This window comes from Streptomyces sp. NPDC013455 (assembly GCF_040632975.1).
Taxonomy (GTDB): domain Bacteria; phylum Actinomycetota; class Actinomycetes; order Streptomycetales; family Streptomycetaceae; genus Streptomyces.
The window spans coordinates 1-57,671 of record NZ_JBEYCX010000004.1; the positions used below are offsets into that span (position 1 = coordinate 1).

At 73.7% G+C, this 57,671-nt stretch carries 43 protein-coding genes and 1 pseudogene (1 of these 44 running past the window's edge); 25 read left to right on the plus strand and 19 right to left on the minus strand.

From position 1 onward, the window contains the following. Positions 1-128: 128 nt before the first annotated feature. Together katG and ABZ576_RS08725 are read right to left on the minus strand one after the other, a co-directional pair. Positions 129-2,354, minus strand: a complete 2,226-nt coding sequence (katG, locus tag ABZ576_RS08720; protein ID WP_360737656.1) for a catalase/peroxidase HPI — start codon at positions 2,352-2,354, stop codon at positions 129-131. Positions 2,355-2,387: 33 nt separating this feature from the next. After that, positions 2,388-2,825, minus strand: a complete 438-nt coding sequence (locus ABZ576_RS08725; RefSeq protein ID WP_360737658.1) for a Fur family transcriptional regulator — start codon at positions 2,823-2,825, stop codon at positions 2,388-2,390. A gap of 253 nt (positions 2,826-3,078) precedes the next feature. On the opposite strand from ABZ576_RS08725, the gene ABZ576_RS08730 reads away from it, so the two are divergent. The 9 genes from ABZ576_RS08730 to ABZ576_RS08770 all read left to right on the plus strand — a co-directional run bounded on the left by ABZ576_RS08730 (position 3,079) and on the right by ABZ576_RS08770 (position 11,339). Further along, positions 3,079-3,954, plus strand: a complete 876-nt coding sequence (locus ABZ576_RS08730) for a hypothetical protein (protein WP_360737660.1) — start codon at positions 3,079-3,081, stop codon at positions 3,952-3,954. 94 nt (positions 3,955-4,048) lie between these two features. Next, on the plus strand, positions 4,049-4,219 hold the full coding sequence (locus ABZ576_RS08735) for a hypothetical protein (protein WP_360737662.1): 171 nt from the start codon (positions 4,049-4,051) through the stop codon (positions 4,217-4,219). Positions 4,220-4,334: 115 nt separating this feature from the next. Next, positions 4,335-4,508 carry a hypothetical protein gene (locus ABZ576_RS08740; protein ID WP_360737664.1) on the plus strand — a complete coding sequence of 58 codons (174 nt, stop codon included), beginning with the start codon at positions 4,335-4,337 and terminating at the stop codon, positions 4,506-4,508. A gap of 407 nt (positions 4,509-4,915) precedes the next feature. Further along, positions 4,916-6,067, plus strand: a complete 1,152-nt coding sequence (locus tag ABZ576_RS08745) for an acyltransferase (protein ID WP_360737667.1) — start codon at positions 4,916-4,918, stop codon at positions 6,065-6,067. 849 nt (positions 6,068-6,916) lie between these two features. Next, a complete protein-coding gene (locus tag ABZ576_RS08750; RefSeq protein ID WP_360737670.1) occupies positions 6,917-7,810 on the plus strand; it encodes an STAS domain-containing protein in 894 nt (297 codons plus the stop codon). Then, a complete protein-coding gene (locus ABZ576_RS08755; RefSeq protein ID WP_360737672.1) occupies positions 7,807-8,184 on the plus strand; it encodes an STAS domain-containing protein in 378 nt (125 codons plus the stop codon). Before ABZ576_RS08750 ends, ABZ576_RS08755 begins: the two co-directional genes overlap by 4 nt. Beyond that, positions 8,184-8,630, plus strand: coding sequence for an anti-sigma regulatory factor (locus tag ABZ576_RS08760; RefSeq protein WP_360737674.1), 447 nt, complete (start codon positions 8,184-8,186; stop codon positions 8,628-8,630). The genes ABZ576_RS08755 and ABZ576_RS08760 overlap by 1 nt, the downstream gene beginning before the upstream one ends. Continuing rightward, the gene (locus tag ABZ576_RS08765; protein ID WP_360737677.1) at positions 8,627-9,688 is read left to right on the plus strand and encodes an ATP-binding SpoIIE family protein phosphatase; all 1,062 of its coding nucleotides are present in this window, start codon (positions 8,627-8,629) and stop codon (positions 9,686-9,688) included. The genes ABZ576_RS08760 and ABZ576_RS08765 overlap by 4 nt, the downstream gene beginning before the upstream one ends. Beyond that, positions 9,672-11,339, plus strand: a complete 1,668-nt coding sequence (locus ABZ576_RS08770) for a SpoIIE family protein phosphatase (protein WP_360737679.1) — start codon at positions 9,672-9,674, stop codon at positions 11,337-11,339. Before ABZ576_RS08765 ends, ABZ576_RS08770 begins: the two co-directional genes overlap by 17 nt. Before the next feature lie 181 nt (positions 11,340-11,520). Here ABZ576_RS08770 and ABZ576_RS08775 read toward each other — a convergent pair whose 3' ends face one another. After that, on the minus strand, positions 11,521-13,800 hold the full coding sequence (locus tag ABZ576_RS08775) for a catalase (RefSeq protein ID WP_360737682.1): 2,280 nt from the start codon (positions 13,798-13,800) through the stop codon (positions 11,521-11,523). 417 nt (positions 13,801-14,217) lie between these two features. After that, positions 14,218-15,681, minus strand: coding sequence for an ornithine decarboxylase (locus tag ABZ576_RS08780; protein WP_360737685.1), 1,464 nt, complete (start codon positions 15,679-15,681; stop codon positions 14,218-14,220). 143 nt (positions 15,682-15,824) lie between these two features. On the opposite strand from ABZ576_RS08780, the gene ABZ576_RS08785 reads away from it, so the two are divergent. Further along, positions 15,825-16,991, plus strand: a complete 1,167-nt coding sequence (locus ABZ576_RS08785; RefSeq protein ID WP_360737688.1) for an amidohydrolase — start codon at positions 15,825-15,827, stop codon at positions 16,989-16,991. Positions 16,992-17,003: 12 nt separating this feature from the next. On the opposite strand, the gene ABZ576_RS08790 is transcribed toward ABZ576_RS08785, so the two are convergent. After that, on the minus strand, positions 17,004-17,345 hold the full coding sequence (locus tag ABZ576_RS08790) for an ANTAR domain-containing protein (protein WP_360737691.1): 342 nt from the start codon (positions 17,343-17,345) through the stop codon (positions 17,004-17,006). Between the two features lie 133 nt (positions 17,346-17,478). On the opposite strand from ABZ576_RS08790, the gene ABZ576_RS08795 reads away from it, so the two are divergent. Then, a complete protein-coding gene (locus ABZ576_RS08795) occupies positions 17,479-18,429 on the plus strand; it encodes a helix-turn-helix transcriptional regulator (protein WP_360737693.1) in 951 nt (316 codons plus the stop codon). Positions 18,430-18,475: 46 nt separating this feature from the next. On the opposite strand, the gene ABZ576_RS08800 is transcribed toward ABZ576_RS08795, so the two are convergent. Both ABZ576_RS08800 and ABZ576_RS08805 read right to left on the minus strand, forming a co-directional pair. Beyond that, the gene (locus tag ABZ576_RS08800; protein ID WP_360737695.1) at positions 18,476-21,016 is read right to left on the minus strand and encodes a discoidin domain-containing protein; all 2,541 of its coding nucleotides are present in this window, start codon (positions 21,014-21,016) and stop codon (positions 18,476-18,478) included. Positions 21,017-21,234: 218 nt separating this feature from the next. Beyond that, a complete protein-coding gene (locus ABZ576_RS08805) occupies positions 21,235-23,103 on the minus strand; it encodes an RICIN domain-containing protein (RefSeq protein ID WP_360737697.1) in 1,869 nt (622 codons plus the stop codon). Positions 23,104-23,419: 316 nt separating this feature from the next. Here ABZ576_RS08805 and ABZ576_RS08810 point away from each other — a divergent pair, with 316 nt between their 5' ends. Further along, the gene (locus ABZ576_RS08810; protein ID WP_360737700.1) at positions 23,420-24,427 is read left to right on the plus strand and encodes a Ppx/GppA family phosphatase; all 1,008 of its coding nucleotides are present in this window, start codon (positions 23,420-23,422) and stop codon (positions 24,425-24,427) included. A gap of 67 nt (positions 24,428-24,494) precedes the next feature. Here the strand turns inward: ABZ576_RS08810 and ABZ576_RS08815 are convergent, their stop codons facing one another. Then, on the minus strand, positions 24,495-25,619 hold the full coding sequence (locus ABZ576_RS08815) for a GNAT family N-acetyltransferase (protein WP_360737702.1): 1,125 nt from the start codon (positions 25,617-25,619) through the stop codon (positions 24,495-24,497). 242 nt (positions 25,620-25,861) lie between these two features. Between ABZ576_RS08815 and ABZ576_RS08820 the strand changes: the two genes are divergently transcribed. From ABZ576_RS08820 to ABZ576_RS08835, 4 genes and pseudogenes are all read left to right on the plus strand, one after another. Continuing rightward, positions 25,862-26,632 (plus strand): hypothetical protein, encoded by a 771-nt coding sequence (locus ABZ576_RS08820; protein WP_360737704.1) that lies wholly within the window; start codon positions 25,862-25,864, stop codon positions 26,630-26,632. Positions 26,633-27,414: 782 nt separating this feature from the next. Then, positions 27,415-29,400 (plus strand): annotated as a pseudogene (locus ABZ576_RS08825) (TIM-barrel domain-containing protein); the annotation flags it as partial. 303 nt (positions 29,401-29,703) lie between these two features. Next, positions 29,704-30,165, plus strand: a complete 462-nt coding sequence (locus ABZ576_RS08830) for a hypothetical protein (RefSeq protein WP_360737707.1) — start codon at positions 29,704-29,706, stop codon at positions 30,163-30,165. A 163-nt stretch (positions 30,166-30,328) separates the two neighbouring features. Then, a complete protein-coding gene (locus tag ABZ576_RS08835; protein WP_360737709.1) occupies positions 30,329-31,306 on the plus strand; it encodes a hypothetical protein in 978 nt (325 codons plus the stop codon). 204 nt (positions 31,307-31,510) lie between these two features. On the opposite strand, the gene ABZ576_RS08840 is transcribed toward ABZ576_RS08835, so the two are convergent. Beyond that, the gene (locus ABZ576_RS08840; protein WP_360737711.1) at positions 31,511-34,885 is read right to left on the minus strand and encodes a pyruvate carboxylase; all 3,375 of its coding nucleotides are present in this window, start codon (positions 34,883-34,885) and stop codon (positions 31,511-31,513) included. A gap of 240 nt (positions 34,886-35,125) precedes the next feature. Further along, positions 35,126-36,055 carry a hypothetical protein gene (locus ABZ576_RS08845; RefSeq protein ID WP_360737713.1) on the minus strand — a complete coding sequence of 310 codons (930 nt, stop codon included), beginning with the start codon at positions 36,053-36,055 and terminating at the stop codon, positions 35,126-35,128. A gap of 477 nt (positions 36,056-36,532) precedes the next feature. Here ABZ576_RS08845 and ABZ576_RS08850 point away from each other — a divergent pair, with 477 nt between their 5' ends. The 3 genes from ABZ576_RS08850 (at position 36,533) to ABZ576_RS08860 (ending at position 41,362) form a co-directional block, all read left to right on the plus strand. Next, a complete protein-coding gene (locus ABZ576_RS08850; protein WP_360737716.1) occupies positions 36,533-37,522 on the plus strand; it encodes an aldo/keto reductase in 990 nt (329 codons plus the stop codon). A 157-nt stretch (positions 37,523-37,679) separates the two neighbouring features. Then, a complete protein-coding gene (locus ABZ576_RS08855; protein ID WP_360737719.1) occupies positions 37,680-39,797 on the plus strand; it encodes a SpoIIE family protein phosphatase in 2,118 nt (705 codons plus the stop codon). A 260-nt stretch (positions 39,798-40,057) separates the two neighbouring features. Further along, the gene (locus ABZ576_RS08860; protein WP_360738375.1) at positions 40,058-41,362 is read left to right on the plus strand and encodes an MFS transporter; all 1,305 of its coding nucleotides are present in this window, start codon (positions 40,058-40,060) and stop codon (positions 41,360-41,362) included. A 15-nt stretch (positions 41,363-41,377) separates the two neighbouring features. On the opposite strand, the gene ABZ576_RS08865 is transcribed toward ABZ576_RS08860, so the two are convergent. The 3 genes from ABZ576_RS08865 to ABZ576_RS08875 are packed head-to-tail and all read right to left on the minus strand — an operon-like array spanning position 41,378 to position 43,085. Continuing rightward, on the minus strand, positions 41,378-42,109 hold the full coding sequence (locus tag ABZ576_RS08865; protein ID WP_360737722.1) for a metallophosphoesterase: 732 nt from the start codon (positions 42,107-42,109) through the stop codon (positions 41,378-41,380). Further along, on the minus strand, positions 42,106-42,384 hold the full coding sequence (locus ABZ576_RS08870; protein ID WP_360737724.1) for a BON domain-containing protein: 279 nt from the start codon (positions 42,382-42,384) through the stop codon (positions 42,106-42,108). The genes ABZ576_RS08865 and ABZ576_RS08870 overlap by 4 nt, the downstream gene beginning before the upstream one ends. Next, a complete protein-coding gene (locus ABZ576_RS08875; RefSeq protein ID WP_360737726.1) occupies positions 42,381-43,085 on the minus strand; it encodes a hypothetical protein in 705 nt (234 codons plus the stop codon). Before ABZ576_RS08875 ends, ABZ576_RS08870 begins: the two co-directional genes overlap by 4 nt. A 281-nt stretch (positions 43,086-43,366) precedes the next feature. Here ABZ576_RS08875 and ABZ576_RS08880 point away from each other — a divergent pair, with 281 nt between their 5' ends. Together ABZ576_RS08880 and ABZ576_RS08885 are read left to right on the plus strand one after the other, a co-directional pair. Beyond that, positions 43,367-44,512 carry a PP2C family protein-serine/threonine phosphatase gene (locus ABZ576_RS08880; RefSeq protein WP_360737728.1) on the plus strand — a complete coding sequence of 382 codons (1,146 nt, stop codon included), beginning with the start codon at positions 43,367-43,369 and terminating at the stop codon, positions 44,510-44,512. 173 nt (positions 44,513-44,685) lie between these two features. Beyond that, on the plus strand, positions 44,686-45,768 hold the full coding sequence (locus ABZ576_RS08885; protein ID WP_360737730.1) for a glycerophosphodiester phosphodiesterase family protein: 1,083 nt from the start codon (positions 44,686-44,688) through the stop codon (positions 45,766-45,768). Between the two features lie 384 nt (positions 45,769-46,152). On the opposite strand, the gene ABZ576_RS08890 is transcribed toward ABZ576_RS08885, so the two are convergent. Both ABZ576_RS08890 and ABZ576_RS08895 read right to left on the minus strand, forming a co-directional pair. Beyond that, complete coding sequence (locus ABZ576_RS08890) at positions 46,153-46,968, minus strand: SAM-dependent methyltransferase (protein WP_360737732.1); 816 nt, start codon at positions 46,966-46,968, stop codon at positions 46,153-46,155. Positions 46,969-47,033: 65 nt separating this feature from the next. Continuing rightward, the gene (locus ABZ576_RS08895; protein ID WP_360737734.1) at positions 47,034-47,909 is read right to left on the minus strand and encodes a helix-turn-helix transcriptional regulator; all 876 of its coding nucleotides are present in this window, start codon (positions 47,907-47,909) and stop codon (positions 47,034-47,036) included. Positions 47,910-48,493: 584 nt separating this feature from the next. Here ABZ576_RS08895 and ABZ576_RS08900 point away from each other — a divergent pair. Together ABZ576_RS08900 and ABZ576_RS08905 are read left to right on the plus strand one after the other, a co-directional pair. Continuing rightward, on the plus strand, positions 48,494-49,792 hold the full coding sequence (locus ABZ576_RS08900) for a phosphatase PAP2 family protein (protein ID WP_360738377.1): 1,299 nt from the start codon (positions 48,494-48,496) through the stop codon (positions 49,790-49,792). Between the two features lie 295 nt (positions 49,793-50,087). After that, entirely contained in the window at positions 50,088-50,744 is a 657-nt protein-coding gene (locus ABZ576_RS08905) for a GNAT family protein (protein ID WP_360737736.1), read from the plus strand. A 229-nt stretch (positions 50,745-50,973) separates the two neighbouring features. Here the strand turns inward: ABZ576_RS08905 and ABZ576_RS08910 are convergent, their stop codons facing one another. Beyond that, entirely contained in the window at positions 50,974-52,221 is a 1,248-nt protein-coding gene (locus ABZ576_RS08910) for a beta-ketoacyl-[acyl-carrier-protein] synthase family protein (protein ID WP_360737738.1), read from the minus strand. Between the two features lie 106 nt (positions 52,222-52,327). Beyond that, entirely contained in the window at positions 52,328-53,014 is a 687-nt protein-coding gene (locus tag ABZ576_RS08915; protein WP_360737741.1) for a lysophospholipid acyltransferase family protein, read from the minus strand. Between the two features lie 119 nt (positions 53,015-53,133). Between ABZ576_RS08915 and ABZ576_RS08920 the strand changes: the two genes are divergently transcribed. Further along, positions 53,134-54,426 carry a cytochrome P450 gene (locus ABZ576_RS08920; protein ID WP_360737743.1) on the plus strand — a complete coding sequence of 431 codons (1,293 nt, stop codon included), beginning with the start codon at positions 53,134-53,136 and terminating at the stop codon, positions 54,424-54,426. Between the two features lie 36 nt (positions 54,427-54,462). Next, on the plus strand, positions 54,463-56,082 hold the full coding sequence (locus ABZ576_RS08925) for a peroxidase family protein (RefSeq protein WP_360737746.1): 1,620 nt from the start codon (positions 54,463-54,465) through the stop codon (positions 56,080-56,082). Between the two features lie 148 nt (positions 56,083-56,230). Here the strand turns inward: ABZ576_RS08925 and ABZ576_RS08930 are convergent, their stop codons facing one another. Both ABZ576_RS08930 and ABZ576_RS08935 read right to left on the minus strand, forming a co-directional pair. Then, the gene (locus ABZ576_RS08930; RefSeq protein ID WP_360737749.1) at positions 56,231-56,608 is read right to left on the minus strand and encodes a hypothetical protein; all 378 of its coding nucleotides are present in this window, start codon (positions 56,606-56,608) and stop codon (positions 56,231-56,233) included. A 50-nt stretch (positions 56,609-56,658) separates the two neighbouring features. Beyond that, positions 56,659-57,671 carry the 3' portion of a hypothetical protein gene (locus ABZ576_RS08935; RefSeq protein WP_360737751.1) on the minus strand. The gene runs 1,156 nt beyond the window's last position, so only the last 1,013 of its 2,169 coding nucleotides appear in the window; the start codon falls outside the window, past its right edge; the stop codon is at positions 56,659-56,661.

Below are 57,671 nucleotides of genomic sequence, written 5' to 3' on the forward strand. Positions count from 1 at the left end.
CGCCCGGGCGCCGGAGTGGGCGTCGGAGACGGTCTCGTAGCCGAAGTCGTTGTCCCCCCAGCCCGACTTCTCCCAGCAGTACGGCATGTCGCCGGCCCGGACGTCCGGTGCCTGTCAGTTCAGGCGGATCAGGCGAGGTCGAACCGGTCCAGGTTCATGACCTTGTCGAACGCGGCGACGAAGTCCTGGACGAACTTCTCCTTCGCGTCGTCGCCGGCGTACACCTCGGCGAGCGCGCGCAGCTCGGAGTTGGAGCCGAAGACGAGGTCGGCGCGGCTGCCGGCCCACTTCACCTCGCCGGTGGCGGCGTCGCGGCCCTCGAACGTGGTCTGGTCCTCGGAGGTCGCCTTCCACGTCGTGCCCAGGTCGAGCAGGTTGACGAAGAAGTCGTTGGTGAGGACGCCGGGCGTGTCGGTGAACACGCCGAGCTGCGACTGCCGGTGGCCCACGCCCAGGACGCGCAGACCGCCGACGAGCACCGTCATCTCGGGGGCGCTGAGGTTCAGCAGGTTCGCCTTGTCGAGCAGCAGGTACTCGGCCGGCAGGCGGTTGCCCTTGCCGAGGTAGTTGCGGAAGCCGTCCGCGGTCGGCTCGAGCGCCTCGAAGGACTCGGCGTCGGTGTGCTCCTCGGTGGCGTCGACCCGGCCCGGGGTGAAGGGCACCTGGACCTGGAAGCCGCCTTCCTTGGCCGCCTTCTCCACGCCGGCGACACCGCCGAGGACGATGAGGTCGGCCAGGGAAACCTTCTTGGCGCCGGAGGAGGCGTTGAAGTCCTGCTGGATGCCCTCCAGGGTGCGCAGCACCTGGGCCAGCTCGTCGGGCTCGTTGACCTCCCAGCCGCGCTGCGGGGCCAGGCGGATGCGGGCGCCGTTGGCGCCGCCGCGCTTGTCGCTGCCGCGGAACGTCGACGCGGACGCCCAGGCGGTGGTGACCAGCTGGGACACGGACAGGCCCGAGTCGAGCAGCTTGGTCTTCAGGGTGGCGATGTCGGCGTCGTCGATCAGCTCGCCCTCGCGCTCCGGCAGCGGGTCCTGCCACAGCAGCGTCTCCTGCGGGACCTCCGGGCCGAGGTACAGCGACTTCGGGCCCATGTCACGGTGGGTCAGCTTGTACCAGGCGCGGGCGAAGGCGTCCGCGAACTCCTGCGGGTTCTCGTAGAACCGGCGGGAGATCGGCTCGTAGATCGGGTCGAAGCGCAGCGACAGGTCGGTGGTGAGCATCCGCGGACGGTGCTTCTTCTCCGGGTCGTGCGCGTCCGGGATGATCTCCGGGGCGTTCTTGGCCACCCACTGGTGGGCGCCGGCCGGGCTCTGCTCCAGCTCGTACTCGTACTCGAAGAGGTTCTTGAAGAACCCGTTGCTCCACTGGGTCGGCGTGGTGGTCCAGGTGACCTCCAGGCCGGAGGTGATGGCGTCCCCGCCCTTGCCGGTGCCGTAGGTGCTCCTCCAGCCCAGGCCCTGCTCCTCCATCGACGCGGCCTCGGGGTCGGCGCCCACGTGGTCGGCCGGGCCAGCGCCGTGGGTCTTGCCGAAGGTGTGGCCACCGGCGATGAGGGCGACGGTCTCCTCGTCGTTCATCGCCATGCGGCGGAACGTCTCGCGGATGTCGCGGGCCGCGGCGATCGGGTCCGGATTGCCGTTCGGGCCCTCGGGGTTGACGTAGATCAGGCCCATCTGGACGGCGCCGAGCGGGTTCTCCAGCTCGCGGTCGCCGGTGTAGCGCCGGTCGTCGAGCCAGGTGGTCTCGGGACCCCAGTAGACGTCCTCCTCGGCCTCCCAGACGTCCTCGCGGCCGCCGCCGAAGCCGAAGGTCTGGAAGCCCATCTGCTCCAGCGCGACGTTGCCCGTGAGGATGAGGAGGTCGGCCCAGGAGATGGACTGGCCGTACTTCTTCTTCACCGGCCACAGCAGACGGCGGGCCTTGTCCAGGTTGCCGTTGTCGGGCCAGCTGTTGAGGGGCGCGAAGCGCTGCTGCCCGGCGCCGGCGCCGCCGCGGCCGTCGCTGATGCGGTAGGTGCCCGCGCTGTGCCAGGCCATACGGATCATCAGCGGGCCGTAGTGGCCGAAGTCGGCGGGCCACCAGTCCTGGGAAGTGGTGAGCACCTCGGCGATGTCCCGTTTGACGGCGGCGAGGTCGAGGTTCCTGAACGCCTCGGCGTAGTCGAAGTCCTCACCGAGCGGGTTGGCCACGGCGGGGTTCTTGGCAAGGATCTTCAGATTGAGCCGCTCCGGCCACCACTGGCGGTTGCCGCCACCTTGCGTCGGGTGCAGGGCCCGGTCGTGTGCGACGGGGCAACCACCGCTCCCTCCCTCCGACTTCGCGTCAGTGACGATCGCGTCGTGGTTCTCAGTCATGGCAATCCTTCCGAACTCAGCGGAACTCGGTGCTCAGGAACTGCGGCCGGTGGAACAGTCGGGGCACAGGCCCCAGTAGACGACCTCGGCCTCGTCGATGGCGAAGCCGTGGTCGTCGGCGGCGGTCAGGCAGGGCGCGTCGCCGACGGCACAGTCGACGTCGGCGACGGCACCGCACGACCGGCACACGATGTGGTGGTGGTTGTCGCCGACGCGCCCCTCGAACCGGGCCGGGTGGCCGGCCGGCTCGATCCGGCGCACGAGGCCCGCCGCGGTCAGCGCGTGCAGGGCCTCGTAGACGGCCTGCACGGAGATGTGGCCTACGCGATCGCGGACCCGGGAGGCGATCGCCTCGACGCCGAGGTGGTCGCCCGCCCGGACGGTCTCCAGCAGCGCGACACGGGCTGCCGTCACGCGGAGGCCGGCACCGCGGAGTTCATCGGCGGTGGTCGGGGTCGGGGACGCGGTCATGGCGCCGAACCTACCGCCATAAACACGAATCGTTCAAGAAAACGAACGATGCAATTCTGGCCTTGTTGCGTCACCCTCCGGCCACCTCCGCGTCATTACCCGGGCCGGCGGAGCGCCCACTCCCCCGACGTCCGCCGCCGACATGCCTGTGGGGAGATGGGCGGAGGTGGCTGCGCGGTACGTCACGGGCGCTGAACCCGTCCCGGTGAGACACTCGGACCACACCCCGAGGTGGCCGTCGAGAGGGGCGCTGGTGGATCTGGAGGCCGTCGCCGACGAGTTGTACGGGCTGCGGCCGGAGGAGTTCGTCGCCGCCCGTGACCGCCGCGCCCTGGAGGCCCGCAAGGCCGGTGAGCAGGCCCTCGCCAAGGAGATCGGCGCGTTGCGGCGGCCGAGCCTGGCCGCCTGGGTCAGCAATCTGCTGGTGCGCGGGCAGCCGGAGGAGGTCGAGCCGCTGCTCGGCCTCGGCGAGGAACTGCGCCGGGCGCACCGCGAGCTGGACGGCACCGAGCTGCGCAAGCTGGCCCGCCGCCAGAACGAGGTGATCGGCGCCCTGGGCCGCCAGGCCCGCCGGCTGGCCGCGCAGGCCGGGCATCCCGTGGGCGAGGGCGTCCAGCGCGAGGTCGAACAGACCCTGCACGCCGCGCTGGCGGACCCGGACGCCGCCCGCCGGTGGGCCGAGGGCCGGCTGGTGAAACCGCTCGGCGCACCGGCCGGCTTCCCGGTGACCGACGAGGCCGTGCTCGACCGCCGCCCCGCCGCTCCGGCCGCACGGCCGGAGAAGCCCGCGCGGGGCAGGGACCGCGCGGCGGACGCGGAGCGTGAGCGACGCCTGGCCCAGGCGCGGGCCGAGGCCCGCGCGGCCGAGCGGGAGCTGCGCGCCCGGGAGGCCGAGGCCGACGAGGCGGGGCGCGCCGCGCAGGAGGCGGGCGCCCGGGTGGCCGGGGCCGAGCAGGAGGTCCGTGAGCTGAGGGAGCGACTACGGGCCGCCGAGGAGGAGCAGCGGCGGGCCCGGGCCGTCGAGCAGGACGCCCGGGACCGCGCGCGGCAGGCCGAAGGGGCCGCCCGGGAGGCCCGGCGCCGGGCCGGGGCGGCCACCGCCCGAGCGGAGGGCCCGGCCGCCGTGTAGGGGATGTCTCGTCGATCAGGCCCGGATCAGCGCGCGGTGCCAGGCGCCGGGCGCCGGGGATGATCGGCGAGACACCCCTGGGGCCCCGCCGCTCGTGGCACGGGTCGTGCTCACCGACCAGGCGTCCATCCGCTGCTTCGGGCCGATGGCACAGCTGCTCGGTCTCAAGCACGTGGCGCTTCCTCATGTCGTCGTCCGGCCGACACGGCTCGGCAAGCCCTGGCGTCACGACGCCGAGCAGTCCCGGAGCGTCCGCGAGCGCTGACACGCGAGCCCCATGTGGGGGCCGCGGCCACGCGGCCGGTCCCCAACTGGTCGACCACCACCAGCAGGCCACCGAGCCCCATGGCCCGTACGGACACGCCGTCATCACCGCGGCCATGGACGCCCGCCGCCTCGGCCACACCTCCCCTGCCGCGGCACTCCTCGAAGCCGCCGCTCCCGGCTACCTGACCGAACGACAACGCGCCGACGCCGACCCGGACACCTGTTCCGCCCACGCCCTCACCCGTGGAGGCCCTGTCGGAGCCGGCACGACGGCGTGGGCGAACTGACGGCATGTCAGTCGTAGACCGAGTACGACGGTTCGGACTGGAGGCCGACGGCTCACCAGCCTCGCCGTGGTAACGGTGCTCGCCCCTCGGCAGCCGCTCGGCCCTCGGCGGGCTTCGGCCGCGTGCCGCCGGGTTCGCGCGGGCGGGGACGGCCGGTCCCCGCGGGGGCGGCGCGGAGGCGGCGCGGAGGCAGCGCGGGAACCGCGTGGAATCCGCGTGGGGTGTGCGTGCCGCCGCCCTCGGTGTCGTCACTCGTGTGGGCGCACCCCGTCCCGCCGTCCGTGGCATACGGGACGGTCCGTCGTTCGGCAGCAGTGTGACGTTCGGCATGCGACGTGATGGACCGGGGGTGGGCGGGCAACGTTCCCCTTCATGCTCCACGCGATCCTCCTGCGGCAGGTGATGTGATGACCACGGCGACGACCCGGGCGCTCCGGACGCCGCCCGCCCGGACCGGAGCGGCGGCCGCCGGGCCGCCCCCGTCGGCCTCCCCGCCCTCGCTGCCGTCGCTCACCGGGCTGCGCTGGATGGCGGCGCTGCTGGTGTTCGGACTGCATGTGCACAACTTCGGCTACTTCGGTGGCACCGGTGGCCGTCTCATGTCCTGGGGCTTCGGCGCCGGGGCCACCGGCGTGTCGTTCTTCTTCGTGCTCTCGGGATTCGTGCTCACCTGGTCGGCGCGGCCCCGCGACCGCGCGCTCGCCTTCTGGCGGCGGCGCCTGGCCCGGATCTACCCGGTGCACCTGGCCACCCTCGCGGTGGCGCTGGTCATGGCGTACACCCTCACCCGCCAGGCACCGCCGACGCCGAAGCAGGCCCTGGCGAACGTGCTGCTGCTGCACTCCTGGTGGCACCCGTGGTGGCAGACGCTCAACCCGGTGAGCTGGTCGCTGGCCTGCGAGGCGTTCTTCTACGCCGCCTTCCCCGCTCTGATCCTGCTGCTGCGCCGGCTCGGCGCGGGCGGCTCGACCGCGCTCGGCGCTCTGTCGGCGGCGTCGGTCCTGGTGCTGGCCTGGGCGGACGCCCACCACTGGTGGACCCAGTCGGTCTACTCGTTCCCGGCCGCGCGGCTGCCGGAGTTCGTGCTCGGCGCGGTGACCGCGCGGCTGGTGGTGCTCGGCCGCTGGCGCGGGCCAGGCCTGGAGGTGTCGCTGGCCCTGGCGATCATCGGCTACTTCCTGGTTCCCCAGGTCACACCCGGCTACTCCGCCACCGTCTGCACCATCGTCGGGTTCGCCCTGCTCATCCCCGCCGCGGCGGTCGCGGACCTGCACGGGCTGCCGTCGGTGTGGCGGCGCCGGCGGATGGTGCGGCTCGGGGAGCTGTCGTTCGCGTTCTACATGGTCCATCTGCTGGTGCTGCGCGCCGCGACGACCCTGCTGGGGACGAAGCCGCACTTCGGTGTCCTGGCGGGGCTGGCCGTCACCGCGGCCCTGTTCGCCGTGTCGCTCGCCCTGTCCTGGGTGCTGTACGAGGGGGTGGAGCGGCCGGCGCGGCGCCTGCTGCTGCGCCGCGGGCGACGGCCGGCGGAGGGACGGCCGGCGGGGGACGGAGGCTGACCGCCGGGCGGTCCGGCCCGTCCCGCCCGCCGGGCGGACGGACGGACGGGCAGGCAGGCAGGCAGGCAGTCAAGCGGGCCGGCGCACAGGGGCGACGGGAGGAAAGCGCGGCCGGTCGCACGCGCATCGGAAGCGGGTGAGCCGGGCACAGCCGGGCGCGGGCGCACCCAGAACGGGAGCCGGGCACAGCCGGTCACGGGCGCGCCTAGAACCGGTGAGCCGGGCGCCGGCCGGGCGCGGACGTGCCGAAAACGGATGAGCCGGGCGCGTCGGTCGCACGCGCGGGTGACATCGGCAACAGCGAGGAGAGTCCACCGGGTTTCGGGGTAGGCGGCTCCCGAAACCGGCCCGGCGGCGCACTGCCGGCGGGCCGGCAGCACCGGAACGCACCAAGGGAGCCGAGTCGACGTGCGCGGGAACCACACCGGGTCAAGCCGACGACCGGCAGCCGATCCGCCCCCCTCCCCTGTCCACCACCGATCCGCACCGCGGCGGCCCTCCGCACGTGCCGGCCTCCGTGACCGGCCCCGGGCCGCCCGGACCGCGACGATTGTCCGGCGGGCCCGGCCGCCCGCCCCGTACCGTGAGGGCGCACCCCGCGCCCCGGGGCGCGCCCCCGCTCCCCCCGCCCCGGTCCGTCACCGGTGAGGACACCGGGCTCCGGCATCCCGCCGGACGGCCCGTCGGACCTGGTCGCCCCCGGACCGCCCGGTAGGCCGTGGCCGTGGGTGGCCCAGGCGGGGACGGGGGTTTGGCCGGGCCGGAGATCGAAAGTTACGGTGGGCGGTCGGTATAGAGCGGCTTTTGGGAGCCGGACGGCCGGCGGACCCGGCTGTGCGAGAGGAGTGGATGAGAGTGCCCGAGCAGGACGCAACGGCGTCGGCACCGCAAGTGGTGAGTTCCTTCCTGGAACAGCGCAAGGAGCAGATCGCCCAGCGCTGGGCCGACGCCCCCCTGTTCCGCTCGATGTTCACCGTCTCCCGCGACGAGGCGGTCGAGGCATGCAAGGCCCTGGTGGAATCGCTGTCCGAAGTGGCCGTCAGCGGGCGGCTGGAGGACATCGCAGCGCCCGGCTTCGGCAGCGTGCGCGAACAGCTGGGACGCATGTCCGGCATCCGGGCCCGGTCCGGCTCCAGCCCGGCCCGGATCGCCGACGAGGTGGCCGGACTGCGCGCCCCCGTGGTGGAGTTGCTGCGCGAGGAGTTCGCCGACCCGACCACCCCGCAGGCCCAGGAGAGCGTGCTGGCGCTGACCCTGCTCCTGGGCACGCTGCGCCTGGTGGTGATGGAGACGGCGCTGGACGCGAACGCGGCGCTGATCGAGCGGCAGCGCCAGCAGCTCCTCGAAGTGGCCACCCCGGTCATCAAGTTGTGGGAGGGGACCGTCGCCGTCCCGCTGATCGGAACGCTGGACAGCGCGCGCAGCCAGGTCGTGATGGAGTCGCTGCTGGAGGCCATCGTCGACCAGCGTGCCCGGTACGCCATCCTGGACATCACCGGGGTGCCGACGGTCGACTCGCTCGTCGCCCAGCACCTGATGAAGACGGTGGCCGCCGCGCGCCTGATGGGTGCCGAGTGCATCGTCTCCGGCATCCGCCCGGCCATCGCGCAGACCATCGTGCAGCTCGGCATCGACCTGGGTTCGGTGCTCACCCGTGCCTCGCTGTCCGACGCGCTGGCCTACGCACTGGGCAAGCAGGGCATCGAGGTGTCCCGCGCGGACGCGGGTGCGAGCGCCCGGTGAACCAGCCCACTCCCGGTCAGCCGCAGGTCCCGGTGCTCGCCCTGGGCGACGTTCTGCTGGTCTCGCTCCAGGGGGAGCTGCACGACGGCATGGCCGAACAGCTCCAGCACGACATCACCAGCCGCATCGCCACCAGCCGGGTGACCGGTGTGGTGATCGACATCTCCGGGGTGGACATAGTCGACTCCTTCCTCGGCCGGGTGCTCGCGGAGATCGCCTCCACGGCCCGGCTGCTGGCGGCCCGTACGGTCCTGGCCGGGATGCGCCCCGCCGTGGCGATCACCCTGGTCGAACTGGGTCTGACCCTGCACGGCCTGGTCACGGCGCTGGACGTGGACCGCGCCATGGAACTGCTGTCACAGGAGGGGAGCTGATGCGGCCATCCGGCCAGGCGTCCGCGACGAGCCTGCCCATCGGCTCGGACGCGGATCTGGCCTGGGTCCGGCAGCAGGTGCGGCAGTACGCGGCACAGCTGGGCTTCGGTCTGGTCCAGCAGACCAAGCTGGTCACGGCGGCGAGCGAGCTGGCCCGCAACACGCTGGTGCACGGCGGCGGCGGGCGGGCGGAGATCACGTGCCTGGACAACGGCCGCAGCCGGGGGCTGCGGATGTGCTTCGTCGACAGCGGTCCCGGCATCCGCGACCTGGAGCTGGCCATGACCGACGGATACACCTCCGGCGGCGGCCTCGGGCTCGGCCTGAGCGGCGCCAAGCGGCTGGTGCACGAGTTCCACGTGGACACCGAACCGGGCCGGGGCACGACCGTCACGGCCGTCGCCTGGGTCACCCAGGTGCCCTCGTCCCGCCCGGGGGTGGGATGAGCCGGGTGTGGGAGGTCCCGGTGCACGACTCCACGCGGGTCCGGGACGCTCGGATCGCGGCGCGGGAGGCGTGCGGACACGCGGGCCTCGACGCCGCGCGCACCGCGGCCGCGGAGCTGGTCGCCACCGAGCTGGCCACCAACCTGCTCAAGCACGCGGGCGGTGGACTCATGGTGGTGAACGTCGTGCTGCCTCCGACGGGCGGGCCGGGCACGTCGGTGCAGCTGTTCTCGCTGGACCACGGGCCGGGCATCGCCGACGTCGACGCCGCGCTGCGCGACGGGCACTCCACGGCCGCCGGCTCGCTCGGCGCGGGCCTGGGCAGCTGTGCGCGCAGCGCGAGCGCCTTCCGGCTGTACAGCGTGCCGGGACGGGGGACGGTCGCGACGGCCCGGTTCGACCTGGAGTCCGCGGTGCGCGAAACGGCCGGGGCACAGGTGCCGGCGGGCGGGATCACGGTCGCGCTGGCCCAGGCGGAGCAGTGCGGCGACGCCTGGAGCTGGGTCCGCTCCGGGAACCTGGTGACCCTGCTGCTCGCCGACGGCCTCGGGCACGGTGCCAAGGCCGCGCACGCGTCCACCGCGGCGGTGGCCGAGCTGCGCCGGGTCGCGCACCTGCCGCCCCCGGAGATCCTGCGCCGGCTGCACACCGCGCTGCGGCCCACCCGGGGGGCGGCGGTCACGGTCGCCCAGGTGGACACGGAACGGGCGGAGCTCAGCTTCGCCGGAGTCGGCAACGTCGGCGCCCGGATGCGTACCGGGGAGTCCTGGACGTCCCTGGTCTCCCACCCCGGGATCGTCGGCGCGTACTTCCCGGCGCAGGTCCCCGTGCGCCGGGTGCCCTGGCGTCGGGACAGTCTGCTCGTCCTGCACAGTGACGGGCTGCCCAGCCGCTGGAGGCCGCCGGAGGACCTCCGGCTGCTCGCCCAGGAACCGTCGGTGGTGGCGGCGGCGATCCTCCGTGACGCGAACAGCCCCGCCCGCCCCGTACGCGACGACACCAGTGTGGCCGTACTGGCCCCCGACCTCCCGACCAGCGCCCATGACAGCCGACTCTGAGAACTGGACCATCGCCTCGGCCGCCGACGCGGCCCGCGCCCGTGCCCTGCTGGCGCGGCTCACCGCGGACGCCGGCGTGCCCGCGCTGGACCGCGCACGTTTCCTGACCGCGCTCGGCGCCCGGCTGCGCGGCGGCCTGGCGGCGGGGGGCACCGATCTCGCCGTGACCGCCGGTGCGGGCGGCGAGCTCCGCGTCGAGCTGGGCGGGCCGGAGCCCTGGCAGCACACGCTCGTCTGCCCCTCTCCCGCGTCCGTCCCGCCGGCCGGCGCGGACGGCGTCCCGCTGGCCGAGGCACTGCTGGACGCCGACCGGGACGCCGCCGTGCTGCTGGCGAGTCTCACGGAGACGGAGGAGCTCCTCCGTTTCCACCGCGAGGAGCTGCACCAGACCAACCAGGGCGTGCTGGCCCTGCACGCGGAGCTGGAGGCGGCGGCGCTGGCGCAGCGCGAACTCCTCGACGCCGAGCGGGCGGCCCGCGCGGAGGCGGAGAACGCCCGCCGCCTGCTCACCTTCCTGGCCGACGCGAGCGCGGCCCTCAACGCCTCGCTGGACCACGAGGACATCCTGCGCCGGCTGCCCCGGCTGCTGGTCCCGGAGTACGCCCGGCACGTCGACGTGTGGCTGGTGGACGAGGAGCAGACCCCGCCGGGCGAGCGGGCGGCGGCCGCGGTGACGGCGGCCCGCACCGGCCGCCCCCAGCACGCGGGACCGCACCCGGCCGGACTGCCGGGCGTGGACGACCTGCCGGCCTCCGCGCTCTTCCCCGACCGGCCACTGCTGTGCCTGCCGCTCGGCGCGCGGACCGTGCGGGGTGTGCTGACGCTGGCCGCGCCCGGCGACCGCTTCGCCCCGGACACCACCGTGATGCTGCTCGAACTGGCGCGCCGGGCGGGCATCGCACTGGACAACGCCCGCCGGTACGAGCAGCACCGGGACGTCGCCGAAGAGCTCCAGCGGGCCCAGCTGACCGAGCTGCCCGCCACGCCGGGCCTGGCGCTGGCCGCCCGCTATCTGCCGGCGACGCACGGGCTGAACATCGGCGGCGACTGGTACGACGCCTTCTCGCAGCCGGACGGCAGTGTGCTCGCGGTGATAGGGGACGTCACCGGCCACGGGCTGCGCGCGGCGGTGATCATGGGCCAGTTGCGCACCGCGCTGCGCGCCTACGCCGTGGAGGGCAACGGCCCGGCGCGGATCCTCACCCTGCTGCACCGGATGCTCCGCCACCAGCAGCCGGAGCTGTACGCGACCTGCGCGATCGCCCGGTTCACGCCGGGAGAGCCGGATGTGGTGTGGGCCGCAGCCGGGCATCCGCCGGCCATCGCGCGCGGTCCCGGGGGCGAGGTGCGGGTGCTGGACGCCAAGCCGGGCATCATGCTGGGGGTTCCGGTGCCGTACGAGTACGAGGAGCACGCCCTGGAGTTGCCGGCCGGGTCCACTCTCGCCCTGTACACGGACGGCCTGGTGGAGCGGCGGTCCGCCGGTATCGACGCGGGCATCGACCGGCTCGCCCGGGCCATGGGGACGCTGCACGCGGCGGATCTGTCGGATCTCGACGCGGCGGCCGACGCGCTTCTCAAGCCGATGCTGCACGACTCCGAACACGACGACGACATCTGTCTGCTGCTGTGCCGGACGACGCCGGGGTGAGCGGCCGTGTGCCGGATCACGCCGGGGTGAGCGGCCGTGTGCCGGACCACGCCGGGGTGGGCGGCCGTGTGCCGGCCTCCGAGGCGGGGCCGGCACACGGCGGGTGACGCCGCGGGGCGCGGGCGTGCGCACGACGGCCGGCCGGTGTTCCGTCCTGGCGTGACACCGGCCGGCCATCGGGTCAGGCGGCGGAAGGGAAGCGTTCCCAGACGCGGTGGGCGCCGAGGAACCGGCCGAGCTGCTGGAGCACGTCGGTGGCGGTGTCGCCGGCGGTCACCCCGGGCGCGTCGAGCGGGATGCCGGCCGCCTCCAGCGCGGTCTCGCCGCCCTTGGCGGCACCGATGGCCTTGCCGTGCCGGTACGCCTCCGCCAGCAGCAGGCCCACCCGCGGGTCGGGGGTGGCCCCCTGGGCGCTGGGCAGGCCCGCCTTGGCGTCACGGGCGCCGTAGGCGTCGGCACCGACGCCGGGCGTGCCGGCCACGAGCAGCGCGTCGAACTCCACGGAGCGCGCGGTGGCGTAGGTCCGCTGGACCGTGAGGGCGTCGGCGCCGTCGCCGAGGGTGCCGCCGGCCGGGGCGATGATCAGCGGGACCATGCCGCCGTCGAGCACTTCCTGCCGTACGGCCCGTACGCCGTCGAGGTCGCCGTCCGGGCCGGTGACGATGCCGATGATCCGGCCGTCGGTGGGCCAGGTCCGGCCGACCTGGGAGAGTGCGGGGCTGGGGGCGACGTCGGCCAGCGGCACGGTCGGCTCGGGAGCGGGCAGGCCGAGGCCGGCGGCGACGCCCGCGCACAGCTCCGGGTCGATGTTCGCCAGCACCTGCAGCGCCCGTTCGCGGATGGCCTGTTCGTAGCACTTGCCGAGTTCGAAGGTGTAGGCGCCGATGATGTGCTCGCGTTCCACCGGGCTCATGCTGAGCCAGAACCGGCGCGGCTGGCTGAAGTGGTCGTTGAAGGACTCCGGTGCCTCGCGGACCTTCCTGCCCTCCGGAACCGGTACCGGGGCCTCGATGTACGCGGCCGTGTCGGCCCCGGCGGTGAACGGGCAGCCGCCGTCGAGGGAGTTGGGCCGGTAGGGGGCCACGCCCCGGTGCACGGCGGTCTGGTGCATGCCGTCGCGCAGCATGTCGTTGACGGGCGCGTGCGGCCGGTTGATGGGCAGCTGCGGGAAGTTGGGGCCGCCCAGCCGGGTGATCTGGGTGTCCAGGTAGGAGAACAGCCGGCCGGCGAGCAGCGGGTCGTCGGTGATGTCGATGCCGGGGACGAGGTGGCCGACGTGGAAGGCGACCTGTTCGGTCTCGGCGAAATAGTTCGACGGGTTGCGGTCGAGGGTGAGCAGCCCGATCGGCTGCACGGGGGCCAGTTCCTCGGGGACGATGTTGGTCGGGTCCAGCAGGTCGATGCCCTCGAAGGTCTGGTCGGGGTTGTCGGGGAAGGTCTGGATGCCGAACTCCCACTGCGGGTAGGCGCCCGCCTCGATGGCGTCGGCCAGGTCGCGGCGGTGGAAGTCCGGGTCGACACCGTTGATGATCTGCGCCTCCTCCCACACCAGGGAGTGCACGCCCAGCTTCGGCTTCCAGTGGAACTTCACCAGGGTCGTCGTGCCGTCCGCGGCGACCAGGCGGAAGGTGTGGACGCCGAAGCCCTCCATCGTGCGGTACGAGCGCGGGATGCCCCGGTCGGACATGTTCCACAGGGTGTGGTGGGTGGCCTCGGTGTGCAGGGTGACGAAGTCCCAGAAGGTGTCGTGGGCGCTCTGTGCCTGCGGGATCTCCCGGTCGGGGTGCGGTTTGCCGGCGTGGATGACGTCCGGGAACTTGATCGCATCCTGGATGAAGAAGACCGGGATGTTGTTGCCGACCAGGTCGAAGACGCCCTCGCTGGTGTAGAACTTGGTCGCGAAGCCCCGGGTGTCGCGGACGGTGTCGGCGGAGCCCCGGGAGCCGAGCACGGTGGAGAAGCGTACGAAGACCGGTGTCTCGACGTCCGGGGCGAGGAACGCCGCCTTGGTCACGTTCGCCGCCGTGCCGTAGCTGCGGAAGACGCCGTGCGCCCCGGCGCCGCGGGCGTGGACCACGCGCTCGGGGATGCGCTCGTGGTCGAAGTGCATCACCTTCTCCCGCAGGTGGTGGTCCTGGAGGAGCACCGGGCCGCGGGGGCCGGCCTTGAGGGAGTGGTCGGTGTCGTGCAGCCGGGTGCCCTGGGCGTTGGTCAGACGGCTGCCGCTCTGCGCCATCCGGGCCTGGTCCGCGCCGGTGGGCTGGCCGGTCGGGGAGACGGTGGCCGGGCCGCTCTGGTCGGGCTTGGGCGGGAAGGGCTCATGGGGTTCGGTCGGCTCGGCGACCGTCGGTGACTGGGGGCCGGGCTTGCCCGGGATGCCGTCCTCCGGGCCTGCCGGCCCACCCTGCAGGGCGTCCGTCACCTTGTCCGCCGCTCGCTTCAAGGGGTTCGTCTCGCTCATCAGTGGCAATTTCCTTCGCTGGTCACGGGGGCGGGCACGGCTGAGGCGGGTGTGCGGTGCGCGGGTGGCCGTGCCGGGGCGTAGGGCCGGCAGCCGGGACGCATCGGGTACGTGCGGAAGTGGAGGGGCCGACGGCGGCCTCGTACCGAGGTCCCCGGGCCGGGGCGTCCGAAACCGGGAATCACGGGGATTTCCGGTCGGGGTGAAGTCGGGCCGTCCCGTGTCGAGTTGCCGGGGCGGCAGGCCCGCCGGACGCGCCGGTCCGGACCCGGGGGCCGTCGGCCGGGCCAAGCGGCCGCTGCCTGGACGGTGTCGGTCGGCAGGGCCGGCTTCTTGACCCGGGCAGGCGGACGACCGGCCGCCCGCACTGGCCACCCTAGGCGCTCGGGCCGGCCCGCGCAGGTCGGGAGGGGCCGGTCACGGGCGGGCCAGGACCCGCAGGGTCTCCAGGGAGGAGTCCGCCGCGTCCGGGACGAGGAAGCCGTGGGCGATACCGCTGCGCAGGTAGTCGACGACCTCTGCGGTGATCACTTCGCCCGGTGCCACGACGGGCACGCCCGGCGGGTAGGGGCTGATCGTCTCGGCGGCGATGCGGCCCACGGCCCGCTCGGCGGGCACTGTCTCGGCGGGGCCGAAGAAGGCGTCGCGGGGCAGAACGGCCTGTTCCAGTTCCAGGGCGCGGGGTTCGGGCAGCCGTACGGCGGGCTGCCGCTCGATGTCGTCGGCCCGTTCCACCAGCGAGCGCACGGACTCCAGCAGAAGTTTCTCGGTCTCCTCGTCGTCCGAGTGGGTGATGGAGGCGCTGATCCGGCAGGTGTCCGAGCCGCCCATGTCGATGTGGCAGTTGGTGCGCAGCCACTCGGTCGCCTGCATACCGCTGATCCCGAGGTCCCGTACGTCGACGACGATCTTGAGCGGGTCGAACTCCGCGGCCAGCCCCTCCTCGATGACCTCTCCGCCCATCACCTTCAGCCCCGGCAGTTCGCGCAGTCGCGCGCGGATGCGTTCGGCGCGGTGCAGGGCCGCGTCCAGCAGGCCGTGTCCCTGCTCGACCATCTGGCGCCGCCAGCCGTCGAGGGCCGCGTAGACCAGGGTGGAGGCGCTGGTGGTGCCGAGCAGGTCCTCGCGCTGTTTGAGGACGGTGGGTGAGACCCGGTCGTGCTGGAGGTGGAACACCGAGCTCTGCTCGATGGCGCCGCCCATCTTGTGCACGCTGGTGACGACCAGGTCGGCGTCCGCGTCCATGCCCCAGGTGGGCAGGCCCGGGTGGAAGGGCAGGTGGGCGCCCCAGGCCTCGTCCACGATGAGCGGCACGTCGAAGGCGTGGCAGGCGTCGGCCACACCGCGTACGTCGGCGCAGGTGCCCCAGTCGGTGGGTGTGATCAGCAGCATGCCCTTGGCGTCGGGGTGCTCGCGCAGCCGGTCGCGTACGTCGTCGGCCTCGGGCGGGTGCGCCATGTGCCGTTCGGCGTCGAACTTGGGGTGGACCCAGATCGGTTCCACGCCGTTGATGATCACGGCCGCGATGACCGACTTGTGCGCGTTGCGGGAGAGCAGCAGCTTCTCCCCCGGGCCGGCCACCGAGCACATCGCGGTCTTGACGGACAGGGAGCTGCCGCAGGTGGAGAAGAAGGCGTGCTCGGCGCCGACCGCGTCCGCCATCAGCTCCTGGGCCTGTTGCAGCACGCCCTGTGACTGGCGGCGGTCGTCCAGCCCGTTGAGGCTGAGCACGTCCGAGCGGAAGACGTCCAGCCCGAGGATCTCGGCCACCCGGGGGTCGGTGCCACGGCCCTGCTTGTGGCCGGGTGGCCCGAACACCACGTCTCCTCGCCGCCGGAACTCCTCCAGAGCTTCCAGGACGGGTACGCGCGAGTGGTCCATGGCTGTCCTCCTGAGCTGATCGGTGCCGCATCCACCGTGTTGCACCGGCCGGGCACCCCAAACCCGCGGGCCGGTGTCAGGGGCCGTTCGGGTGGAACCCGCCCCGGCGCGGGAAGACGCCCGCCGAGCCCCAGGGAGGTCCAGTGTCGCTGTACCAGCGCATCCGGGAGGAGACCGCGCGGCGCGCCGACGCCCTGTGGGCCGTGGCGTCGGCGCTGCACGCGGACCCGGAGACCGCGTTCGCCGAGCACCGGGCGGCGGCACTGCTCACCGGCGAGTTCGAGGGCGCGGGTTTCGAGGTGCGGCGGGCGGCCGCGGGGCTGCCGACCGCGTTCACCGCGCGCTCGGGCGAGGGCCGGCCGGTCGTGGCGCTGCTGCTGGAGTACGACGCGCTGCCCGGGCTCGGGCACGCCTGCGGGCACAATCTGATCGCGGCGGCCGGTCTGGGGGCGGCCCTGGTCGCGGACGCCGTGCGGGACGGCGCGCCGGGCACGGTCCTGGCGGTGGGCACGCCGGCCGAGGAGGGCGGCGGCGGCAAGGCCCTCCAGGTGGAGGCCGGGCTCTACGACGGGGTGGACGCCGCGTTGATGTTCCACCCCGGGGTGTACGACTGGGCGCGGGCGCCGCTGACCGCCCAGGAGCAGTACCGGATCGGTTTCCGGGGCCGGGCCGCGCACCCGACGGGCAACCCGACCGAGGGCATCGACGCGCTCGCCGCGCTGGTCGAGCTGTTCAACGTCCTGTCGGCACTCGGCCGGCGGCTGCCGGAGGGTTCCCACGTGCAGGGGATCGTCACGCAGGGCGGCACGGCCACGAACATCGTCCCGGAGTACGCCGAGGGCCGCTTCGGACTGCGCGCGCTGACGACCGCCGCCCTGGACGAACTGGCGGCGCAGGTGCGCACCGCCGCCGAGGGGGTGGCCCGGGCCACCGGTACGACGGTGACGGTGGACCGGGCGAGCGTGCGCTACGAGCACTTCCGCGACAGCGCGGCGCTGTCCGAGCGGTTCGCCGGGCACCTGGGCCGGTCCGGGATCACCCTGACCCCGCCCGCGCCCGGGGTCTACCTCGGCTCGTCCGACATCGGCAACGTCAGCGGCCGGGTGCCCTCGATCCACCCCTTCGTCGCGATCATGGGCGCCGACGGCTCCGACCACACGCCGGAGTTCGCCGGGGCCGCCGCCTCGGAGCGGGCCCGCCGGGTGCTCCTCGCGGTGGTGGAGGCGCTGGCCTGCACGGCGGTGGACATACTGCGGGAGGAGGGTCTGCGGGACCGGGCGTGGGAGGACCTGCGCCGGGCCCGGGTCTGACCGGGTGTCCGCTCAGCCGGGCCGGCCGCAGCGCACCTCCCGCTCGTCGCGCCGCCCGTCGCTGCCGGCGCGCACGTGTTCGACGGCGACCGGCAGCGCCTGGCGGATCACTTCGGGCAGCCGGCCGCGGGCCGGCCACTCCACCAGGCAGCGCGCCACCTCCCGCAGCTTGATGTTGGTGTGCTGGGACATGTGCTTCAGGACCGCCCAGCCCTGCTCGGAGCGCAAGCCGCCCACGGTGATGACCACGCCGATGGCCTGGTCCACCAGGGCGTGCGACATCAGGGCCTGACGCAGTTGGTCGACCTCCTCCTGGAGTTTGTTCACCCGGTCCTGCTCGTCATGTCCGATCATGCGATCACCCTGCGCAGCCCTGCCGGTCGGCGCCAGCCGTAAGACGAACGACCTCGGACGCCGCGGTACGAAAAACGAAAAACCGCTGGTGAGCCCGGGCATGAAAGGGACAGTCCGGGGCATTGGGGGGGCCATGGAATCGCTCAGCTTCGACAGCGACGACCTGGAAGTGACGGAGGATTTCCTCAGTCGGGCCTACGCCAGGATGCGTATAGCGAGTGCGACGCCCGGCTCGAACAGGGCACGGGTCCTCCGCTCCGGGATCCCCTCGGTGAGCGTGGACGAGCTGGCGCTGGACTTCGAGATGTCCTACTCGGTGACACCGCTGGGCCGTCTGTGTCTGTGTGTCGTGCACGAGGGGACCGTGCGGGACCACGGTTACCCCGGCGTCGAGGATTCCTTCGGACCGGGTGACGCGGTGCTGCTCGCCCCGCCGGACCTGCCGTACACGGGCCGGATCTGCAACGCCCGGTACAACATCACCCTGCTGGACCCTGCCCTGCTCGACCAGGTGGCCGGGGGTCCGGACGGCTCGCCGGTGCGGCTGACCGGCCACCGGCCGCGTTCGGCGGCGGCGGCGCGCCAGCTGGTGCGGGCCATCACCCATCTGCGTGACGGGGTGCTCGCCGATCCGGAGATCGCGGACGAGCCGCTGGTCGCGGCCACGGCCGCCCAGCACCTGGCGGCCAGCGTGCTGGCGGCCTTCCCCCACACGGCACGGGACGAGCGCGGCGGCGCCGGTCCGCACGACGCGCACCCGGCGGTGCTGCGCCGCGCGCTCGCCTACATCGACGACCACGCGGACCAGCCCGTCACGGTCGCCGACATCGCCGCCGCGGCCCATGTGACGGTCCGCGCGCTCCAGTACGCCTTCCGCCGGCATCTGGACACCACGCCGCTCGGCCAGCTGCGCCGGGTCCGGCTCGCGCACGCCCATCACGACCTGTTGGCCGCCGACCCCGGCAGCGGGGTGACGGTCACGCAGATCGCGGCCCGCTGGGGCTTCCACCACGCGGGCCGCTTCGCCTCCCTGTACCGCGGCACCTACCGGCGGGCCCCGCACGAGACGCTGTCCGGCGGCTGACAGGCGTCCCGTGCGGAGCGGTGTGCGGTGGCCGGGCGCGGGCGGGCTACGGGAAGGACGTCACCTTGGAGGGGATGGTGTCGGTTCCCGAGGTGGGTGCGCCGGTGTTGTTGACGACGTGCGCGTACTGGCCCTTGCCGCCGAGTGAGATCACCAGCAGGTCGTGCATCTTGATGCCCGAGGTGGTCGGGACCTGGAAGCCGTGGGCCTGGACGATCGAGGGATCGGCCGTGAAGTTGCAGTAGCTCCCCAGGCCCCACGCCTCGTGCGTGGTGACCGAGTCGGCGACCTTGTAGGCCGCGTAACCGACGATGCCGTCATGGGTGATGGCGGCGGAGTTCGGGACGTCGTACGCCTTCTCGTTCTGGAAGAAGATCGTCCGGCCGCGCTCTCCGCTCCAGTAGACGTCGTACTTGTTGAAGTGCTCCACGAACAGGCCGGTGGCCAGGACGTCGTCGCCGTTGACGCGCAGGCCGTAGTCGGCGCGGTTGGTCTCCCAGCCGACGCCGCTGCCGTGGTCGGCGCGCCAGATCCAGGTGTGGTCGATGACGACGTCGTCGCTGTCGACCACGACCGAGTTGGTGGCGAGTCCGGGGCCGGCGCCGCCGACGCGGATGAACACGTCCTGCATGGTGGTGGGGTTGGCGGAGTGGTCCGCGGTGGATCCCGGGGTGCCGATGCGCAGCAGCGCGTCGGAGTTGACCGGGCCCGCGTCGATGAGGAACCCGGCGAGCCGCACGCCGTCGACGTCGGCGACGTGCATTGCGTCGACGCCGTTGTCCGGGATCAGGGTGGCCAGGCCGAGGCCGAGGACGACCGTGTTGGGGCGGGTGACGTCGATGGTCCGGTCGAGGTGGTAGACGCCCGGGGTGAACAGGAGGTTGAGGCCCTGGGCGAGGGCGGCGTTGATGGTGGCGGCGGTCGCGCCCGGCTTGACCACGTAGAACTGGTCGAGCGGGAGGGAGGTGCCCGCGTTCGCCGGCCAGGAGACGCCCCGGGCGTTGGTGCGCTTGGCCGGCACGAACACCTTGTAGGTGGAGCCGTCCAGGTAGAGGAAGGGCTTCTCGCGGGAGACGGGGGTGGTGTCGAGGGTCGTGTAGGGGCCGCTGTCGAAGTTGGTGGCCGGGGCCCCCTGGACGCCGGTGAACGTCATGTTCCACACGCCGTTGGTCCAGCCGCCGACCGAGCTGTCGCGGGTGTACCACTGCTGCTGGGAGTACGGGCCGACGGTGCCGTCGATCTTCGAGTCGGCGATGTAGCCGCCGGAGGCCCAGCCGTAGCCGTTGGGGGCGAGGTTGAGGCCGCCCTTGACGTGGATGCGGCGGAACGGAGCGGCCTGGGCGACGGCCCAGCGGTCGGTGCCGTTGGAGGGCGTGATGGCGAGGTTCTCCGCCGAGCGCCAGAAGTTCTGGGTGGCGTTGCCGTTGAACCAGCCGGCGTCGACGGTGATGTCACCGTTGATCTGGGTGTCGTCGGGGTTCAGGCCGAGGCCGGAGACCGAGGTGTAGAAGCCGACCTGGGCGTTGATGCCGTTGTAGGTGCCCGGCTTGAGCAGGAACTGGTAGCGGCCGGTGCCGAACTGGTTCGACTCCTGCTTGGCGAAGACGTCGTCGAACTTCTGCTGGAGGTTCGGGGTGGAGGGGTCGACGACGATGACGTTCGGGCCGAGGTCCCCGCCGCCCTGGACGGGCGGGACGCCGGTGGTGCCGGTGTGCACGGCGACCTCCCACAGGGAGTAGCCGTACCCGGTGCCGCGGGCGGTGCCGTAGACGCGCACGTACCGGCCGGAGCCGCTGACGTCGTACGAGGCCGTGCCGCCGGTCGCCCCGGTGACGCTCTTCAGGGTGGTCCAGCTCTGGCCGTCGGCGGATGCCTGGAGCTGGAAGTCCTTGCCGTAGGCGGCCTCCCAGTTCAGGTCGATCCTGCACAGGTCCTGGACGGAGCCGAGGTCCACCCGGAGCCACTGCGGGTCGGCGGCCTGGCTGGACCAGCGGGTCGCGGTGTTGCCGTCGAAGGCGGCGGAGGCGGGCGTGCCGGCGTTCTCGGTGGAGGACGCGGTGGCGGTCCGGCCCTGGGCGGCGTTGGCGGTGCCGCAGCCGGCCTGGCCGCCGTCCGGGCTGCCGAACACCTTGAACTCCCAGAGGGAGTAACCCCACTGGGTGGCGCGGTGCACGCCGAGCATGCGCACGTAGCGGCCCTTCCCGGAGACGTCGAGGGTGTCGACGCCGCCGTCGGAGCCGGTGACGGACTTCAGGTCGGTCCAGGTGTTCCCGTCCGTGGATATCTGGACCTTGTAGTCCTTGCCGTAGGCGCCTTCCCAGTCGAGGACCACCTGGGTGACCGAGGCGGTGGCGCCCAGGTCGACGCGGAGCCACTGGTCGTCGGTGGCGGCCGAGGACCAGCGGGTCCCGGTGTCGCCGTCGACGGCCTGGGCGGCGGTGGTGCCACCGCTCTCCTGCGACGACGCGGTGGCCGTCTTCCCCTGGGACAGGGGGGTTTCGGCCGCGGAGGCCGTGGGATGGGTGGCGGGCAGGGCGATCAGCGCGGCCGTGGCGGCCAGCGCGACACCCAGGGATCTCAGTCTCATTGAGCGGCTCCATAGGGGGGTGGGGACGACTTCGAAGCCCCACGGCTTAGTTCATGTTTTGATTTAAGTGATGAACCAAGCGGCCCACAAGTCTTTGGACACCACGGACTTCGATCGCCGCGCCGAACCGGCGGCTTCCTGGCGGGAGTCGGCCCCGGAACCCGCACGGGCGCGGGTTACGGGGCCGGGGCGGAGCGCGGGTTCCGGGGCCGGGGCGGTCAGCCTCCGGTCGGGACGAAGGTGAGGGTCTGTTCGGCCGCGGTGCGCCCGCCGCCCACGGGGCCGCCCGCGGTGTCCGTCCAGGAGCGCGGCGGAGTCGTCTCGGCCGGCCGGCCGGCGGTCGCGGAGAGGCCGAGCACGAGGCCGCTGTAACGGTTGACCAGCCGGTGGGTGCCGTCGCCCGGCGAGCTCGGGAGTACGAACCACTGCTGTCCGACGGTGGGTCCGCCGGCGCGGGCCGCGGTGACCGCCGGCCTGGCGCCCCAGGCGCGGCCGGACGTCTTCGCGGAGTCGACGCCCAGCAGCCGGCCGGTCGCCGCGTTGGTGACGGTGAAGGCGCCGTCGCCCGTCGGGGTGAAGGACCACGACTCGCGGTCGGAGCCGGTGGGCCGGGCCACCGAGGTCACGGCGGAGCCGCCGGACACCTGGGCGAGGATCCGGCCCGTCCCGCCCGCGATGCGGTAGCGGCGGCCGGTGTCCACGGGCGGGGCGGCGGGCGCGGAGGGGTCGACGGTGACGTCGACGTACTCGCCGGAGGCGCCGTGGGAGCAGCCGAAGGAGCAGTAGGCGCGGAAGGTCCTGCCGACGACGGCGGAGCCGGTGCGGCTCGCGCGGTCCAGGAACCAGCGGTACCAGGAGGCGGTGGTGTAGCCGCCGGTGTCGCCGATGAGGTGCCACTTCTGGCCGGCGAGGTCGTCGGTGGCGTAGAGGTACTGCGGTGAGCCGCCGCTCTGGTCGACGGCCTGCGGGGTGCCGATGTAGCGGCCGAGATGGGCGTCGTAGGCGATGTTCATCACGAACAGCGGCGAGGTCGGGGGCATGGTGCCGGCCGCGATCTGCTCGGCGGCGGTGCCGGTGTTGGCCGGGTCGTACTCGTCCTCGACGGGGGTGTAACCGGTGGGGTGGCCGGCGTCGACGGGGACGATGTTGCTCTCCCGGCCGCCGGTGCCGGGCTCGGTCCAGGAGCCGCCGTACCACTTGCGCCAGGAGCCGGGGGCCATCTTGGCTGCGATCGGGGCACGGGCCACATGCTCGTGGAACGCCTTCCAGCCGCCGTTCTTGTCGACGATCCGCGAGCCGTAATAGACGTAGAAGTAGCCGGAGGCGGTGTCGGCGAACAGGCGCTGGTCGCCGTCGCCGTAGGAGTAGGTCTCGTGCGGGAAGGCCGCCGTGTCGCCTCGCTCGGTGCTGTACGGCGAGGTGATCACGTGGTCCTCGATCGTCCAGGTGCGGCCCTGGTCGGTGGAGACGGCGTAGTCGATGGCGTCGTAGTGCAGCCCGTCCCCGAAGGGCCGCGGCGTGAACTCGTTGTGCACCAGGCCGTACCAGTCACCGGTGTCGGGATCGACCCACACGCCCGACAGGTCGCAGTAGTTCTTCTGCGCGTAGCCCGAGCCGCTCGGCGCGTAGGTCGCTTCCCGGCCGGTGGGGCTGTTGTTGCACCGCCAGGTGGTGTCGTCGTTGCGGTCGGCGGGGTTGGCCGGGTTCACCGCCTCGCTGAGCGTCCGGTCGAAGGTCGCGGTGTCGAAGTCGCCGCCGGTGTAGAAGTCCCAGACGCGCGGGTCGCCGGCGCCGTAGAGTGCGGCGGACTGCTGGTAGTGGAAGGTGCCGTCCTTGTCGACGTACGGGGTGGCGGGGGTGTCCGTGGGGTGGGTGAACGGCACCGGGGCGCCCACGGTCACGGTGTAGCCGGCGGCGCCGGGGGACGCGGCCGGCGCGGGGGACGCGGCCGGCGCGGGGGACGCGGCCGGCGCGGGGGACGCGGCCGGCGCGGGGGACGCGGCCGGCGCGGGGGACGCGGTGCCGCCGCCCAGGACCAGGGCGACGGCCGCGGCCGCGGCGCCGCCCGCTCTGCTCAACAGTCGCACGGGTGCTCCTTGTTGCTGTTGCCGAAGGGCCGGTTGCACGGAACGATCCGGCTCCGGCACGGCCGCGGCAATGGACTCCCGTGCTCCGCCTCTTGCACTTTCCCGCGCGAACGACCGCGGGCGCGGGCACGTTCGCGCAGGCACGCACGGCCGGGGCGGGCCGGACCGGTACGTCTCACCCGCCCGTGCGCCGGGCGCCACCGGCCCGCGTCGAACTGCCGCGCGATCCGGTCCTGAAGCGCGGGCCGCCGGCCGTGTGCACCGGCACGCCCCCCGTGAGACGCGTTGTCGCGGGTGAAGTGGGTACTTCCCGGCCATGCGGGTGAGCTTGGTGGATGCGGGGTCGAGAACGGTCCGGTTGGTCGTCGCTGACGTGGAGGGAGGCATTCCACTGCCGGTGCACACGGTCAAGTGGAAGCTGCGCCTGTCCGACCATGTCGGCCCGGACGGCACCATCGCCGACGAGGCGGTGGAATGGCTGGTCGAAGCGGTGGCCGCGGCGGGCGCCACGGCCCGCAGGTGGCACGCGGCGGGTCCGCTGGCGTTCGCGACCGCGGTGGTCCGCAACGCCCCGAACCGCCAGGAGGTGCTGCGCCGGGTGGCGTCCGGGACCGGGATCCGCATGTGCACGCTGCCCGGTGAGACCGAGGCGGAGCTGACCTTCCTCGCGGCCCGCCGCTGGCTGGGCTGGAAGACGGGCCCCCTGGCACTGCTCGACATCGGCGGCGGCTCGCTGGAGGTGGCCTTCGGCCGGGGCCGGCTGCCGGACTTCGCCGCCTCCCTGCCGCTCGGTGCGGGCCGGCTGACCCGGGACTACCTGATGGCGCAGGATCCCCCCGGGCCGGGCGAGCTGAAGGAGCTGCGCCGCCGTATCCGGCATGAACTGCGGGACGTGGCCGCACGGATCCGCTGGGAGCGTCCGCGCACCGCGGCCGTCAGCTCCCGTACGTTCCAGCAGCTGGCCCGGTTGTGCGGGGCCGCGCCGGGGCGGTTCGGGCCCTTCGTGGAGCGGGAGCTGGCCTGCCGCGACCTGGGCAAGGCGGTGCGTGCCCTCGCCGCACTGCCGGCCGCCGAACGCGCGCAGCTGCCCGGCATCACCGCACCGCGTGCCGCCCAGAGCCTGGCCGGCGCGGTCGTCGGGCACACGGCCCTGAAGCTCATGGGGCTGCCGCGGGCGGTGGTCTGTCCCTGGGCGATCCGCGAAGGGGTGCTGCTGCGCTACGTCGAGGACGGCGCCGACTGGTGGGAGGACGCCACCGCGGAGCCCGTCACCCCGGCACCTGCACCCACGGCAGCCCTGAGCCTGGCCGGCCCGCCGGCCTGACCGATCCTCCGGACCGCCGGACTCCGCACCGCACGGCACGAGGCCCGGTGAGGTCGCCCTCCCCCGCTCACTCGGGCCCGGAGGGCCGGGCCCGGGTGGCGGGCGGGGTGTCCCGGCCGCGTGTGCGCGCGGCGCCGGCCGCCTTCAGCAGCCGGTCCGCCGGATCGCGCAGCCGGGGATGGGCCAGCACCGTGTTCCGCAGGCCGCGCACCGGGCGGCGCCACAGCCGCCGGGCCAGCGCCACCGGGTGCGGGCGGGTGGCGAAGCCCTCCCCGACCCGCAGCTCCCGGGTCTTCAGCCAGTCCTTGTACTCCTTGTCGCCGCGGCCGAGGTCCACCAGGGTCACCCCGTGCCGGGCCGCGGCCTCGGCGGTGCGCAGGTGCATCAGCAAGCCGGGTGAGTAGGCGGGCAGTTCGGGGTCGTACGCGGTGAACCAGGCCGCGAGCACCGTGCCCGACCGGGGTCCGAAGTGGGCCGCCACCGGCCGGTCCCCGGCGTACAGCACGGACAGCACCCCGGTGAAGTGCTCCTCGCGGACGCCGGAGAGATGGTCGACCAGGCCGACGATCCACGGCCGGGAGAACCGGTCCATGCGGCCGGTCCTGCGGTACTGCGCGGACTTCCACCGCATGAGGGTGCGCAGCGCCGCCGGATCGCGCTCGTCGAACACGAACCGCACCTCGCCGACGTCCCGGCCGAGCCTGCGCTCCTTCTTCAGCGTCGTCTTGGCCAGCCCGGGATAGGTGCCGCGCAGCCACTCCGGGTAGGTGCCGTCACCCGGTTTCACATCGATCACCGGGGACGCGAAGGTGCCGGTGACATGGGGCGCGAACGGCTGCTGCCCGCACACCAGATGGTCGAACTCGAAGACGCTGAGCCCGCAGGAACGCAGCAGTTCCCGCGTGTTCCAGGTGACCCCGGGCCGGTGCACGAGGCCCTGGCAGTCGGACAGGCCGAGGCCGACGGCCCGGCCGGTGCCGAACGGCCCCCGCTCGTAGGGCAGGAAGCCGACCGGTTCCCCGCCCTCCCGGAGGACCGCCACCCGCACCCCGCTCCGGAACCGGCCGACGCCGATCGCGAACTCCGGCGCCAGGAAGGGGTTGGCGTACTGGGGGGACTCGTCCATCGCGCGGTGCCAGGCCTCTCGCAGCGCGGACGTCAGCTCACCGGTTCCGTGGACGGTGATCTCCACATCAGCCTCCCCCATGGCGCGCCGGGCGCGTGCCGAGCCGCAGGACAAGGCTCAAAAGTCGCGAAACCACACGCACCCTGTCAAGGGCGCCTGAGGCGACCGGTGTCGGTGTTCGGCACCGGTGACGGCAGGGGGACGGCGACGGATTCCGTGCCTGCTCGGCCCTTCGGACCTCCCCCCGCATGTGCCACTCCTCGGCCGCATACAGTGAGCGAGGTTCGACAGGGGAGGGAAACCCACACGTGAAGCACCAATTCGCCGGCCGTGCCGCCGCGCTTCTGTGCGCCGTCATGTCCGCGGTCATCACCGGCTGCGACTCGGACAGCAGTGAGGCCGACACCAGCGGCACCACGCCGGCGACCGCCGCGAAGCACCCCTTCGACACCATGACACCCCGTCAGATCGACGATATGGCGCGGGAAGCCGTCAGGGACGTCACGAGCATGCGCCTCACCGGCAAGGTCATCAGCGACGGCCGCCCCATAGCGGTCGACCTGGCCATGGACATCCACGGCTCCTGCAACGGCACGGTGGGCAACTCCCAGGGCACCATGCACCTCGTCAAGAAAGGCTCGCGCGTACACGTCAAGGCCGGCGAGGACTTCTGGCGGGCGACCTTCAGCCGCGAAATGACGAGCGAGCAGGCCGAGGAGATGGTCGCCCTCTTCAAGCGACACTGGATCAAGCCGCCCATAATGATGTCGGAGAAGCTCGGGCGTATATGCGACGGTCTCGATGCCCTGATCGAGTCGGTCGACCCCGTGTCCGACGGACAGGCCACCCGGGAGGCCGACGCCACCGTGGATGGCCGGCCGGCAGCCGTGCTGACCGAAAGGAGCACGACCCGGACCACGACCGTCTACATCGCCAAGGAGGGCAAGCCCTACCTCCTGAGAGGCACGGTCTCAGGCGGCGACGAGCCCATGGACCTCACTTTCACCGACCACAACAAGCCCGTCGACACCAGCTCGCCGCCGCCCGACCAGATTCTCGACCCCACCAAGCTCCGCTGATCGCGAACGGACCACAGCACCCCGTGCGGAGACGTGCCGCGCACCTCCGCCCGGGTGCCGCTCCGGCCGGCAGCCGGTGTGCGGCGGTATTGACATGAGGATGCGTCAACCCCGAGGCTTCGTGCGTGAAGTTGCTCAAATGGCGCTTATTTCAAGCGTTTCCGAGCAGCACCGCCGTAAGAACAGTCAGTCCGCGAAGGTGCGAGGGGAGCTGTTCCGCCGTGCGAAGACTTCGACACCGTGTGCCGTGGCCGGCCTGGATACCGCTGGGGCTGGCGAGCGTCCTGGCCGGGACCGCGCTCGCCGCCCCCGCCCCGGCCCGGGCCGCCGCACCGGCGGCCGCCGCCGTACTGGATCCAGCCCACAGCAGCGTCGGCTGGCAGAGCGCGGTCTACGCCAAGGGCACCGGCGGCGGACCCGAGAGCTGCCCCGCCGCCGGAGCCGACCCGGAGGGCAAGGTCTGCGACCGCTTCGACCTCACCGTCTCGGTGCCGGACGGCTACTGGGACGACAACCCCGAGGGCGGCGTCCCGCTCTCGATCAAGTGGGAGCGTCCCTCGGACGACTTCGACCTGTACGTCTACGACGACCACGGCAGACAGGTGGCGTCCAGCGCGGGCACCGCCGATCCCGAGGCCACGGTGATCCCCCGGGCGTCCGGGACGTATCACGTGCTCGTGGTGCCCTACGACGTGCACGACAGCTCCTTCACCGGCACCGCCTACCTGCCCGCGACCACGGACGCCGGCGACCTCACGTCCTTCTCGGGCGGCGACGGCAGCTACACCGTCCGGGCCGGGCGGCTCGTGGCGCGCGCCGACTTCCTGACCGGCGGCCGGCTGCGGCTCCAGGCCGACCCGTCGGGCTCGCTGAGCGACCCGGCCGGCACCGCCATCGTGCGCGAGCGGCCCGCCCTCCAGCGGCGCACCTCGTCCTTCGACGCGGGCGACTACTACGGCATCCGCTCCCCGGAGGCCGTGCTGCGCGTGTACAAGAAGCCGCTGCGGTTCGGGCTGTACAAGGCCGACAACCGCACCCGCGTCTGGCAGGAGGACAAACCGCTGCGCTGGTCGACCGGCGGCATGCGGCAGAGCCTGACGCGAGGCGCCGACGAGCAGTTCTTCGGCGGCGGCGAGCAGAACGGCAGCTTCTCGCACCGCGGCCGGACGATGTACGTCGCCAACAGCTTCGACTGGAACGAGGGCGGCTACAACAACTCCCAGCCGTTCTACCTCTCCAGCGCCGGCTACGGCGTCTTCCGCAACACCTTCGCGCCGGGCGTGTACACCTTCGGTTCGCCGGTGACGACCGGCCAGCAGGAACGGCGGCTGGACGCCTACTACTTCCTCGGCGACGCCGCACACGTCATCGGCGAGTACACGGCGCTGGTGGGCAGACCCTTCATGCCTCCGGTGTACGGCCTCGAACCGGGCGACTCCGACTGCTACCTGCACAACGCCAACCGGGGCGAGCGGCACACCCTGGACGCACTGAAGATCGCCGACGGCTACACCGAACACCGGATGCCGCTCGGCTGGATGCTGGTCAACGACGGCTACGGCTGCGGGTACGAGAACCTGGAGCAGACCGCCAAGGGCCTGCAGGACCACCACGCCCAGCTCGGCCTGTGGACCGAGAACGGCATCGACAAGCTCGCCGACCAGGTCAAGGCGGGCCAGCGGGTGGCCAAGCTGGACGTGGCCTGGGTCGGCAACGGCTACAAGTTCGCGCTGGACGCCTGCGACGCGGCGAAGAAGGGGATCGAGGACAACAGCGACGCGCGCGGCTTCGTGTGGCTGCCGGTGTCCTGGGCGGGCGCCCAGCGCTGCGGGGTGCTGTGGAGCGGCGACCAGAAGCTGTCCTGGGACTACATCCGCTGGCAGATCCCGACGTACGCCGGTGCCACCATGTCCGGTATCGCCTACAACACCGGGGACGTGGGCAGCATCTACCGGCACGACGCCGAGATGTACACCCGCGACCTGCAGTGGAAGGCGTTCCTGCCCGCCATCATGACGATGGACGGCTGGGCGAGCGACCTGACCACCGGCAAGCCCGCCGACCAGCAGCCGTGGCGGGACGGCGAGCCGTACACCTCGGTCAACCGCACCTACCTCCAGTTGAAGGAACGGCTGCTGCCCTACATGTACACGCTGTCCGCCGAGGCGGCGAAGACCGGTGTGGGGGCGGTGCGTCCGCTGTGGCTGGAGTACCCGGACGACCCGGACACACTGGGCCCGCAGGCGAAGTACGAGTTCCTGTCCGGCCCGGACTTCCTCGTCGCGCCGGTGTACCAGGACTCCGACACCCGTGACGGCATCTACCTGCCGAAGGGCACCTGGACCGACTACTGGACGGGCCGCACCTACCAGGGCCCGACCACGGTCGACGGTTACCACGCCCCGCTGGACACCCTCCCGCTGTTCGTGCGCGAGGGCGCCATCGTGCCCATGTGGCCGAAGGGGACGACGAGCTGGCAGACCCGCGACCGGCACGAGCTGGACTGGGACCTGTACCCGGCCGCCCGCGGCACCAGCCGCTACACGCTGTACGAGGACGACGGCGTGACCCGTGACTTCGCCGGGGGCGCGGCGGCCACGCAGCGGGTGTCGACGCACCGCGGCGCCGGGGGCACGACCGTGACGGCCGGCGCGAGCAGGGGCGACTACGCGGGGAAGGTGGACGCCCGGTCGTACCGCTTCACCGTGCACGGCGGCACCGCGCCCGCGCGGGTCCTGCTGGACGGGCGCCGGCTGCCGGCGAGCGCCTGGTCGTACGACGCCGACGCGCACGTCACGACCGTCACCACGCCGCGCCTGCCGCTCGACCGGGGGTTCACCGTGCGTCTGGTCGGCGAGGGGGCGTGACGGAAGGGCGTGGCGGAGCCGTACGGTCCGGTCCGCGGGGGCGGGGGCCCCGCGGTACCCCCTGACGGGCCCGGCCACCAGAGCCGCGGCCGGCCGTCTCGCCCGCCCGCCACCCGGCCCGACCTGCGCGACTGGTGCGAACGGCGGGACGGTCGTAGCGTCGGGGGCACGCGGTCGGACACGGCACGACGGGCGGGAGCGGCCATGCGCGGATCAGTGATGACAACGGCGGTCACCCTCGCGGCGGGAGCCCTGCTGACAGCGGCCATGAGCACGGCGACGGCCGGCCCGCCGGCCGGTGCCCCGGCGCCCTCCCGCATCACCGCCGGGCAGCCCGTCCTGGTGGACTGCCTGTGGCAGCGCACGGTCCGCCCGGACGACTTCATCCTGGCCTGCGGCGACGGCAACAGCCGGCTGACCGGACTCGACTGGTCCGAGTGGGGTCCGCAGGGCGCGACCGCCGTGGGCGTGAACATGCTCAACGACTGCAAGCCGTACTGCGCGGCCGGCACCTTCCACGCCTATCCGGTGACCGTCCGGCTGGACGGCCCGAAGCCCTGGAAGAAGCACCCCTCGGTCCAGCACTACACCCGGATGAGCCTCACCTACACCGATGCCCGTCCGGAAGGCTTCCAACAGGTCGTGACCTACCCGCTCTGGGACTGAGCGACCGGCCCGGACATCACCCGGCCGTGCCTCGTACGGCGTGTGACGGTGGTCCGCGCGGGCGATCCCGCGGCCCCGGCTCCCGTCACCGGTGACCGGTCCCCCGTCATGTTGGTGTGGCCCCGCACGCCGGCGCCCGGTGCGCCGACCGAAAAGAGGTCACATGTCCCGACACCCCCGCCTGTCCGCCGCCGCCACGGCCGCGCTCGCGCTCGGTCTGGTCGCCGCCGCGCCCGCCACCGGCGAGGAGCCGCTCGTCACCGACGCCCGTGCCATCGCCCACTTCGACCTGGCCGCCGGGCAGACCCCCGAGAACATCGCGCTCGACCGCGACGGCTCCGCCGACCTGACCTTCGCCCGCGCCCGGCAGATCGCCCACGTCACCGAGGACGGGCACATCTGGATCCGCGCCACCCTGCCCGCCGTGACCGGCCCGGCCACGCCGATCGTGGGGAGCGCCATCGTCACGGGCATCGCCCGCGCCCACGACGGCACGCTGTACGTCAACTACGCCACCGGCACCAGCGAGACGGGGATCTGGCGCCTGGACCCGGACGGCGGCGCACCGGAGCAGATCGCCGCGCTGCCGGCCGACGGGCTGCCCAACGGGCTCGCCCTCGACGAGCACCGGGGCGTGCTCTACGCGGCCGACTCGGTGCGCGGCACCGTGTGGCGCGTCCCGCAGGCGGGCGGCACGGCCACGGCGTGGGCGACCGGCACGGCGCTCACTCCGCTCGCCGGGGCCGCCTCCCGCTTCGGCGCCAACGGGATCAAGACCGACCGGAACGCCGTGTGGGTGTCCAACACCGGCCGGGGCACACTGCTGCGCATCCCCGTCGGCCCGGACGACTCAGCCGGTCCCGCCGAGACACGGGCCACCGGTCTGGAGGGCATCGACGACTTCACCCTCCCCGGGCACGGCAAGACCGTGCTGGCCGCGCTGAACGCCCCCGGCAAGGTCGTCCTGGTCCGCCCGGACGGCACCGCCACGACCGTGCTGACCGCACAGGACGGGCTGTCGAACCCGACCTCCGTGGCCGTGCGGAGCCGGACCCTGTACGTCCCGAGTGCCGCCTACTCCACCCAGCGGGACCCGAACCTGCTCGTCGCCCGCCTGCGCCACCTCCTCGGCCGAGGCTAGCCACGGCGCGGCGGGCGGACCGGGCCCCCGCCCCGCCCCGGCGGCGCGGCTCGGGGCGGTGCGGGGCGGGCCTGGTCGAGGGTGAGGGCCGGCCGAGGGTGAGGGCCGGCCGAGGGTGACGGCCGGCCGAGCGCGGGCCGTGGGCAGGTGGCGGCACGCGGCCCCCGCCCCCGGCCGCGGCCGGCGGCGGGAGCGGGAGCGTGGTCAGGACAGTTCCGCCAGCAGGTCGCCGCCCTCCACCTGCTGGATGCGGTTGATGGCCAGCCGGGACACCCGGCCCGCCTTCGGGGCGGTGATCGTGGCCTCCATCTTCATCGCCTCGATCGTGCCGATCGTGGCGCCGGCCGCCACCTCGTCGCCCTCGGTGACGGCGAGCGTCACCACTCCGGCGAACGGGGCCGCCACATGGCCCGGGTCGGTACGGTCGGCCTTCTCCGTCACGGGCACGTCGGAGGCCGCCGCGCGGTCCCGTACCTGGATCGGCCGGAGCTGGCCGTTGAGGGCCGACATCACGGTGCGCATACCGCGCTCGTCGGCCTCGCCGATCGCCTGGAGCTCGATCAGCAGCCGGACGCCGGGCTCCAGGTCGACGGCGTACTCCTTGCCCGGGCGCAGCCCGTAGAAGAACGCCTTGCTGTCCAGCACGCTGGTGTCGCCGTAGGTCTGCCGGTGCGTGTCGAACTCCCGGGTCGGGGCGGGGAACAGCAGCCGGTTGAGCGTGGCGCGGCGGTCCTTGGCCAGCCCTTCGCGGTCCTCGGGGGACAGCTCGGGGACGGGCTTGGGCTCGGCGCGGCCCCGGAGGGCCTTGGTGCGGAAGGGCTCCGGCCAGCCGCCGGGCGGGGTGCCCAGCTCGCCGCGCAGGAAGCCGATCACCGAGTCCGGGATGTCGAACTTGTCGGGGGTCTCCTCGAAGTCCTCCGGACGGACCCCGGCGCCGACGAGGTGCAGGGCCAGGTCGCCGACCACCTTGGAGGACGGGGTGACCTTGACCAGGCGGCCGAGGATGCGGTCGGCGGCCGCGTACATCGCCTCGATGTCCTCGAAGCGGTCGCCGAGGCCGAGGGCGACGGCCTGGGTGCGCAGGTTGGAGAGCTGGCCGCCGGGGATCTCGTGGTGGTAGACCCGGCCGGTGGGCGAGGCGAGGCCCGCCTCGAAGGGGGCGTAGATCTTGCGGACGCCCTCCCAGTACGGCTCCAGGTCGCCGACCGCCTGGAGGTCCAGGCCGGTGGGGCGGTCGGAGTGGTCGGTGGCGGCGACGATCGCGGACAGCGACGGCTGGGAGGTCGTGCCGGCCATGGAGGCCACCGCGCCGTCGACCGCGTCGGCGCCGGCCTGGATCGCAGCGAGGTAGGTGGCGAGCTGCCCGCCGGCGGTGTCGTGGGTGTGCAGGTGCACGGGAAGGTCGAACTCGCGGCGCAGTGCCGAGACGAGCCTGGCCGCGGCCGGGGCGCGCAGCAGGCCGGCCATGTCCTTGATGGCGAGAATGTGGGCGCCCGCGTCCACGATCTGCTCGGCCAGGCGCAGGTAGTAGTCGAGGGTGTAGAGCCGCTCCGCCGGGTCGTTCAGGTCGCCGGTGTAGCAGAGGGCCACCTCGGCGATCGCGGTGCCGGTCTCGCGTACGGCCTCGATGGCCGGCCGCATCTGACCGACGTCGTTGAGCGCGTCGAAAATGCGGAAGATGTCGATGCCGGTGGCGGCGGCCTCCTGGACGAAGGCGTCGGTGACCTCCGTCGGGTACGGCGTGTAGCCCACGGTGTTGCGGCCGCGCAGCAGCATCTGGAGGCAGATGTTGGGCACGGCCTCGCGCAGCGCGGCCAGCCGCTCCCAGGGGTCCTCGGCGAGGAAGCGCAGCGCGACGTCGTAGGTGGCGCCGCCCCAGCACTCCAGGGACAGCAGCTGCGGCAGGGTGCGGGCGACGACCGGGGCGACGGCGAGCAGGTCCTTGGTGCGCACCCGGGTGGCGAGCAGGGACTGGTGGGCGTCGCGGAAGGTGGTGTCGGTGACGCCGATGGTGGGCGACTCGCGCAGGTGCCGGGCGAAGCCCTCGGGGCCGAGGTCCACCAGGAGCCGGCGGGAGCCGGCGGGCGGTTCGCCGGCGGGCAGCGGCGGCAGCTTGGTCAGCGGGTCGAGCAGGTCGGGCCGGCGGCCGTGCGGCTGGTTGACGGTGACGTCGGCGAGGTAGGTGAGCAGCTTGGTGCCGCGGTCGGCGGAGGAGCGGGCGGTGAGCAGGTGCGGACGCTGCTCGATGAAGGAGGTGGTGACCCGGCCGGCCCGGAAGTCGGGGTCGTCCAGCACGGCCTGCAGGAACGGGATGTTGGTGGCGACGCCCCGGATGCGGAACTCGGCGACCGCGCGCCGGGCCCGGCCGATCGCGGCGTTGAAGTCGCGGCCCCGGCAGGTGAGTTTGACCAGCATGGAGTCGAAGTGGGCACTGATCTCCGTACCGGCGTGGGTGGTTCCGCCGTCGAGCCGGATGCCGGAGCCGCCCGGGGAACGGTAGGCGCTGATCCGGCCGGTGTCCGGGCGGAAACCGTTGGCGGGGTCCTCGGTGGTGATGCGGCACTGGAGGGCGGCGCCGCGCAGGGTGACCGTGTCCTGGGCGAGGCCGAGGACGGCGAGGCTCTCGCCGGCGGCGATGCGCAGCTGGGACTGGACCAGGTCGACGTCGGTGACCTCCTCGGTCACCGTGTGCTCGACCTGGATGCGCGGGTTCATCTCGATGAACACGTGGTTGCCGTCGCGGTCGAGCAGGAACTCGACCGTGCCGGCGTTGCGGTAGCCGATTTCGCGGGCGAAGCGGACGGCGTCGGCGCAGATGCGGTCGCGCAGCGCAGGGTCGAGGTTGGGGGCGGGCGCCAGCTCGATGACCTTCTGGTGGCGGCGCTGGAGCGAACAGTCGCGCTCGAAGAGGTGGATGACGTCGCCCTGGCCGTCGGCGAGGATCTGCACCTCGATGTGGCGGGGTTCGACGACGGCCTTCTCCAGGAAGACGGTCGGGTCGCCGAAGGCGGAGGCGGCCTCGCGGGAGGCGGCCTCGATGGACTCCCGCAGCTGGGCCGGGTCCTCCACCCGGCGCATGCCGCGCCCGCCGCCGCCGGCCACCGCCTTGACGAAGACGGGGAAGCCGATCTCCTCGGCGGCGCGCACCAGTTCGTCCACGTCGGTGGAGGGCGCGGAGGAGCCGAGGACGGGGACGCCGGCCGCGCGGGCGGCGGCGACCGCGCGGGCCTTGTTGCCGGTCAGCTCCAGGGTGGCCGCGCTGGGGCCGACGAAGGTGATGCCCGCTTCCTCGCAGGCGCGGGCCAGTTCCGGATTCTCCGACAGGAAGCCGTAGCCCGGGTAGACGGCGTCGGCGCCCGCCCGGCGGGCGGCGCCCACGATCTCCTCGACGGAGAGGTAGGCCCGGACCGGGTGCCCCGGTTCTCCGATCTCGTACGCCTCGTCGGCCTTGAGCCGGTGCAGCGAGTTGCGGTCCTCGTGCGGGAACACGGCGACCGTGCGGGCGCCTAGTTCGTAGCCCGCCCGGAACGCGCGGATCGCGATCTCTCCACGGTTGGCGACCAGCACCTTGCGGAACATCCTGGATTCCCTTCAGCTGCCTGGCGGCGACGAACACCCTGGTGTCAGCCATGCCCTGCCGTACTCGCGGCCACCCTAGGGGGAGCCCGACGGGGTCGATGTGCGAAAACCATCACACTGACGGGGTGGCCGGCGCCACAGGGGCGCGCCGTTCCCTCGGGCCGGGCCGGCCACGGGCGGCGCCGCGGCGGGCGGCTCGTCGGCCCGCCGCCCCTAGGGTCCCGGTCCGGTGCCACTCGGTCACGGTGAGGCGCCCCTAGGGTCCCGGTCCGGTGCCACTCGGTCGCGGTGAGGCGCCACTGGGTCCCGGTCCGGTGCCACACGGTCCCGGTGAGGTGCCACCGGGTCGCGGTCCGGTGCCGCCGGGGCGCGGTCCGGGGCCGGGGTCCGCCGGGCCGGACCAGCGTTCGAGGGAAGGTGCGCAGACGTCGTCGGGGCACTGCGCACCGCGGAGCGGACGGCCGCGCGGAGCCGGTCCCGTCGGCCGTGCAGGAGCCCCAGGACGATCGCCGCGGCCACCGCGATCAGGTGCTCCCGGCCGGCCAGGTTGGGCACGGCGACGGACTCCCACACCATCGCGCCGCCGGTCAGTGTGAACACCACGGGCGCGCGCCGGACCACGGCCAGATAGGTGAACAGGCCGACGACGGCCGCGGAGGGCCCGGTGTCGAGCACCCGCCCCGCCTCGGGCGGCAGCCCGAGTCCCCACCAGCCGGGCCCGAGCGCGATCATCAGTCGGGCGCCGAGGGTGCCGGCCAGGGTGGTGGCGTAGGCGATCACCAGGGTCCGGGCCCGGCCCAGGGTCAGTTCGGCCAGGGCGAAGGCGAGGAACAGCTGGGTGAGGCCCGCCCACACCGGCAGGTCGAGTGCCGGGACGTACAGGGAGACGGGGGTGCGCAGCAGCGAGAGCCACAGCGGCAGGTCTGCCTGGACGCCGCCGAGCCGCCGCACCCACAGCGCTCCGGCGGGGTGCTGGGCGATGTCGTGGAAGAAGACGACGCCGGACGCGGCGGCGAAGGCCAGCAGCAGGCCGGACAGTCCGCGCCGCGCGAGCCGCCGTACCGGGTCGACGACGATGGCGTGCCACTCGGCCCGCAGCGTGCCGCAGGTGACCCGGGCCGACCGCGCGAGCAGCGCGCGTAACCGCCCGGTGCGCGCCTCGGCGGTCATGGGGCCCGGCGGCCCGTCGCCTTCGGTTCCCCCGTCATCCCGTCGCCCCCTCCGCCTCGCTCCCGGTGGTCGGCCGTCCGAGGCGTTTGTCCGTCATCCATCCGTTTCCGGCGCCATCGTATAGATGTACGGATCTCTCCCCGGGCGTGCCGCGATGTGGGAAGACGCACAGGTGTACGGCGCGGAAAGCCCAGGCGGAGAGGCAACCCGCACCCCCGGGGACGCGTCCGGCGAGGCGGCCGTGATCACCGGTGCACCGGGGGCCGGTACCTGCCCGGCTTGCGCTGGAGTGCGCTCCAGGTCGTAGCGTCACGGAACACCGGGGCGTACGAGGGCCTGTCGGCCGGTGTTCCACGGGATGCCGGACGGCCCGATCCGTCGCTAGATGGACTAGACGGACCGGACGGACCCGACGGGCGAGGGCCTTCGTGCCGTCCGGAACGACGATCGAGTGTGCAGGAAAGGCTGGGACACGGCATGCGGAAGCGCAGTCTGCGGGACCTCCAGGTATCGGCCATCGGCCTCGGGTGCATGGGCATGTCCGCCTTCTACGGCTCCACCGACGAGGAGGAGGGCATCGCGACCATCCGGCGCGCCCTCGAACTCGGCATCACCTTCCTCGACACGGCGCAGGTCTACGGACCGCTGAGCAACGAGTCGCTGGTGGGGAAGGCGATCCGGGGCCACCGCGACGAGTATGTGATCGCTACGAAGTTCAACTACCGGATGGACGACGCGGTACCGGGCGACATGAGCACGGTCGGCCGCCAGGACGGTTCCGCCGAGCACGTGCGCAGTTCCGTCCACGGCTCCCTGGAGCGCCTGGGCACCGACCACATCGACCTCTACTACCAGCACCGGGTGGATCCGAACGTGCCGATCGAGGAGACGGTCGGCGCGCTGGGCGAGCTGGTCGCCGAGGGCAAGGTGCGGGGCATCGGACTGAGCGAGGCGAGTGCCGAGACCATCCGGCGCGCGCACGCCGTGCACCCGATCACCGCCGTGCAGAGCGAGTACTCGCTGTGGTCACGGGAGGTGGAGGCCGAGGTGCTGCCCGCCTGCCGGGAGCTGGGCATCGGTTTCGTGCCCTACTCGCCGCTCGGCCGCGGCTTCCTCGCGGGCCGCTTCTCCTCCCCCGCCGAACTGGACGCGGACGACTGGCGCCGTGACAACCCGCGCTTCACCGACGCCAACCTCGACGCGAACCTGCGGCTCGCGCGGAAGGTGAAGGAGATCGCCGCCGAGAAGGACGTGACCCCGGCCCAGCTGGCCATCGCCTGGGTACTGGCCCAGGGCGAGGACCTGGTGCCGATCCCCGGCACCAAGCGCCGCAGCTACCTGGAGCAGAACGCCGGCGCGGTCGGTGTCGAGCTGACCGCGGACGATCTGGCCCGCATCGACGCCGAGCTGCCCGAGGCGGCGGGCGAGCGCTACGACGAGGCGGGCATGCGGACGGTCAACCGCTAGCAGGTGTCTCAGCGGTCAGGCCGGATCGCCGGGAGCCCGGGATGATCGGCGAGTCGCCCTTCAGGTCCGTGCGGCGGTGGCCGCGGCGACGGCCGTGCGGCACCGGACGCCGGGTGCCGCACGGTCTGCCGGCCGCCGCTGAGGCTGGAGGTGCCATGTGACCGGCGCGGTCGATCCGGACGGCCCCACCGAGGAGCTGGACGGCGTCTTCACGGAGGCGGTGCGCCGCACCGGCGCGTCCATCGGGGCGCTGTACCTGCTCACGCCGGACGAACAGCTGCTGCGGCTGGACGCGGTGTGCGGTGTGCCGGCCTCGCTCGCCGCGCCGTGGGCGCGGATCCCGGTGTCCGCGGCCGCGCCGGTCGCGGACGCGGTCCGCGAGGAGCGCGTGGTCTGGCTCGGCAGCCAGGAGCAGATGGCCCGCTCCTATCCGCGCACGGCGATGGTGCTGCCGTACCCCCTGGCGATGGTCGCCGCGCCCGTCACCGGTGTCCGGCGGTGGGGGGCGCTGCTGCTGATGTGGCCGGCCGGCCGGCCGCCCCACATGACGCGGCGGGAGCAGAGCCATGTCATGGCGCGGTGCCGGCAGCTGGCCCGGGTGCTGGAGGAGGGTGCGGAGCGCGGCCAGGCCCCGCCGTCCGGCGCGGAGCCGCGTGTCCTGCCCGGCGGGACGGGTCGCCCGCCCGTGGCCCCGGCGCTGGCCGCCGCCGACTTCGTCGAGCGGCTTCCCGGCGGCAGCTGCTCCCTCGACCTGGAGGGGCGCGTCACGTACGTCAGCTCCGGGGCCTGCGCCCTGCTCGGCACCGATGCCGGCCGGCTGCTGGGCACGCGGCCCTGGCAGTCCCTGCGCTGGCTGGACGACCCCGCCTACGAGGACCGCTACCGGGCCACGGTGGTCACCCGGGAGCCCGCCTCCTTCACCGCGCGCCGGCCCCCGGACCAGTGGCTGGAGTTCCATCTCTTTCCCGACGGGAGCGGGATCAGCGTCCGGATCATCCCGGCCGGAGCCCCGGGGCTGCCCTCACCGGCTCCCCGCCGGTCCGGGCCGGCCGCCGCCCCGGCCGGCGCGGGCCGCCTCTACCAGCTGCTGCACCTCGCCGCCGGGCTGACCGAGGTGGTCGGTGTCCAGGACGTCATCGACCTGATCGCCGACCAGGTCATGCCGGCCTTCGACGCCCAGGGTCTGGTGCTGTCCACCGCCGAGGCCGGCCGGCTGCGGATCACCGGCCACCGCGGTTACCCACCGCACACCGTCGAGCGTCTCGACGGCCTGCCGCTCGACACCGCGTTCACCCCCGCCGGGCAGGTCCTGCGCAGCGGCGTCCCCGCGTTCTTCTCCGACCCGGAGGAGATGCGGCGCGTGTACCCCGAGGCCGTCCCGGTCAGCGGCAAGCGGGCCTGGGCGTTCCTGCCGCTGATCACCTACGGCCGGCCCGTCGGCTGCTGTGTCCTGTCGTACGACGGCCCACACGAGTTCCCGGCCGAGGAGCGCGCGATCCTGACGTCGTTGGCCGGTCTCATCGCCCAGGCCCTCGACCGGGCCCGGCTGTACGACACGAAGCACGATCTGGCCCACGGTCTCCAGCAGACCCTCCTGCCGCGCAGCCTGCCGGCCGTGCCCGGTCTGCGGGTCGCCGCCCGGTACCTGCCCGCGACCCGGGGCATGGACATCGGCGGGGACTTCTACGACCTGATCCGGCTCGGCGACGACGCGGCGGCGGCCTTCATCGGTGACGTCCAGGGGCACAACGTCGCCGCCGCGGCCCTGATGGGGCAGGTCAGGACGGGGGTGCACGCCCACGCGACGGTCGGTTCGACCCCGGACCGGATCCTGTCCGGCACCAACCGGCTGCTCGTCGATCTCGGCCCCGACCTGTTCACCAGCTGTTTCTGCGCCCACTTCGACCTCGCCCGGGGGCGGGCCACCCTGGCCAGCGCCGGCCATCCGCCTCCGCTGCTGCGCCTCGCCGCGGGTGCGGCGCGGCCCGTCGACGTTCCTCCGGGACCGCTCCTCGGAATCGACGCCGGCGCCGAGTTCCCGGTGACCGAGATTCCGCTCGCCCCGGGTGCGCTGTTCGTGTTCTACACCGACGGCCTCATCGAGCGGCCCGGTGTCGACCTCGACGAGGCCATGGCCGCCCTCGCGGACCGGCTCGCCGGTGCCGGCGACGAGGACCTGGAGCGGCTGACCGACACGCTGCTGGAACAGGCCGGTTCGTCCGTCGAGCGCATCGACGACATCGCGCTGCTGCTCCTCCAGGCCACAACACGGTGACCGGGCTGGGGCAGGGTCTGTGAGGAAACCCACGCGAGGACCCAACCGGGGTGCGGCGCAAGGCGTTTGGGGGCTTCGGGCCCGTGCTCGCGAACGCGGTGGCGGCGACTCGCCCGCCCCGTCTGCCACCATGGTCGGCGCCATGACCAGGCGGCCCGGCCGTGCGACGCAGCCGGCCCGACGGGCTCCGCCGGTCTCCCCCGTCTTTCCCGGTTGCCGAGTACCCCGCCGTGCCCTCTTCCTCTGCCCTGTCCACGTCCATGCCCAGCCCCGCCCCGGCCTCCCGTTCGCCGTGGCGGTCCCTCCGGTACCGGAGCATGCGGTGGTGGTCGGTGGCGAACTTCGTCTCCAACGCCGGCACCTGGATGCAGCTCACGGTGCAGAACCTGCTCGTGCTGCACATCACGGGCTCGGCCGCGGCGACCGGTCTGTCGATGTCCGTGCAGGCGGCGCCCGCACTGTTCGTGAGCCTGCTCGGCGGGGCGGCCGTGGACCGCTGGCCCCGGAAGCTGACGGTCGCGGTCAGCCAGGCCCTGCTCGGCGCGGTGGCCTTCACCACCGCACTGCTCGTGGCGCTGGACCGGATCGACATGACCGCCCTGCTGGTGCTGGCCGCCGTGACCGGCGTCATCGCCACCGTCGACGGGCCGGCCTGCGCGCTGCTCGGCAACGATCTGGTGCCGGCGGCGGACGTGCCGTCCGCGATCGGTGTCGGCGCGCTCGTGCACAGCGCGGGCCGGCTGGTCGGCACCGCCCTGGCCGGGGTGGCGGTCGGCTTCCTCGGCACGGCCTCCGCGTACGCCGCCAACGGGCTGTCGTTCCTCTTCGTGGCCTCGGTGGTGCCGTTCCTGCGCCCGGCGCCCGGCGTCGCCGAGGGCTTCGCGGCCGGGGCGCGGGCCGTCCCGGCGCGCGGCGGGATGACCGTGCGGGAGGGCCTGTCCTTCTTCGCGCGCAGGCCCCGCCTGGTCGCTCTGGCGTCCATCACCGGGATCAGCTCCGTCTTCGGCCGCAACTACGGCCTGACCCTCGCCGTCCTGGTCACCGGGCCGCTGGCGGGTGGTGCCGGGGCGTTCGGCACGGTCTCCACCGTGCTGGCCGTCGGCGGCATCCTCGGCGCGGTGCTCGGCGCCCGGCTGCGCAAGCCGTCCGTGCGGACCGTGGGCGTGCTCGCGGCGGCCGGCGCGCTGCTCCAGGTGGTGGCCGGCCTGTCGCCGTCGCTGGCGGTGCTGCTGGTGCTGGTGCTGCCGATGGCGGTCGTGGAGTCCGTCTCCGACACCGCCGGTACGGCCGTGCTCCAGACCGATCCGCCGCCGCACCTGCGCGGCCGGGTGCTCGGGGTGTGGAGCAGCATCGGCACGGTGTGGAGCCTCGGCGGGCCGCCCTTGCTGGGCCTGCTGATGGAGTGGGCGGGCGCGCGCGGGGCCCTGGTCGCAGGCGGGCTGCTCATCGCCGGGTCGATCGGCGCGGGCCTGCTGGTGCGCCGCCGCGGCGCCCCGGTGACGCTGACGCTGCCCGCGAAGGACGGCGACGTCACCGGCCGTGAGGCCCTGAGCACGGCGGCCTGAGCGGCCGCGCCTGCGTCACTCGCGCCGGCCGGGCAGGTGGTACACGTGGAACGCCTGCCCGATCACCGGCTGGGCGACGTTGCGCACCCGGACGCCCCCGCTGGTCATGCCGTGCTCGGTGCCGGCGTGGGCGTGCCCGTGCACCGCCAGGTCGGCGCCGCCGGTGTCGATCGCCTCCGCCAGCAGGTAGCTGCCGAGGAACGGGTAGATCTCCAGCGGCTCCCCGGCCAGGGTGTCCGGCACGGGAGAGAAGTGGGTGAGGGCGATCCGTACGTCGCAGTCCGACTCGTCCAGGTGCTTCAGGGCGCCGTGCAGACCGTCGGCGCACCGGCGGCTGTAGCGGACGAACTCCTTCATGAGGGGTTCGCCGAACTCCCCCGCGCAGCGGCCGACGAAGCCGCCGCAGAATCCCTTGGTGCCGGCTACGCCGATGCGGGTGCCGTCGGCGCTGACGACGGTGGCCTGCCCCTCCAGGACGTGCGCGCCCGCGTCGCGGAGGATGGCGGTGACCTCCTCGGGCTTGTCGTCGTGGTGGTCGTGGTTGCCGAGCACGGCGACCACGGGCACCCCGAGGTCCTTGATCTCGCGGGCGACGATCGCCGCCTCCTCGGGGGTGCCGTGGCGGGTGAGGTCGCCGGCGAGCAGCAGGACGTCGGCGCAGCCGGGCAGTGTCTCGAAGGAGGGACGCAGGGTCCCCTGGCTCTCGGGGCCCATGTGGATGTCCCCGACGGCCGCGACGCGGATCATGTCAGGTCCTCTCCGTGGTTCGGCGAGGAGGTCCCCGCGATGAGCAGGTCGCTGTGGACGGGGTGCCCCGCCAGTTCCTCACGGGCCATGCGCAGGATGTCGTCGCGGCACTGGGTGGACGGCACCGTGCCGGTGAGCAGGACGGCGTCACCGCGCATCTCCAGCCGGACGCCGAGTTCCCCCAGCTCGCCGGCGGCCAGGTGATCGGCGAGGTGGGCGATGCGGTAGTCCAGGTTCCGTGCCGCCGGCGGGGTCGGCGGGCTGGTGTCGGTCATGACTGCCCCTCCTGGACGTCGATCACGTGCAGCCGTTCGAGGAGGAAGAGGAACGCGGCGGGCATGGGCTGGTCGCCGCAGGACGCGCGGACCACGTTCCAGTCGACCTTCTCGCGGACGGCGCGGGCCACCGGCAGGACCGATCCGAAGTCACAGTAGTGCTCGGAGAAAGCGCTGATCAGGCTGTGGATCAGATCGGTCGGGCAGAGGACCGGCATGAGGACCGAGTCGACCGGCAGCACGTGGGCCCGGTCGAGCATGGCGCGGGTGACGGGCTGGTGCGCCAGCGCGAAGATGATGTCGACGTTCTGCCCGTGGCACGTGGTCTTGAGCAGCCAGTCCTCCGGCGGTACCCGTACCTCGAGACCGGCCTCGCGCAGCGTGGCGGCCACCGCTTCGGCGTCGTCGGGCAGGATGGCGAAGTCGGCGTCGTGCTGGAGGTAGCGGCTTCCGCCGTGGGCGTACACGGCCACACTGCCGGCCAGCGCGAAGGGGTGGCCGGCGCGTTTGAGCAGCGCGCCGATCTGCTTGGCGGCCTCCAGGATCGCCTGGCTGCGGTCCTGCGGCAGCTCCTGCGGTTCCGGTGGCACGGACGGATCCGGCCCGGGCTCCGGCTGCCGGGCCGCTCCGTCCGTGGCGAGACGGAGTTCGGTGATCTCCGGTCGCCGGAGGGGCGCGGTTTCCTCCCCGTTCTGCGTCATGACCTCTCCATTCGGCACCCTGCACTCCCGGACGGCCGGGTCGGCCCCGGGGCAGCTACGGGTACCCGGCGCTCCGCCACCGACACGGCGCCGCGCGAAAGGTTCAGCCCTCCGTGTCAGGTACCGGGGCGGGCCTGACCTCGGCGGAGGGCGTCGCCTCACCGCGGCGCGCCGGCGGAGGCTCGTTCAGTGGTGGGCGGCAGGCGGCCGGGACGGGACAGGCGGCCCGCCACCCGGGCGGCGAGTGGCCGCCCGACCGGCCGGGGAGCACGCTGGTAGGCATGGCACCCCGGCTCCGGCGCGCGGGTCGGCGACAGCCGTGGCCGCCGGCCCCCGCCCTGATGCTGCTCCCGGTCGCCCTCATCGTGTTGATCACGGTGGTGGATCTGCGGGTCCCGACCCACATCCACCTCGGGCCGGCCCTGGTGATCGCGCCGGCGCTCACCCCCTCCTTCGCCGGCCCCCGGACCACGGCGGGCATCGGCGCGCTCGCGGTGGCCGCTCAGGTCTTCATCGGTTTCCACCACGGCGGCATCGGCACCACGAACCACATCGTGCAGATCATCACCCTCTCGGTCCTCGTGGTGCTCACCGTGCTGTACAGCGCCCTGCGGGAGCGCCGGCAGGCGCAGCTGGCCCAGGTCCGCACGGTCGCCGAGGCCGCGCAGCACGTCCTGATGTGGCCGCTGCCCGAGCAGATCGGCACGCTGCGGATCGCCTCGCTCTACCTGGCGGCGGAGGACGAGGCGCAGATCGGCGGCGACCTCTACGCGACGACCCCGTGCGACGGCTCGGTCCGTGTGCTCATCGGAGACGTCCGCGGCAAGGGCCTGCCCGCCATCGGCGAGGCGGCCCTGCTGCTCGGTGCCTTCCGGGAGAGCGCCCACCGGCACATCCCGCTGGCGGACCTGGCCTCCTCCCTGGACCAGAGCATCACCCGGTACGCGGCCGACCTGGAACCGCCGGAGGAGGCCGGCGAGCGGTTCGCCACCGCGCTGCTCGTGGAGATCCCGGACCGTGATCCGGTCACCCGCATGACCAGCTGCGGGCATCCGCCGCCCCTGCTGCTGAGCCCCGGGCACGTCGTCACGGTGCCGAGCCTGCATCCGTCGCCGCCGCTCGGGGTGCACGCCCACGCCGAGCACATCCTGGACGTGTTCTCGTTCGAGCAGGGCGACACGCTGCTGCTGTACACGGACGGGGTGGTGGAGGCCCGGGACGAGCACGGCCGGTTCTATCCGCTCGCCGACCGGGTCGCGCGGTGGACGGAGGACAGCCCCGAGGCGCTGATGCACCACCTGCGACGCGATCTGCTGGCCCACGCCGGCGGCCGGCTCGGCGACGACGCCGCCCTCATCGCGGTGCGCCGCACACCGACCGAGCGCCGTCGCCTCCACGGCCGCGGCGAGCAGACCAGGCACGGTTGAGCGGGCCGCTTCCCGGCCCCGGGGCCTCGCGTTCGACCGCCGTTGCCGCGGAGTTCAGTCCGCGGGGTGGCCCGTGGTGTCCGGGCGTTGCGAGAATCTGCGGCGTCTTCGCGCCCTCCGGCCCCACGCCTGACGGCGTGCACACGTCCGCTCCGACCCGATCGAGGTTCCGGATGTTCGTACGACACCGGCCCGTACGCGCACGACACCTGCTCGCCGGCCTGGCACTGCTGCCGGCGCTGCTGTCCCCGGTGGCCGCCCAGGCGGCGCCGGGCGGCCCCGAGAAGGCCCGCTTCGACCTCCAGGCGCACCGCGGCGGCCTCGGCATGACCACCGAGGAGTCCCTGGAGGGCTTCGGCAAGGCGTTGCGGCTGGGGGTGTCCACGCTGGAGCTGGACACCCACGTCACCAAGGATCTGAAGGTGGTGGTCAACCACGACCGCCGGATCAGCGGCGTCAAGTGCCGGGACACCGGCCCGGTCACCCCCGGCGACCCGATGTACCCGTACGTCGGCGCGTACATCAAGGACCTGACCCTGGCTCAGCTGAAGACGCTGGACTGCGGCTACCGGCAGCTGCCCGGCTTCCCGGAGCAGGAGGTGGTCGAGGGCTTCCGGATGGTGGAGCTGAGGGACGTCCTCGACCTGGTCAGGAGCTACCGTGCCCGGGGCGTGACGCTGAACATCGAGACCAAGGTGGAGGCGGGCGCGCCGGAACAGACCGCTCCCCGCGAGGTGTTCGTCCGCCGGGTGTACGAGGAGATCCACCGCTCCGGCATCGAGCGGCAGGTCACCATCCAGTCGTTCGACTGGGGCGCGCTGAGGGTGATGCACCGGCTGGCGCCGAAGTGGCCGCTGGTGGCGCTGACCAACTACGACTTCCTCCAGGTCGGCGAGGACGGCGCGTCCCCGTGGCTGGGCGGGATCGACGTGGACGACCACGGCGGGGACTTCGTCAGGGCCGCCGCGACGCTGCCCGGGGTCACGACCCTCTCCCCCAACTACGGCTTCCCGCAGAACGGCAAGGTCGGCGACCCCGGGTTCCGGTTCTACTCGGACGCGGCGATGGTCGCGCGGGCCCACGCCCGGGGGCTGAAGGTGGTGCCCTGGACCTGTGACGACCCGGCGACCGTCGAGGCGCTGATGGACCTGGGTGTCGACGGGATCATCACCGACTACCCCGACCGCGTACGCCGGATCATGGCCGACCGCGGTATGCCGCTGCCCCGGCCGTACCGGCCGCACGGCCGCGGCTGACGGACGCGTGCGGCCGACGGGGCGGCGGGGCGGGCGGCCCCGCTCCGAATGGGGCGGGGCGGGACCGCGCGCCCACGGACGGCGCTGCGTTCGCTTCCCCCGGTACTTCGCGACCGGACCGGTACCGGCCGTCGACGGACCGTAAGACAGCGTTCGCCCCGCCGTGGTTCCGCTCCCCCGCGCTTTTCCGCGAGGGCGGTCCCCGGCGCCTCCCACCGGCTCCCGCACCCGGTGGACGGAGCCCCCGGGGCACGGCCTCGCACGCCGGGCTGCGTGCACGGTGTGCGCGCTTGGCGCCGACGGGCCGGGACACGGCCCCGGCCCGTCACGGGACGGGTCGGGGCCGGGGTCCGGGAGGTGGGTCGGACCCCGGCCCCGGGTCTGTCACGGCTTGCGGGCGACCGCGCCGTACATGGCGATGTCCTCGTCGCGGACGCCCTGCTCGCCGCTGCCGTCGGGGTGCCACTTGTGCACCTGGACGATGCCCGGCTCGACCAGGTCGAGGCCCGCGAAGAACGCGTGGGCCTCGTCCCGGGTGCGCAGCCGCATCGGCATGTCGCGGGCCGCGTACTCGCGGGCGACCCGGCCCACCTCCTCGGGCGCGAACTCGGCGGTGCCGATCGACATCGCGAGATGGCTGCCCGGGGGCAGCGGCTCCAGCAGCCTCCGGACGACACCGACGGCGTCGTCCGCGTCCAGCATGAAGTGGACGATCGCGATGACGGTGAGGGCGACGGGCCGGCTCAGGTCCAGGGTCGCGCGCAGCTCGGGCGCCCGGAGGATGGCCGCCGGGTCACGGAAGTCGGCCTCGATGTACGCCGTCCGGCCCTCGGGGGCACTGGCCAGCAGGCCCTGGGAGAGGGTGAGCACGATCGGGTCGTTGTCGACGTAGACGACCCGGGACTCGGGAGCCACGGCCTGGGCGATCTCGTGCAGGTTGGGCGAGGTCGGGATGCCGGTGCCGATGTCCAGGAACTGCCGCATGCCCGCCTCCTCGGCGAGCCAGCGCACGGCACGGTTCATGAAGTCGCGGTTGGCGCGCATGTGCACCGGGAGCGCGGGCCACTCCCGCGCCATCGCGTCGCCCGCCTCCTTGTCGGCGGGGTAGTAGTCCTTGCCGCCGAGCACGTAGTCGTAGATGCGTGCGGAGTGGGCGTTCTCGGTGTCGATCCGGTCGGCCGGCCATCCGTTGTCGGACAACGCCGTGTCTCCCATTCGGTCGGGGGTCGGGGGCTTCGCGTGGGCGGGTGCGGGGCGGGGGCCGGTCACCACTCCTCACGCAGCGCACCGAGCAGGGACTCGGTCTTCCTGGCGGGCGCGGCCTGGGCGCTCAGCCGGTCCAGTGCCTCCCGGTGGACCACGACGTCGTCGGCCTTGTCCAGGTAGGCGGCCCCGACGAGCCCGTCGCGGTAGGCGATGTCGGGCAGTTCGCGGGCGCGGAACCGCAGAAGGTGGAAGGCTCCGGCCCACAGGGCGGGATGCGGTCCGTGGGCGAACGGCATCAGCTGCACGGTGACGTGGGGCAGCCGGCCGGCCTCGATGAGGTGGTCGATCTGCGCGCGCATCACGTCGGGGCCGCCGACCGGCCGGCGCAGCGCGGTCTCGTCCATCACCACCCACAGCCGCGGCGGCTCCGGCCTGGTCAGCAGCTCCTGGCGGCGCATGCTCAGCGCGACCCGGCGTTCGGTGGCCTCGGCGGAGGCGTGCGGATGGGCCGCGGTGAGCAGGGCGCGGGCGTAGTCCTCGGTCTGGAGCAGGCCGTGCACGAACTGGTCCTCGTACGCGCGGATCTGGACGGCCGCCTGCTCCAGGCTGAGGTAGGCGGCGAACCAGTCGGGCACGACGTCGCGGTAGGCGTGCCACCAGCCCCGCTTGTTGGCCTCGCGCACGGACCGGAGGAAGGTGCCGATCTCCTGCGGGTCGGTGACGCCGTACACCTGGAGGAGTTTCTCGGCGTCCGCGAGCCGCAGCCGGGCCACCTTGGCGGCCTCCATGCGGCGGATCGTCGAGTGGCTGACCCCGATGGCCGCGCCCGCCTCGTCGTAGCTGAGGCCGGCCCGGGTGCGCAGGTCCTCCAGCTGTCTGCCGAGGATCATGCGCAGCACGGAAGGGGCGCCGCCCCAGTCGGTCTCCGTGGTCACGCCCACCTCCTCGGTTGTGGTCCGGGTGCACCCTCGTACGCGATCGGCCCGCCCATTCGATCACGTTCTGCCGGACGCAGCATGCACATGGCCACTTGCAAATTTCAACTTGCCGGTTGCGCTGCCTGCTTGACGGGGGTCCGGCCACCGGCGCCACCTCGGCTCCCAGCCGGTGGGGCACCGCCAGGTAGGGTGCCCGGATGGCACCAAAGGGGGCGGAGGCTGTGAAGCGAGCGGGTTCGGCGCCGGCAGGCGGCGCGGTGACGGCGCGGGCCCTGCGCGCCCTTGACGAGCGCGGCACCGCCGGGGCCCGGAGTGAGCCGGGACCGGCGTACCGGCCCCCTCCGCGTCGGACCGCCGGCGCGTGACCGCCCGGGGGCGACCACCCGGCCCGCCGCAGCGTGCCCGACCAGCGAATTCCCGCCCGCACCGCTCCGATATCATCCTCGGACTCACGCGCTGGAATCGACCCGTTCAAACCGACATCTCACACATCGGCCAAACAATTGATACCTAGACAATCGCGGGTGTCTCCGCGAATAAACGGCAGAACCGAGGTCGCCGCGTGGCGTCAGCCGCGGGCGATACTGTGGGCGACCGTCTCGGTGACGGCCCTCGGATTCCTCATCGCGCTGGAGATCACCGCGCGGCACTACGGCCTGCCGGGGCCGATGACCAACCAGGTGCGCGAGGTGCTGTTCCCGCCGAAATCGGGTTTCCTCCTCTACGGCGCCATGGCGTTGATGATGGTGGTGCTCACCTGGCGGCAGCGGCTCATCGCGGCCGGTGTCGCGCTGGGCATCGACGCCGTCTTCTTCCTGGTGCGCTGGGCGGCCGGCATCCCGATCTCCCCCGGCCACCCCTTCGGCAGCGGCGCGTTGTGGGTGCTCCTGGGCTGTGCGGTCATCGCCGTCACGCGCCGCACGGGCCGGGAACGCGTGCTGCTGCTGAAGGGCGTCGGGCTGGGCCTGCTGCTGGTGGCCGGCCGCAAGACCGGCGACACCTGGCTGTACATCACGGCGAAGAGCCGCCCGTCGGTGCTCGACCAGTACGTGGCGACCGCCGATCACGCGCTGGGCAACCCGTCGTGGGTGGTGGGCCGGCTCGTCAGGGCCTCGGGTCCGGTCGGCTACCACATCCTCGACTACGTCTACGTCCAGCTCGCGCTGGCGGCGGTCGTCGTCTCGCTGTACCAGCTGCGCCATGTGGCGGTCGAGCGCCGCTTCCCGGCCCATCATCTGGTGCGCACGTTCCTGGTCATCGGTCTCCTGGGACCGGGCATCTACATGATCTACCCGGTGGTCGGACCGATCTTCGCCTACGGCCCGGGCGCCTCCGGCACCGGCGGCCTGGAGTGGGCGGCGGCCAACCTGTGGCCGCACACGCCGACACCGCTCACCGCCCCGCACCACATGACGTACGACGGGCTGACCCCGCGCAACTGCATGCCGAGCCTGCACACGGCGTGGGCCACCGCCATCTTCATCCACTCCCGCAAGGGCCCGCGCGTCATGCGGTACGCGGGCACCTTCTGGCTGATCGCCACGCTCGGCGCGACGCTGGGATTCGGCTACCACTACGGCGCGGACATCGTCGCCGGTGTGGTCTTCACGCTCACGATCGAGGCGGGCCTGCGCTCGCAGGCCCGCGGCTGGGACCGGTCGGGGACCCGGCTGGTCGGCTACGGTGCGGCGGTCTTCGCCGCGCTGCTGCTCTCCTATCGCTTCCTGCCGATGGAGATGGCCACCTATCCGTGGCTGTTCGGTCCGCTTGTCGTCCTGGCGGCGGCCTCGGTCGTGCACCTGTACGTGCGGACCACCAGGCTGTGGGATCCGCAGGCCGTGCCGGTGCGGCAGCCGGCACCGCAACCCGAACCGGTGTAGGAGCCGGCGGCGGTGGACCGCCGCACGATCCGCTTTTTCGGCCGACAGGTCGCCCCCCGCTCCGCCCCGCACCCTCTCCGGTGCGGGGCGGAGTGCTTGCCCCCCCGGCGTCCGGGCCGCGTTCCGGCGAGCCGCACCCCGCCCGGTGTCCGCCCCCGCGACCCGCTAGATTCTCCGCCGGTGCGGGTGGACCGCATCCGGGGGCGGTGGCTTCGGCGCCGGTCCCGCGTTCACCGCGCGTGCCGTCCGGCCGGGAAGGCCGGGGCCGCGCCGCCGCCCACCGCCCGGGGGTTCCATGGTCTGGTCGCTGATCCGCCGTCGCCGGGCCGTGTCCGGTCTGCCGGTGCCGGGGCGGTGCGCGCCCGGGCGGCATGTGCTGGCCACCGAACGGCTGCTGCTGTTCACACCGCGGACCCGGCTGGACGTGATGGCCGCGCTCGCCGCGAGCGCGGACGCCGCGGCGCAGCGCTGGCTGGGCACCCAGGCCGACGAGGTGCTGCCCGACCCCGGTGTCCGCCGGGCCCTGCTGGACTGGCGGCCCGCCGGTGACGACGGCCGGCGCGTCCCGCGCGAGCTGGCCGAGCCGTACGCGCCCGATCCGGACGACCCGCTCCTGCTGGTCTGCGTGTGCCGGTCCGACCTCAGTTACGCCGGAGCCCTGGAACTGCAGCACCGGACGGGCGAGATGGGCGGCTGGCTGGCGCCGGACCACCGCGGCCGGGGTCTGGGGGCGGAGCTGTTCCGGGCGGGCGTGGAGCTGGCCCACACCCATGTCGGCCTGGTCACGGTCCGGGCGGGGGCCGAGCCAGGGAACACCGCGAGCCGGCGGTCCCTGGCCGGCGCGGGTCTCGTCCCCGACCACGGGCCGGCCCGGCACACGCTGCCGGACGGCCGGGTGGTGGACGCCGTCTGGCACCGGCACGACACCAGGGCACCGGCCCACTGCTGCTGAGCGGGCGCCGTCACGGGCCCCGGCAGCACCCCGCCCGGGCGGCCGCGCGGCCGCCCGGGGTCAGGGCCCGGGGTGAGCGGCCGTACCGCCAGGGCGAGTGCGGGTCGCCGTCCCGGCCGGGGTACCGGTGGTGTGCTCGCCGGTGGGCCAGGAACGGGCGCCGGGGGCCGGCGGGGTGGATCCGGAGAGCTCCGAGGACAGGGCGACGTTCCCCGGCCGGGGCGGCGGGTCAGTCGACGGCGGTGAAGGCGAGCACGGCGTTCTGGCCACCGAAACCGAAGGAGTTGCTGACGGCGGCCCGCATCCGGTGCGGACGGGGCACCTTGACGACGACGTCCAGGTCCATGGCCGGGTCGAGGGTGTCGAGGTTGGCGGTGGGCGGGATCAGCTGGTGGCGCAGGGTCAGCACGGTGCAGGCGGCCTCGATGGCCCCGGCCCCGCCGATGGCGTGCCCGATGGCGCCCTTGACGGCGGTGACGGGCGGGGGCCGGCGGAAGACCCGGTGCAGCGCGTTGTGCTCGGCGGCGTCGCCCTGCGGGGTGGCGGTGCCGTGCGCGTTGACGTGGTCGATGTCCTCGGGGGCGAGGCCGGCGTCGGCGAGGGCACCGCGCACGGCGCGGGCGGCGCCGTCGCCGTCGGGGTGCGGGGCGGTGAAGTGGTGGGCGTCGCAGGAGGCGCCGAACCCGGCGAGGAGGGCCTCGGGCCGTGCGCCCCGCGCACGGGCGTCCTCGGTGCGTTCCAGGACCAGGACGGCGGCGCCCTCACCGAGGACGAAGCCGTCGCGGTCGCGGTCGAACGGGCGGGAGGCGGCGTCCGGTGAGTGGGCGCGGCGGGACAGGGCGCGCATCTGGGCGAAGCAGGCGGCGGTCATCCGCAGCCGGGCCGACTCGCTGCCGCCGGCCAGGACCAGGTCGCAGTGGCCGGACAGCAGCCAGTCCCGGGCCAGGCCGATCGCGCTGGTGCCGGAGGCACAGGCGGTGCTGACCACCATGTTGGGGCCGCGCGCGCCGAGGTCCAGGGCGATCTCGGCGGCGGCCATGTTGGGCACGCTGCGCGGCAGCGCGAGCGGGGAGACCCGGTCCGGGACGTGGGCGGCGAGCCGGTCGAACTCGGCCTGCCAGCCCTGCATGGACCCGGTGCCGACGCCCATCACCACGCCGATCCGGGCCCCGTCCCAGGCGCCGGGCGCGAGCCCGGCGTCGGCGACGGCCTCACGGGCGGCCAGCAGTGCGAAGGTGGTGAACCGGTCGAGCCGGCGGGCCAGCCGGTGGCCGAGCAGGGCGGCCGCGTCCAGCCCGGGTACCTGGCAGGAGAAGGCGACGGGCAGGCCGGCCAGAGCGGGGTCGGCGGTGGCGGTGGACCGCCCGGCGCACAGGCCCTTCCAGGCCGCTTCGCGGCCGACGCCCGCCGGGGTGACCAGTCCGAGACCGGTGACGGCGACCGGGGCCCGCCGCGCGCCTGCTTCAACCTGATGCATGAGGCGTGATTATCCGGGCCGGGGGGTGCCGCCGCGGTCCGCCACGACCCGTTCGGCCCAGGCCGGCGGGTGCTACCACCCGGATGCCCGAACCGGACGCAGGCAGTCAGTGCTGCCCGGCGGGCAGGCGGCCGTCGTCGCCGGAGCCGGCGTCCAGGGCGCGGACCGCGCTCGACCAGGCCCGGGCCAGCGCGTCCTCCAGGTCGTCCAGCGGGCGCTCGCAGGTGTCGAGGTGCAGGGCGGGACCGAAGTGCACGTGGACGCGGGGTCGGCGCACGGGCGCGGTGGCCCAGCCCGCGAGCTGCTTGGCGCGGCTGCCGGAGGAGACCCTGCGGGCGCCCGCGTGGCCGATCGGGATCACCGGGGCCCCGGTGGACAGCGCGAGCCGGACGACCCCGGACTTCAGGCGTCCGGGCGGGCGGTCGTGGGAGGCGCGGTACCGGGGCAGGCCGCCCTCCGGGTAGACCAGCACCCCGCGACCGGCGGTGAGGGCGTCGGCGGCGTGCCGGAGCGCGTCCGGGGCGCGGCGGCTGCCCCGGTGCACCGGCACATGGCCCTCCCGGGTGAGGACCCGGCCCAGCAGGGGCACCCGCCACAGCCCCGCGGTCGCGAGCACGGCCGGCCGCAGTCCGAGCCGGTGCAGGGTGCCGAGGAGCAGTGCCGGGTCGAAGAACGAGGTGTGGTTGGCGGCGAGGACGTATCCGGTGCCGGGCGGCCGCGCCAGCTGTCCGGCACCGCTCACGCTCGTGTCACTGAAGACGGGCACCAGGGCCCCGGCCCATGCGGACAGCATCGGGCACTCCTCTCCGCCGTGTCTGCCGGGGCCGTTGCTCACCGGCACCGCGCTCGCACATATGACCGTACTGCCCCGAATGCCTGTTTGGCGTGCGGTGCCCCGGTGCCGGTGGCTGAATGGCCGTCATGAACTTCCTCGCCTCGTACGACGCGATCCCGGAGGACGACGTCCCGCAGCGGGTGGCCCTGCTGCGGGAGACCATGGCGACCGGCAGGGCGGCGCTCTTCGCCGAGCTGCGCGCGCACCGGCCGGTGTTCAGCACACCGGTCGGGGTGTTCGTCACCCGGCACCCCGACGTCCTGGAGGTGCTCTCGGCGCCCACGACGTTCACCGTGGGCGTGTTCGGCCCCGCGCTGGAGGACGTGCTCGGCGCGCCGTTCATCCTCGCCCGGGACGGCGCCGACGTGCACTGGCGCGAGCGCGGGTACGGGCAGCTGGTGCTCGCCGCGGAGGACGCACCACGGGTGCGGAAGCTGACCGCGCGGATCGCCGACCAGGTGCTGGACGAGGCGATCGCCCGGGGCACGGACACCTTCGACCTCGTCCAGGACTACGCGCGGCTGGCCGTCGCCCGGGTCGCGGCCGCCTACCTGGGGTTCGACGGCATCGAGGAGGAGACGCTGCACTCCTGCACGCGCCGGATGCAGTGGGCGTTCGCCATCAACCCCGGGCGGGATCCGGAGATCCACGCGGCGGGTGTCACGGCCGGCCGGGAACTGCACGACCGGGTGGCGGAGTTGATCACACGCCGGCGGGCCGCGGACCCCGCGGACGGCCCCGACGACGTGCTGGGCCGGATGCTGCGCACCCGGCTGCCCGCCGAGTACGGTTTCGACGACGAGCGGGTCAACGCGAACCTGGTCGGCTATCTCACGGGTTACCAGCAGAACGCCACCCAGTGCACGGCCACCGCGCTGAAGGAACTCGTCGTGCGCCCCGAGGTGCTGGTCGAGGCGGAGCGCGCGGCGGGCGAGGGCGACCCCGCCCGCTTCGACGCCTTCGTGTGGGAGGCGCTGCGGTTCCACCCGTTCGTGCCGGTCACGCCCCGGCTGTGCGTGCGCGACCACGTACTGGCCGCGGGCACCCCGCGGCAGACCCTGATTCCCGCCAAGAGCGTGGTGCTGGCCTGCTTCGCGTCGGCGATGTTCGACGAGGAGGTGCTCGACGCGCCCGCCGAGTTCCGGCCCGGACGCCCGCCCGCGCACAACCTCGTGCTCGGCTACGGCGCCCACGACTGCGTCGGCCGGTACGCGGCCCAGGTGATCGTGCCGGAGCTGGTGCGGCGGGTGCTGCTGCGCCCCGGAGTGCGCCCGCTGCCCGGCGGCGAACGTGACCTGGACTACGCGGGCACCCCGTTCCCGCAGCACTACCGGGTGCGCTCCGGCCGTGCGGCCGTGACCACGACCTGACCCGGTGATCCGACCCGCGACCCGACCGGAGGACCCATGACCGTCACGTCTCGCTCGCCCCAGGCGGGGACCCTGCCGTGGACCGGGGCCCGGGACCGGTCCCGGGACGGACTGCGCAACCGGTTCGAGACTTACGCGCTGACCCACTACGGCCCGGCCTGGCGGGCGGTGCGGCGCAGCCGGTGGCTGCACCGGCGGCTCAACTCCACGCTGACGGACCTGGCCGTGCTGAAGGCACCGCCGCGCCCCAACCCGCTGAGCACCAAGGCCCCGTACACCTCCTGGGACTCCCTGACCGACCGGACCTGGGTGGGCCGGCACCTGCCGCCGGTGGCGAAGGTGCGGACGGGGCTGCCCGCGCCCGAGAGGGTCGCCGAGCTGTTCCGGCGCGAGGGCGAGGGCCGCTACTGCACCCGGTCCACGGCGCTGCTGCCGGCGTTCGCCCAGTGGTTCACCGACGGCTTCCTGCGCGGTCACGCGGCCACCGGCGACCCGCGCCGCACCGACTCGCCGCACACCCTGGACATGTCCCAGCTGTACGGCGACCGCGAGGAGGTCACCGCGTGCCTGCGCACCTTCGCGGGCGGGCGGCTGAAGAGCCGGATCATCGACGGGGCGGAGTTCCCGCCCGCCCTGTGCGAGGGCGGGCGGATCAGGGACGAGTTCCGGGTGATCAGGCCGGTCCGGTTCGACGAGGTGCCCGAGCCGTTCGTGGACACCCTGTTCGCGTGCGGCGGCGAACGGGTGCACGCGCACATCGGGCCGATGGCGATGAACGTCCTGTTCCTGCGCGAGCACAACCGGGTCGCCGGCGTCCTCGCCGCCGCGCACCCGGACTGGGACGACGAGCGCCTCTTCCAGACCACCCGCAACACGCTGATCGTGATGATGATCCGGGTGATGCTGGAGGAGTACATCAACCACATCACCCCGTACCACTTCGACTTCGTGCTGGATCCGGTCCGCACCGACCGCGGGGTGTGGCACCGGGAGAACTGGGCGACGATCGAGTTCAGCCTGGTCTACCGCTGGCACAGCCTCGTCCCGTCGACGTACACCCTCGGCGGGCGCGAGGTGCCGCTGGCGCAGACCATCGCCAACGGGCGGCTCCTCCTGGAGAGGGGACTGGGCCCGCTGTTCGAGGACCTGTCCCGGCAGCCGGCCGGCCTGGTGGGGCTGTTCAACACGGACGAGCTGCTGCTGCCGCTGGAGGCGCACAGCGTCGCCGTCGGCCGCGACCTGCGGCTGGCCTCGTACAACGACTACCGCGCCTACTACGGTTTCCCCCGGGTCACCGACCCGCGGCAGATCTCCGGCGACCCACGGGTGCAGGAGGCGCTGGCCGACGCGTACGGCGACGTGGACGCGATCGACCTGTACGTCGGACTGTTCGCGGAGGAGCCCGAGCCGGGGGCGATCTTCGGGCGGCTGCTCGAACGCATCATCTCCGTCGACGCGTTCTCCGAGGCGCTGAACAACCCGCTGCTCGCGCCCCGGCTGTTCACCCCCGCCACCTTCTCACCCGAGGGTCTGCGGATCGTCCGGGAGACGCGCTGCTTCTCCGACCTGGTGCACCGCAATCTGCCGGAGGACAAGGAGCGTTACTTCGTGTCCCTCGGCCGGAGCTCGGCGGACACGCGGGCCGCGGCCCGCTGACCGGGCCGCGAGGCGGGCGCTCCGCGGCGGCCGGCCACCGCGGAGCGGGGCGCCGTCGCCGCCCAGCCGGGCGGACGGACCGTCGCCGCCCGGCCGGGCGGACCGCCGCTCCGGCCCTGACCGCCGCTCCGCCCTTGACCGCCGGACCCTAACTGCCGTTCCGGCGGCGCGGACGGCCGTTGCCGCGGACCGGACCGCCGTTGCCGCGGACCGGACCGCCGTTGCCGCGGGCCGGGCCGCCGTTGCCGCCGAGCGGACCGCCGTTGCCGCCCCGGGCGTGCGCGAGCAGCGCCTCGGCGGCGGTGCGCAGCCGCTCCGCCGCCGTACGGCAGGCGGCGGCCTGCTGCTCCAGGGTGGGACGGCTCCACTCCGGTGCCGCCGGGCTCTCGGCCAGCGTGGCCGCGGTGGCGGACAGCCGCCGGGCGTACTCCTCCATCAGATCGGCGTCCGACCGCAAGGTGCCGACGCGGTCGAGGAGTCCGGTCTCGGACGATGTGACGTCGACGTCGGGGAACTCGGTCACCATGGCGTGCTCCCACGGGTGCTGGGGGACGGACGGGGTTCACTCACGGGGCTTCAGCGCGGCAGGACGGCGCCGGCGCTGCGGTGGAGCATGAACTGCGGGCAGGTCAGGACGAACAGGGGCCGGTCGGCGTCGATGCCGAGCCGGCGCAGCTGCCCGGCGAAGGGTTCGGCCGCCGCGGTGTCCAGCCGCACCCGGATCCGGCCGCCGGTGTGCAGCCGTAGCCTGCCGTGGGCCCTGACCAGGGTGCGGACCGTGCTCTCGCCCCGGCGGCCGTAGAGGATCCAGTCGGCCTCGGGGCAGCGCACGCCGCGGCCCAGGCGGCCGTCGACGGCGATCCCGAGGTCGGGGGAGCGCAGGCGGAGCCCGCGGCCCATCAGGTCGGCCTCGGCGGTCATCCGCAGCGCGGGCTGGCCCCAGATCTCCTCGGCGACCACCCGGGCCTCCTCGCTGCTGACGGCGAGGGAGAGGACGTGGCGGCCGGTGCGCCGCAGGTCGACGCGGCGCACGAGGTCCAGGGCGACGTCGTAGGGGCGGGGCCGCCACAGGTCGTCCACCAGTACGGACAGGGCGATCTCGGTGTACGGGCCGATCGTGGTGCAGCGGTGCTCGTACAGCGACAGCACCGCCATGGCCCGCCGGCCGAGCCGGCTCGGTGTCATCCAGGTGGCGTCGGGCAGCAGGCCGCGGGCCCTGGCCGCGTCGACCGGGAAGCACAGGTGGGCGGCGGAGGAGTCGTAGTAGCGCACCGGCACGTCGACCGGGCCCGCCGTGGTGGGGACCGAGGTGGTGGGCAGGGTGAGGAACGGATAGCCCTCGGGCGGGTTGGCGCGGTCCTTCAGCTGGTACGCCTGGGTGCGCACGACGGGGCCCCGGTAGGCCGTGAGCGCCTCGTCGACGCGCTCGCGGGCCTCGGGGATGACGGTCCTGAGGTGCTCGATGTACTCGTGGAGCATGTGGCACAGCGGGAACTCGTGGGTGGGCCCGGTGTAGTCGACCTCGTACCAGCCGGGGTGCGGGTCGAAGGCGGAGCCCGCGCCACGGCCGTCGAGGACGGGCACGATGT

Excerpts from the sequence above, each read along its gene's own strand:
- katG (WP_360737656.1), bottom strand. The coding sequence starts at position 2,354 with ATGACTGAGAACCACGACGCGATCGTCACTGACGCGAAGTCGGAGGGA.
- ABZ576_RS08725 (WP_360737658.1), bottom strand. The coding sequence starts at position 2,825 with ATGACCGCGTCCCCGACCCCGACCACCGCCGATGAACTCCGCGGTGCC.
- ABZ576_RS08740 (WP_360737664.1), top strand. The coding sequence starts at position 4,335 with ATGGACGCCCGCCGCCTCGGCCACACCTCCCCTGCCGCGGCACTCCTC.
- ABZ576_RS08745 (WP_360737667.1), top strand. The coding sequence starts at position 4,916 with ATGACCACGGCGACGACCCGGGCGCTCCGGACGCCGCCCGCCCGGACC.
- ABZ576_RS08750 (WP_360737670.1), top strand. The coding sequence starts at position 6,917 with ATGAGAGTGCCCGAGCAGGACGCAACGGCGTCGGCACCGCAAGTGGTG.
- ABZ576_RS08760 (WP_360737674.1), top strand. The coding sequence starts at position 8,184 with ATGCGGCCATCCGGCCAGGCGTCCGCGACGAGCCTGCCCATCGGCTCG.
- ABZ576_RS08765 (WP_360737677.1), top strand. The coding sequence starts at position 8,627 with ATGAGCCGGGTGTGGGAGGTCCCGGTGCACGACTCCACGCGGGTCCGG.
- ABZ576_RS08770 (WP_360737679.1), top strand. The coding sequence starts at position 9,672 with ATGACAGCCGACTCTGAGAACTGGACCATCGCCTCGGCCGCCGACGCG.
- ABZ576_RS08775 (WP_360737682.1), bottom strand. The coding sequence starts at position 13,800 with ATGAGCGAGACGAACCCCTTGAAGCGAGCGGCGGACAAGGTGACGGAC.
- ABZ576_RS08780 (WP_360737685.1), bottom strand. The coding sequence starts at position 15,681 with ATGGACCACTCGCGCGTACCCGTCCTGGAAGCTCTGGAGGAGTTCCGG.
- ABZ576_RS08790 (WP_360737691.1), bottom strand. The coding sequence starts at position 17,345 with ATGATCGGACATGACGAGCAGGACCGGGTGAACAAACTCCAGGAGGAG.
- ABZ576_RS08795 (WP_360737693.1), top strand. The coding sequence starts at position 17,479 with ATGGAATCGCTCAGCTTCGACAGCGACGACCTGGAAGTGACGGAGGAT.
- ABZ576_RS08800 (WP_360737695.1), bottom strand. The coding sequence starts at position 21,016 with ATGAGACTGAGATCCCTGGGTGTCGCGCTGGCCGCCACGGCCGCGCTG.
- ABZ576_RS08810 (WP_360737700.1), top strand. The coding sequence starts at position 23,420 with ATGCGGGTGAGCTTGGTGGATGCGGGGTCGAGAACGGTCCGGTTGGTC.
- ABZ576_RS08830 (WP_360737707.1), top strand. The coding sequence starts at position 29,704 with ATGCGCGGATCAGTGATGACAACGGCGGTCACCCTCGCGGCGGGAGCC.
- ABZ576_RS08835 (WP_360737709.1), top strand. The coding sequence starts at position 30,329 with ATGTCCCGACACCCCCGCCTGTCCGCCGCCGCCACGGCCGCGCTCGCG.
- ABZ576_RS08840 (WP_360737711.1), bottom strand. The coding sequence starts at position 34,885 with ATGTTCCGCAAGGTGCTGGTCGCCAACCGTGGAGAGATCGCGATCCGC.
- ABZ576_RS08845 (WP_360737713.1), bottom strand. The coding sequence starts at position 36,055 with ATGACCGCCGAGGCGCGCACCGGGCGGTTACGCGCGCTGCTCGCGCGG.
- ABZ576_RS08850 (WP_360737716.1), top strand. The coding sequence starts at position 36,533 with ATGCGGAAGCGCAGTCTGCGGGACCTCCAGGTATCGGCCATCGGCCTC.
- ABZ576_RS08860 (WP_360738375.1), top strand. The coding sequence starts at position 40,058 with ATGCCCAGCCCCGCCCCGGCCTCCCGTTCGCCGTGGCGGTCCCTCCGG.
- ABZ576_RS08865 (WP_360737722.1), bottom strand. The coding sequence starts at position 42,109 with ATGATCCGCGTCGCGGCCGTCGGGGACATCCACATGGGCCCCGAGAGC.
- ABZ576_RS08870 (WP_360737724.1), bottom strand. The coding sequence starts at position 42,384 with ATGACCGACACCAGCCCGCCGACCCCGCCGGCGGCACGGAACCTGGAC.
- ABZ576_RS08875 (WP_360737726.1), bottom strand. The coding sequence starts at position 43,085 with ATGACGCAGAACGGGGAGGAAACCGCGCCCCTCCGGCGACCGGAGATC.
- ABZ576_RS08880 (WP_360737728.1), top strand. The coding sequence starts at position 43,367 with ATGGCACCCCGGCTCCGGCGCGCGGGTCGGCGACAGCCGTGGCCGCCG.
- ABZ576_RS08885 (WP_360737730.1), top strand. The coding sequence starts at position 44,686 with ATGTTCGTACGACACCGGCCCGTACGCGCACGACACCTGCTCGCCGGC.
- ABZ576_RS08905 (WP_360737736.1), top strand. The coding sequence starts at position 50,088 with ATGGTCTGGTCGCTGATCCGCCGTCGCCGGGCCGTGTCCGGTCTGCCG.
- ABZ576_RS08910 (WP_360737738.1), bottom strand. The coding sequence starts at position 52,221 with ATGCATCAGGTTGAAGCAGGCGCGCGGCGGGCCCCGGTCGCCGTCACC.
- ABZ576_RS08915 (WP_360737741.1), bottom strand. The coding sequence starts at position 53,014 with ATGCTGTCCGCATGGGCCGGGGCCCTGGTGCCCGTCTTCAGTGACACG.
- ABZ576_RS08920 (WP_360737743.1), top strand. The coding sequence starts at position 53,134 with ATGGCCGTCATGAACTTCCTCGCCTCGTACGACGCGATCCCGGAGGAC.
- ABZ576_RS08925 (WP_360737746.1), top strand. The coding sequence starts at position 54,463 with ATGACCGTCACGTCTCGCTCGCCCCAGGCGGGGACCCTGCCGTGGACC.
- ABZ576_RS08930 (WP_360737749.1), bottom strand. The coding sequence starts at position 56,608 with ATGGTGACCGAGTTCCCCGACGTCGACGTCACATCGTCCGAGACCGGA.